The sequence below is a fragment of the Bacillus sp. TH13 genome, assembly GCF_016651175.1.
Taxonomy (GTDB): Bacteria; Bacillota; Bacilli; order Bacillales; family Bacillaceae_G; genus Bacillus_A; species Bacillus_A thuringiensis_S.
In genome coordinates this window covers 2,122,501-2,172,500 of record NZ_JAEKEJ010000025.1, presented here as the reverse complement: position 1 = coordinate 2,172,500, position 50,000 = coordinate 2,122,501, and the positions used below count along the sequence as shown (strand labels likewise).

The window sequence follows — 50,000 nt, the reverse complement described above, 5'->3', positions numbered from 1 at the left end:
AACTCATACTCAAATAAAAAAAGCTTTGGAGAAATCTCCAAAGCTTAATCTTGTTTATGGCGCATAGCAGGGAATAATAATACATCACGAATAGATGGTGCATTTGTTAATAACATAACTAGACGATCAATACCAATTCCTAATCCACCCGTAGGAGGCATACCGTACTCAAGAGCTTCAATATAATCGTCATCCATCATATGTGCTTCGTCATTACCTTGTTCGCGCTCTTTTAATTGCGCTTCAAAACGTTCTTTTTGATCGATCGGATCATTTAACTCAGTAAATGCATTTGCATGTTCACGTGCAACGATAAATAATTCGAAACGATCTGTGAATCGTGGATCTTGGTCATTCTTTTTCGCAAGTGGCGAAATTTCTACCGGATGACCGTAAATAAATGTTGGTTGGATTAATTTATCTTCTACTTTTTGCTCGAAGAACTCATTAATAATATGACCAACTTCCATTGTATCCTTAATTTCTACATTATGTTCTTTCGCAAGCTCACGTGCTTCTTCTACACTCATTGGATTCCAGAAATCCGCTCCAGAGTGTTGCTTAATTGCATCTACCATATGAAGACGTGTCCATTCTGGTTCTAGATTAATTTCATAATCACCATATTGGATTGTTGTTGTACCCAATACTTTTTTCGCAATATGAGCAACCATATTTTCTGTTAGTTTCATAATATCATTATAATCAGCGTACGCTTCATATAATTCAATCATCGTAAACTCAGGGTTATGACGAGTTGATACACCCTCATTACGGAATACACGGCCAATCTCATAAACTTTTTCTAATCCGCCCACAATAAGACGTTTTAAATGAAGTTCAATTGCGATACGCATATATAATTCCATATCTAACGCATTATGATGCGTAGTGAAAGGACGAGCAGATGCTCCACCTGCAATCGCGTGCATCATAGGCGTTTCTACTTCAAGATAACCGTTGTCATCTAAATATCTTCTCATTTCACGAATGATTTTACTACGAGTAACAAATGTTTCACGACTTTCCATACTTGTAATTAAATCTAAGTAACGTTGACGGTATCGTTGTTCAACATCTTTTAATCCATGGTATTTATCCGGTAACGGACGAAGAGATTTCGTTAAAAGCGTAAATCCTGTTGCTTTTACTGAAAGTTCTCCAACGTTTGTTTTGAACACTTTACCTTCAATACCTACTAAGTCACCTAAATCTGCTGTCGTAAATAACTCGTACTCTTCATCTCCAACAGTATCTTTACGAACGTAAATTTGAACTTGTCCGTGTAAATCTTGAATGTGCGCGAATCCAGCTTTTCCTTTACCGCGTTTTGTCATAATACGACCAGCGATAGCAACAGTGATTTCTTTCTCTTCTAATTCTTCTTTAGAGAATTCTCCATATAAACTTACTAAGTCGGTCGTTGAATTTGTGCGTTCAAATCGTTTACCGAACGGATCGATTCCTTGCTCACGTAAATTATGTAGCTTTTCACGACGAACAAGCAATTGGTCGTTTAATTCTTCGTGGTTCATGTTATCCATGATATTGATATCACTCCAGCTCTATTAATTTTTACAATATATACAGTATAGCATTTTCTACTCAACTAGAAAAACTGCCAGCAACTAACTGGCAGTTCTTCTTTCTTTCACGTAATTATAGGAAGTGTGTAGAAGAATGTCAATCTTCTCCGTCCCCCTTATTAACCAACGTAAATTGTTTGTTGTTTCGCTTCTACCTCTTCTACAAATGCACCTAATACATTCGCAAGGTCTTCACGTGTGTTGCAAGTATTGATACCACTACGCACACTCGCATTACCACGAACACCTTTTAAATACCAAGCCGCATGCTTTCTCATCTCTCTTACAGCAACATTTTCGTTCTTTAAATCGATAAGACGATCTAGATGCAACATACATACATCAATTTTCTCACGTACTGTTGGTTCCGGCATTAACTCACCTGTCTCTAAATACTTTACTGTACGATAAATCATCCATGGATCCCCAAGAGCCGCACGGCCAATCATAACACCATCTACACCAATCTCATCAAGCATACGCTTCGCATCTTGCGGTGTTTCGACATCACCATTTCCGATAACTGGGATATTCACAGCTTGCTTTACTTGTTTAATGATATCCCAATCCGCTTTACCTTCATACATTTGCACTCGCGTACGACCGTGAACCGCCACAGCTTGTCCACCAGCACGCTCAATAGCTCTAGCATTTTCTATTGCGAAAATATGTTCTTCATCCCAACCGATACGCATTTTAACTGTAACCGGCTTTTCAACGGCATCTACAACTGCTGCTACCATTTCATATATTTTATTTGGATCTAAAAGCCATCTTGCCCCCGCATCACATTTTACGATTTTCGGTACTGGGCAACCCATATTGATATCAATAATATCTGCTGTCGTATATTTATCTACGTATTTCGCAGCATCTACAAGAGTTTCTTTCTCTCCACCGAAAATTTGTAAACTTAATGGTTTTTCTCTTTCATCGATATATAACATATCTAATGTTCTTTTGTTATTAAGTAATATCGCCTTATCACTTACCATTTCAGCACAAACTAGACCTGCACCAAATTCTTTCACTGTTAAACGGAATGCAGAATTACACACTCCCGCCATCGGTGCTAATACAACCGGATTTTTCATCTCAATATTTGCAATCTTTAACAATCAACCTACTCCTTCCTGCACAGTCACTTTGGCATTAATTCATCTATCGAAACATTTAATGCCTTAGCAACTTCTACTACAAAATCTTGAGAAGGTGATCGATTCCCTCTCTCAACTTCACCTAAAACAGATACAGATACCCCTAATTCTTTAGCAAAACCTTCTTGCGTGTAGCCTTTTAGCTTTCGAAAAGCACGAATGCGTCTTCCCCATTTTTCTGCTTCCATACCGTTACTCCCTCTCGCCTTTTCATTTCTTCTACTTGTGAACGTGAAATGTTTTGTTTTATGTCTTGATTAATCTCTAACAACGGAACGATAACAAAAGCTCTTTCAAACATCCGCGGATGCGGAACAATAAGATTCTCTGCTTCAATATTCTCTTGATTATAAAGTAAAATGTCAAGGTCGATAGTCCTCGGCCCCCACCTAATTTCCCTTTTTCTTCCTAGGTCATTTTCTACTTTTTGTGTTACTTTCAATAATTCTTGTGGTGATAAATTGGTAGAAATTTTTATAACTAAATTTAAAAAGCAACTTTGGTCAGTATAGCCAACTGGCTCAGTTTCATATACAGATGAAATATCATCAACCTGAATATAAGGATTTTTATTTAAGAACTGAATCGCTTCGGTTAGATACGTATAACGCTCTCCAATATTTGACCCTAATGCAATGTATGCTACATTATTCATGGACGTTCTCTCGTAATTTCTACTGCTACAGCACGATAATGACCTGGTATCGGTGGATCCGGCTTAATTACCTTAATTGTACATCGTGAAATACTCTCATATTGTTTTAATATATCTGCAGCAATATTTTCAGCGATACTCTCCACAAGCTTATACTTTCTATCCTCAACAACTTTTCTACATAATTCGAAAAGCTCTCCATAATTGACCGAATGCTCTAATTCATCACTTTCCCCTGCACGCTTTAAATCCAACTCCACCGTTAAGTCAACTTTAAATCTCTGACCTAATTTATTTTCCTCCGGGAACACACCATGATAACCGTAAAACTCCATATCATGGATATAAATTTTATCCAATTACTTTACCCCCTTACCAATCATTGCATCCATCATTTTAGCCATACGCGCCATTTCTTTCACATCATGGACACGAACAAACTCACAACCCTTTTCAATACCAAGACAAACAGTAGCTCCAGTCCCCTCAAGGCGTTCCTCTACTGGCAAATCTAATACGTGCCCAATAAAGGACTTTCTCGAAGTACCTAAGAGAACCGGATAACCTAGCACATTTAACTGTTCTAAATTACGCATCACCTCTAAGTTTTGCTCAGGTGTTTTAGCAAAACCGATACCTGGATCTAAAATAATATTCTCATCTCGCACACCAGCATTTTTAGCAATTTTGATACTATCATACAAATCAGCAATCATATCCGCCATTAAATTACGATAATTCATATTATCGCGGTTATGCATTAAAATGATAGGTACATCATAACGAGCTGCGACTTCAGCAATTTTTGGCTCCGCCTTTGCTCCCCAAATATCATTAATAATATGAGCACCAGCCTCAATTGCTTGCTTTGCAACTTCAGCTTTATATGTATCGATAGATATAGGCAATTTTACTTCTTTTGAAACCGCTTGAATCATCGGGACAACTCGCTTTATTTCTTCTTCTACTGATACTTTAGCAAAACCCGGGCGAGTAGATTCGCCACCAATATCAATAATATGAGCACCTTCACCTTGCATTTCTTTTGCGTGACGTACCGCAGCATCTACCTCGTTGTAACTCCCACCATCAGAAAACGAATCTGGTGTTACATTTAAAATTCCCATAATTAATGTCTTTTCATTTAAATTCAATGTATATTCGCCGCAGCGTAAATCATAATCCCACTTCAAACTACACATCTCCTCTTCGTAATTCATTTCTGCTCCATAATTTCTCTCTCTGCATTCCATAAAGGTACATTAAACTTTTTGTAACCACTCCCACTTTCCCCGGGAAATCCTGCGCTTCTATACGATAAAGCGGAACAATTTCTTGAATTGAGTTTGTTACAAAGACTTCATCTGCTGAAAGTAATTCATCTTTTGTAAAGAAACCTTCCTTTACTTCTATATTCAATTCTTCAGCACTTTTTATAATAAACGCACGAGTGATACCATTTAAAATCCCTGTTTTTAACGAAGGTGTATATAAAACATCACCTTTCACAAAAAAGAGATTCGAAACAATACCCTCTGCAACATAACCTGCTTCAGTAAGGAAAATACCTTCCTTGCTCACTACATTTCCAATTTCACGCTTCCCTAAAATGTTATTTAGATAATGATGAGACTTCAGACGAAATGCTCCTTCTGGTGTATTTCGCACTTGTTTTAAAATAACCCCTTCTTTTTCTACTACATCTTCTGGAGCTGTTAAAGGTTTTATAAAAACAATAACCGAAGGGTCTTCATACATTTCCGTTTGTAATCCTATTTCATCTACACCTGCTGATACATTAAAACGTACATACGCATGTTCCAATTCATTCTTAGCGAGTAGATTTTTCAAAATAAGCATCACGTCATCTTTTGTCATTGTCCATTTAATTTGCAATATATCTAGCGCATCTATTAAACGGTTATAATGATCATCTAACAAAAAAGGATGACCATTATAAATACGAAATGTCTCAAAAACTCCCAGCCCATATAAATAACCATGGTCATAAGGGGAGATTTTCGCTTCACTCGCTTCTACATACTCGCCATTTACGTAAATTAACATGATGTCACACTTGGACTATATTTACGAATGAAGTTCTGTAGTAACTCTTTCCCATGAGAAGTCATAATAGATTCTGGGTGGAATTGCACACCCTCTATCGGCAGTGTCTTATGACGAATCGCCATAATTTCCCCTTCCTCTGTCCAAGATGTTACCTCTAAACAATCTGGCAATGACTCTTTCTTAACAATCAGGGAATGATAACGCGTTGCAGTAAATGGATTAGGAATATCTAAGAAAATTGTTTTCTCATCATGATGCATAAGCGATGTTTTCCCATGCATTAATCGCTCTGCACGAACAACTTCTCCACCAAATACTTGTGCAATCGATTGATGCCCAAGACAAACTCCAAAAATCGGAATCTCCCCAGCAAAGTATTTGATAACTTCCATACTAATCCCCGCTTCATTAGGACTACATGGACCTGGCGAAATCATTAAGAAATCTGGTTTCATATTCTCAATATCTGCAATACTCACTTCATCATTACGCTTAACAACAAGCTCTTGTCCAAGTTCTCCAAGAAACTGTACTAAATTAAATGTAAAAGAATCATAATTATCAATCATTAATATCATTTCTCTCACCTAACCGTTTCTTCGCTACTTTCTTTTGCACGCCATAAAGCAATTGCCTTTTTTAACGACTCTTTATATTCATTTTTCGGATTTGAATCAATTACAATTCCCGCTCCAGCTTGCACATGTGCTTGCCCATCTTTCGCAAGAAGCGTTCTAATGACAATATTTAATTCCGTATCTCCAGAATAACCAATCCAACCAATTGAACCTGTATAAATCCCTCGGCGAACAGGCTCTAATTCTTCTATAATCTCCATCGTACGTATTTTCGGTGCACCAGTAATTGTTCCACCAGGAAATACAGCTTTCACTAAATCGAAAGCATCCTTATCTTCTTCCACCTCACCACGCACATTGGAAACGATATGCATAACATGTGAGTACTTTTCAATTACCATAAATTCATCGACTTCTACAGTGCCATATTTACAAACGCGTCCTAAATCATTTCGCTCTAAATCTACAAGCATCACATGCTCTGCTCGTTCCTTTTCGTTCTCAATTAATTCCCTTGCTAAGTCTTGATCCTCTTGTTCATTTGCACCGCGGGATCTTGTACCTGCAATTGGTCGTGTACTTACTTCTTGCCCTTGTTTTTTAATTAGCAATTCAGGCGAAGCACTAACAATTTGAAAATCCCCAAGCTCTAAGTAACCCATATATGGAGATGGATTAATTTTACGAAGACTTGTATAAATTTCTAGTGGATGCGTTTGTAAAGTTCTTTCCTGTCTTGTCGACAAGTTTACTTGAAACACATCACCATTTCCAATATACTCTTGAATACGTTCAACAGCCTTCATAAAGCCCGCTTCTGTAAAGGCAACCGCTTCATTTTTCTTTTTAGGACGTTCAAACGGCATAGTCACTTCAGGCACTTCTGCCGTCCAAAGATCCTTCCATTCATTTAAACGTTCTTCCGCTTCTGCATGCTTATCTACATAATGTGTAATAATCCACAATACTTTTTCTTTTTGATCATAGACGAACACATCGTCAAATAATAAAAAGTATATATCGGGTATATTCAGATCATCCTCTGCAAGAGAAGGGAGTTTTTCGATATAACGGATACAATCATAACTAAAGTAGCCCATTGCACCACCTTGAAAAGGCGGGTACTCTGGATTGTAGTCTGTTTTCCATTGCTCCATATATTCTTGCATTAAATCTAATGGATTCCCTTTTTTTATTGTTTCCTTACCACTTTCACTTATATGTAACTTTTCACCCTTTCCTTGGATTACCGCTACCGGGTTTAAACCCACTATGTTATAACGACCGCCACGTCCACTTTCCAGCAAAATATGTTGCGGCTTATCCTGAGAAAGAAATTTATATTGCTTAAAGAAATCTAACTGATATGGAATAGAAAGCGCTAAAGATTTTCTTCGTTGCATATCAACACCCCGTCTTCTTTTATCCCACCCTCTTAGATGAACCACCTCAAACTACATAAGTTATTTATATAGAGATTGATTATACTCGAAGGCTAGTGAAAATAATTTAATTATACTACCTCTTATTTTACATGAAGTTTTCTAGTCATTCACTCTTTTCCTATTTCCAATCCAAAAAGAAAAAGCATCCTTTTTCAAGGATGCTTTTTCAATCGCATTTAATTATGATTCAAATTGATAAAGCGGTGTACTTAAATAACGTTCACCGTTACTTGGAATAATAACGAGTACCTTTTTCCCTTTACCTAACTTTTTCGCAACTTCTGTTGCTGCATAAATAACTGCTCCTGAAGAGATACCAACTAAAATACCTTCTTCTTTAGCCACTCTTCTCGCATATTCAAATGCTTGCTCTGTTTTCACTTGAATAATTTCATCATATACTTCTACATCCAATGTCTCTGGAACAAATCCCGCCCCAATTCCTTGGATTTTATGTGGACCTGGTTTCCCACCAGATAATACTGGTGAATCCGCAGGTTCTACTGCATAAATTTTAATACCTTCATATGCTTCCTTCAGCACTTCACCAGCACCAGTAATTGTTCCACCTGTACCAATACCTGCAATAAACGCATCTAATTGGTCGCCCATTTGTTCAATAATTTCTGGACCTGTTGTTAAACGGTGAATTTCTGGATTCGATTGGTTTTTGAACTGTTGTGGTATAAAGTAGCCATGCTCTTTCGCTAATTCAGTCGCTTTACGAATTGCTCCACCCATCCCTTCAGGACCTGGAGTCAATACTAATTCAGCACCGTAAGCACGTAATAAATTACGACGCTCAATACTCATTGTTTCTGGCATTACTAAAATTGCATTATATCCTTTAGCAGCCGCTACCATCGCTAAACCAATCCCTGTGTTACCACTTGTTGGCTCAATGATTGTATCGCCCTCTTTTAACAATCCCTTTTTTTCAGCATCTTCAATCATAGCTAGTGCAATACGATCTTTAACGCTACTCCCTGGATTCATAAATTCTAGTTTTAAGTATATATCTGCGCTGTCTGATTCTACGATGCGGTTCAACTTAACGATCGGCGTTTTCCCGATTAATTCTGAAACTGATTGTGCCACTCGCATTCCTGTCACTCCTAACACCGAGTATTTTTATTGGTTTTATCTATATTTAGATTTTGTCAGAAAATTCCCTGTTTGTCAATCTATTCGGAGGGTTAATCCCCTTATTACAAATTCTCAATTAAATTTGTAATATCTTCTTTAGAGAACTTGTATCGTTCATTACAGAAATGACAATGAACTTCTGTTTCTTCTTCTTCTTCACGAATTTGCTCTAACTCTGTTTTACCTAAACTAATTAACACACTCTCAATACGTTCACGTGAGCACGTACAATTAAATTGAACATCCATTGTTTCTAATACTTTTACTTTATCTTCTCCAAGGACTGCATATAGTAGCTCTTCTGGAGAAAGACCTTGTTCGATCAATGTTGATACAGGCGGGATTTTTTGCAAACGATCTTCAATGAATGAAATTGTTTCTTCCTGTGCGCCCGGCATAATTTGAAGGATAAATCCACCCGCCGCTAATACGCTGTCATCTCCATTTACAAGGACACCGACACCAACAGAAGAAGGCGTCTGCTCAGAAACTGCGAAATAATACGTGAAATCTTCCCCTAGTTCTCCCGAAACGATTGGGGATTGACCGATAAACGGCTCACGCATACCAATATCTTTAATTACTGTTACAAAACCTTCTGTACCTACCGCTTGATATACACGTAATTTTCCTTGTTCCGTTCCTTCAAAATCAACATGTGGATTCGTTACGTAGCCACGTACATCTCCATTTGCATGAGCATCCACTAAGATAGGGCCAATCGGACCATTACCTTCTACCTTAATCGTTAACTTTTGATCACCTTTTAACATCGCACCCATCATTGTACCTGCAGTTAAAGAACGACCAAGTGCCGCCGAAGCTGTCCTCCATGTATCATGACGTCTTTGTGCCTCACTTACTGTATTTGTTGTACGTACACTATACGCACGTACTTCTCCATCAAACGCTAACGCTTTTACTAAATAATCTTTCATACTTATTTATTCACCTTTCTCCTGCTGTAAATTTGCATTACGCTCATATAACATATACAAGCCTTTTAACGTTAAAAATGGATCTACAATATCAATTACATTCGATTCTTCTGAAATTAATTTCGCCAGTCCACCTGTTGCAATAACTTTCGGTTCTTGTTTAGCTTCCTCTTTCATACGCTTAACAATACCTTCCACTTGTCCTACATAACCATAAAGAATACCTGATTGCATCGCACTTACTGTATTCTTCCCAACAACACTGCTCGGTTTTGTAATTTCAATACGAGGAAGTTTTGCCGCCCTACTATATAAAGCCTCTGCTGAAATCATAATTCCTGGCGTAATAACTCCACCCATATAATGCTTTTCTTCATTAATATAACAATATGTAGTAGCCGTACCAAAATCAACAATAATAAGTGGACTTCCATACAATTGGATTCCTGCTACTGCATTTACAATTCGATCTGCGCCTACTTCACGTGGATTTTCATATTTAATATTTAGCCCCGTTTTTATTCCAGGTCCTACTACAAGCGGTTTAATTTTAAAATATTTTTCACACATACGTTCTAAAGCGAACATAATTGGTGGTACGACTGAAGACACAATAATACCTTTCACATCTTCAAACGAGAGACCCTCATGATCAAGTAACTGTTTTACAAGCATTCCATATTCATCTTCTGTCTTATGACGATCTGTTTCCATGCGCCAATGCTGACGAAGTTCCCCCTCTTCAAACACGCCTAGTACAGCATTTGTGTTCCCTACATCCAATACAAAAATCATATTCTCACCACTTATCTTATTTAATCTATATTTGTGTAGTATGTATAAAACTTATAAAAACATCATATCACACATACTTATATAATCAGCTTTCCTATCCTCATCATTTTACAAAAAGATTGCTCTCTATTTCAATTTTTAATACTAGTTTTACTTAAATTACTTTATCCACTAAACCCTCAATAGTAATTAGCAAAAAACTTAACAAACAAAAAAGGAGTGACGATAGTCACTCCTTCATTTCTTACTTATCTTCTTTATCTTCTTTATCTTCATCGTCTTTCTTCATATTGATGTTTACTTTCACATCATCTGAAGATGTTGGACGCTCAGGTAATCTGCCATAATCATATAAATGATTAATTTGCTCTGCATCTAATGTTTCTACTTCAAGTAACGTTTTTGCGATAATATCAAGCTTATCTCGTTTTTCAGTAAGAATTTGTTTCGCACGAGCATAACAGTCTTTAATAATCGTTTGCATTTCCACATCAATTTCATGCGCAATTGCATCACTGTAGTTTTGTTCTGAATGGAAGTCTCTTCCTAAGAATACCTGACCACCTTGTGAGCTACCAAATTGCATCGGTCCAAGCTTATCACTCATACCGAATTCCGTAACCATACGTCTTGCAATACCAGTCGCACGTTGGAAGTCATTGTGAGCACCTGTACTTGCTTCACCAAATACAATCTCCTCAGCTACTCGACCACCAAGTAAACCAGTGATTTTATCAAGTAACTCTGGCTTTGTCATGAAGTAACGATCTTCCTTCGGAAGCATTACCGCATATCCACCAGCTTGACCACGAGGGACAATTGTTACTTTATGAACGACATCAGCTTCATCAAGAACAACACCAATTACAGTATGGCCTGCTTCATGGAAAGCAACGATATTACGTTCTTTTTCAGAGATAACACGACTTTTCTTAGCTGGACCTGCAATAACACGATCCGTTGCTTCATCGATATCACTCATATCAATTTTCTTCTTATCTCGACGTGCAGCTACTAAAGCAGCTTCGTTTAATAAGTTTTCAAGATCCGCACCAGAGAATCCTGGTGTACGAGTCGCAATTGCTCTTAAATTAATATGCTCATCAAGCGGTTTATTACGCGCATGTACTTTCAGTACAGCTTCACGGCCATTTACATCTGGACGATCTACTGTAATTTGACGGTCAAAACGACCTGGACGTAATAACGCTGGGTCAAGAATGTCTGGACGGTTTGTCGCAGCAATGATAATAATACCTTCGTTTGCACCGAATCCATCCATTTCAACAAGTAACTGGTTCAATGTTTGCTCACGCTCATCATGACCACCACCAAGACCTGCACCACGTTGACGACCTACTGCATCAATTTCATCAATGAAAATGATACAAGGAGCATTTTTCTTTGCATTTTCAAATAAATCACGTACACGTGATGCACCGACACCGACAAACATCTCTACAAAGTCAGAACCACTGATAGAGAAGAATGGAACACCAGCCTCACCTGCAACAGCACGTGCTAATAAAGTTTTACCTGTACCTGGAGGTCCAACTAATAGGACACCCTTCGGAATACGGGCACCAACTTCAGAAAACTTACGAGGGTCTTTTAAGAATTCCACTACCTCAACAAGTTCTTGTTTCTCTTCATCCGCCCCAGCAACATCTCTGAAACGAACTTTTTTCTTTTCATCATTATATAACTTCGCCTTACTTTTCCCGAAGTTCATAACACGGCTACCGCCGCCTTGAGCTTGATTTAATAAGAAGAAGAATAAAATGAAGATGATGACAAACGGAATGATTGAAGTAAAGAATGTTACCCAAGCACTTGTTTCTTCTGCTGGTTGATACTTAACTTCGGCACCTTTCGCTTTATCATTGATTTTCTTTTGTAATTCCTCAGTATTTGGTGCATAAGTAACAAATTGTTCTCCTTGGCTAGAGTTATTGAATTGTCCTTTTACCTCAAATACACCATTTTTCGGTTGAAGTTGCACATTACGCACTTCACCGCTTTCTAGTTTAGTAATGAATTTGTCGTAGCTAACTGATGTCGTTTTTTGTGTCGAACCATTAAAATAGCTCACGATTCCAATTACTACTAAGAATATCAGTAAATAAAAGATGGTATTACGGAAGATACGATTCATTCCTAACCTCCTCTCACGGCATAAACACTATAGTAAATCGTAACATAGAAAAACTTTCCTATACAATTGTAAAGCCTGTATTTAATTAATTTGAGTAAACGCTTGGTTTTAATACGCCTACATAAGGAAGATTACGGTACTGCTCTTTATAATCTAATCCATATCCTACTACAAATTCATGTGGAACAGTAAATCCAACATAATCCGCTTTCAGATCAACCTTACGGCCTGTTGGCTTATCTAATAATGTAACAATTTTTACAGACTTCGCTTTACGATATTTGAATAAGTCTACTAAGTAGCTTAGTGTAAGACCACTATCAATAATATCTTCGACGATTAAAATATCGCGACCTTCTACAGAAGTATCAAGGTCTTTTAAAATTTTCACTTCGCCTGTTGAAACTGTAGAGTGACCATAACTAGATACAGCCATAAAATCCATTTCAAGATATGTATCTGTTCTCTTTAATAAATCTGCCATAAATGGCATTGCGCCTTTTAATACACCAATTGCAAGAGGTACTGTGTTTTTATAATCCTCTGCAATAACTGCACCTAGTTCGCGCACCTTTTCTTGTATTTGTTCTTCAGAAATTAATACTTTTTCGATATCTTGATTCATCATTTCATTATCCTCCCGGAAGACTCCTTGCTTTTGTAGTGAATAATCATATATTTACCCTTCTTTGCCATCTCTTTCGAAATTGCAAATGCAGATCGCTTCAACAAGGGTACCCAAATAATGTTCCCACTTGCATCACAAACGACCGGCCATTCTTCCCTTTTTTCTTTTGGTACTTTCGCTTCGATAAAAATAGCTTTTATCTTTTTCGTGCCATCCATACCTTGTATTGACATGCGATCTCCATTTTCCCTAGAACGAATACGAAGTGGATATGATATATCATTATACTTAGCAACAAATACTGTTTCATTCATGTTACTTGGTATATCTTCGCTCACCTCTGTTACAAATTCATCCCCGTTCAATAGTGTAATGATCCCGGGTACTGATAAATCTTGCAAAAAAGGAGAGACGATTTCTTGTTTAAATCTAAAGCTACACTCCTCGTATGTGCGAACAATTTTCAAATCACCTGGAAAATCAAGTGAACCTGAAGGTTGTGTCCGCTTAAAAAACTCAATCACCTTGTCAATATGTATAGAAGAAAGAGAAGATGGAATCTTATATTCATAAAGATAGTTTAATATTAGTTGAATCCCTCTTCTTTGTAAAGGCATAGACATGGATTCAAAGGCAGGAATTGATAAGCTAATTTGTTTATCACTTTTTTTTGTAATTACTTTATTCATTTTCTCAAAAGCTAATTCCTGCAAATAAGCCTCATCCTCTTGCATCTGCACGCTAAATTTTTGGAATTTCTCATGCATTTGTGGATTTTCTTCTTTTAAGTGAGGAAGGACATATTTACGTAATCGATTCCTTGTATATACTTCCTTTTTATTACTCGGATCTATACGTGGAATTAAATTTAGCTTATTACAGTAATCAACAATTTCTTCCTTCGTTACCCCAAGTAACGGCCTAATTAAATATCCATTATGAAAAGGACGCTTCACTGCAATTCCTGCATATCCTTTCGGAGTACTCCCTCTTACAAGACGCATTAAAATCGTCTCTACTTGATCATCTCCATGATGTCCAAGAGCAACATATCTTGCATCATATTTCTTCATTATTCTTTCCAAAAATGCATATCTGCATTCCCTAGCAGCAACCTGTGCATTCATCCCGTATTGCTGTTGATATTGTGATACATTAATCCTTATCGTTTCACAAATAATTCCCAGTTCTTCACAAAGGTCCTGCACAAACTGTAAATCCTCATGAGATTCATCACCTCTAAACATATGATCCACATGAGCTACTACAATTTCCAACTGTTTTTCCGCTCTTTTTTCTAATAAATAATATAAAAGGGCTAACGAGTCAGGACCACCAGAAACTCCCACAACAATTGTTGAATCATTCTTTAATACATCATGCTGCTTTACAAAGTCATCTACTTTTTCAACAAATGTATCTTTCAACTTCGCAATCACCTTTCATTAAACAAGAACAGCAACATTAGTCGCCTTGTCTATAATGGTACAACTTTTACAAACATTGTGCAAAAAAAAGATATACAAAAATTACATTTTTATCTTACATCCTCCGTCTGTATTCACAAAATCAATAGCATTACCTTTTCCCACAAAAAAACCTAGGTATTCGCCTAGGTTTTTAAAATCAAATTTTAGATAAACATTCCACTTACATTTTACTGCGCCTGCATGCCTACAATCGGAATCGTAGCCCACTTCGGCATATTTTTCTTCACTTTTGCCACTACAATAGTCATATCATCATTTATATAACCATCACAAGAGCGAATCACTTCTTCCATAATGATATCAGCAATTTCTTGCGGGTCTTCGGTTTGCAATTCTTTAATTTTTCGTTTCATCCACAATTCATGATTCTCTACATGCTGCGCTCCCTCAAAAATCCCATCGCTCATCATAATAAGGATATCGCCCGTTTTTAATTGTTCACCCACCACATCAACTTCAACATCTTCGATGATTCCCATCGGCAAATTACTTGCTTCAATTTTCAAAATATTATTCGCGCGTTTAACAAAACTCGGCGTTGATCCGATCTTTAAAAACCTTGCACTCGCATCTCGCAAATCTACCATAGCTAAGTCTAATGTCGTAAACATCTCTTCCGTCGTTCTCAAAGAAAGAATTGAATTAATAGACTTAATCGCTATTTCTTCGTCAATACCGGATTGGAGTATTTTTTGTAATAATTTCACCGTTTCCTTACTTTCCATATGAGCTCTTTGCCCATTCCCCATACCATCACTAATCGCAAGTGCATATTTGCCAACACTTAAATCCATCATCGCATAAGAGTCACCCGAAACAAATCCACCGCCCTTTGCGGCTGTGGCCAATCCCGTATCAAGAGAATACGTCTTCGCCGAACCGAATGATATTAAACTGTGGCCATTCGGATAAGAAGACTTTTCTTCATGTTTAACGACAATATTTTCTTTAAGGATATCCGAAAGCATCGGTGCAACTAACTTTTCACATTCACCATGTTCATTAGATGCAACGGGAATCAACATTTCAATATCAATACTTCCTCTATCTAAACAATAAATATCAACATGCTCTACTTCGACACCAAAATCACGGAACGCTTGCATAATCTGTTCTTCCTGCACCTGATGATTTTCACGCTCTCGTTGTATCTCCTTAGCAAAATCCTCCATAACCTTTGATACACCTAATAGTTGCTCCGCAACTATTCTACGATTTTCCTTCATTTGTTTTCGTAATTTTTGTCCCTCATAGAAATGATCTAATTCACCCGCTACTAAATCCGTCACTTTTTTCCCTCTCACACAATGCTTGTCCCACTCACGAACTAATTTACGATTATGTTGCAGGGTTCCTTCTTCCGTTTCACTCATTATTTGTTTCATATAATCGTACGTTTTATCGAAATTCACTACCCAGCATTGATCCTTTTTAAAGCATGTTTGACATGTTTTCGCAGTAATTGTACTCAAAAACAAATCTGCTTCTGTCTCTTTATCTTCTTCCTCTACATACCCATATACAGAAAAGCTATTAGATAAAGCAGCAAATACATTTGCAAATTGGTTGATTTTGTTCGCTGTAACATCGCGCATCCTTCTTAAATATTGTTGTTGATCTTGCGAATGCTCTTGTGTACCTGGCATAAATTTAGCAATACGATCTAAAACAAGCTTTGGCGTTAATAAGAAGATAGCAATCGCTACGCCTGACTCAATTAAAGTCGTTACAATATTTGTCTGTTTGTCTACATATAATGTAATTAAGCTTGTCCCAATTAATAAACCTAAACTAACACCTAAACGCTTCCCTTCTTTTAACAACCCACCAAGCAATCCAGAAAAAGCAAGAAGGCTAAGCTGGGACAAGCTAGATACATTTGCTAAACTTAATATCAAACCTGTTACGACCCCCACTGTAGATCCTGTAGCAGCACCCGCAATAAATGCAAATACTAGTACTAAATACCGTGTAAAAATATGTTGAATAGAAGCATCATATACAAACCAATCTGTTGTACCCGTTAAAACAGATGCTAGTAATATAATCAAACAAACAATTTCTTCCGTCTCTAACGCCTGTTGTTTTCCTTTCCTTTCTACTAAAAGCGGAACACTTTGTAAAAATATCATAGTTAATACAAAACTAAGCCCAGCCTCAATGGTACTAACGAGTAAATCGTACATGGTGACAGTTTGTTGTGCAAAATATACAACAACTAAGTGTGCGGTTAATGCGGAGATAAATACTTGAAATGGAACAAGTCCAACGGTTTTACGTGTGAATCTACTAAAGAAGATATTATAAATGAAGAAAGTAAAGATAGATGCAAAAGTAAAAAATAAATTATCTATCGAGACTGAAAGAGCTCCTCCCATTAGAGCTAAAAATGCTAGCGGCATCTTATCCCGCTTCATAACATAAACAGCAGCAAAAAATGGTAGTGCAAACGGTAAGATATTTGTTAATATATATGCTCTTCCCAAAAGAAAACCAATAACAACAATAATAAATCCCCATCTAAAGAAAACTTGTTCAAATTTCATTCGCAACTTACTCGTCCACTTTATTCCTCCAAGCTGACTCTCATTCATTGCCAATGCACTTGTATTCATAGTATTCCTTCCTGCTTTAGGCATACTTTTAACACCACCTGCATAGTTTAATTACTGTCATTATAAAAGATGATTGTTGGGATTTTTGTCAAAACAACAGTTTTCACTTTTATAATCGTTCGACTTTTTATTCGAAATAACTCTACAGATATACACGGTATGTAAGTTATTTCAATTTTTTAATTAAATATTCAGAAAATATAGGGTGATTTTGTAGAAGTGTTGTATATCTTAATCCATTTAACAAAAAAAGATCATGCAAATTTGCATGATCTTTTTAGATGACCCGTACGGGATTCGAACCCGTGTTACCGCCGTGAAAGGGCGGTGTCTTAACCACTTGACCAACGGGCCGTTAAATTAAATATAGCGGCGGAGGGGATCGAACCCCCGACCTCACGGGTATGAACCGTACGCTCTAGCCAGCTGAGCTACACCGCCATGTCGTCGTATTTAACGGACAATTAGTATCTTACATCAGATATTATTTAAAGTCAACATATCTTGAAAACTTTTTTAAAATATATTTTCACATATAAAAAAGTACCCTGAGCCATCACTCTGGGTACCTCTCTATATGTTAAAAACTAAACGGTCTTATTATCCGCGACGTGCGCCACGGCCACCACGTTTAGACTCTGTGTTACGCTTTAAAGAAGTTAAACGATCTTCGCTATCCTTTAAGAAGCGTGCCATCTTTTGCTCAAATGTTTCTTTTGGAGCTCGGTCGTTACCGCCACCGCGATTATCTCTGTTGAAAGAGCGATTATTACGTTGTGGACGTCCAGAACGTTGTTGATCACCACCGCGTTGGTATTCACCGCGTGGACGATCTCCTTCTGTTTTTTCACGTTCTTTCGCTTTTTTGATAGATAAACCAATCTTTCCATCTTTTTCAACATTAATAACTTTTACTTCTACTTGGTCGCCCACTTTTAAGTGATCGTTAATATCTTTTACATAGTTATCAGCAACTTCACTAATATGAACAAGACCAGTTAAGCCTTCTGGCAGCTCCACAAAAGCCCCAAAATTTGTAATACCTGTTACTTTACCCTGTAACTTGCTGCCTACCTCGATTGACATAAAAAAAATGCTCCTCCTTAGTGGTTAAAAAGTCAAATTTTACTTTATTATATATAATCCTAAAATATAGTGTCAATAAGACATACTCTACTTCGAAACAGGAAAAATTATCTCCCCTTTACCAGAGAAGAAATAATCCCTTCTAGCAATCTTTAATACGTACTCTTCATCATTTAACTTTTGAACTTCGTCTTTTAGACTTTTTTCTTTATTCGTTAATGAATCCAGTTCTTTTTTCATGTCCTTAACTTTTGCTTCTTTTGCTTTAATGGAACTGTTTTGTTGATAAAACGTTACACTAATACTCGCAATAATTGTAAAAGTAAAGACAAGAAAAACCGCTAAACGGCGATAAAGTCGCTTCCTGTTCTCATCCGTTTGTATTATATGCTCTTTAACAGGATTTGGACTCTGTTTTTCGATTGTTCTTTGTCTCAGTTCCCTCATTTCCGAGGTCCCCCTAACTTCTTTTTTATACGCTCCCATATTTGGAAGATATGTCCCTTCAATTTTGCTATATATTGCAGGAACCCTATATGTTTCACTATAAAAAGTTTAACACGATTAGGGAGAAGTTTCCATATGAGCGAAGCAATAAATCGAACAGGCCAGAAAAAAACTTTCCATATGAAAAGTAATATCCAAATCACCATTTTCCATAACACATGTCCAATTGAAAGCAGTATACGAAATAAGAATAATATAAATGCAATAAATAGCTGCGCTATAATAATAACAGGTTTTATCATGAGTAGCTGTATAATTCGAACAAAAAAATATGTTGTTTGCATAAAAATATAGATGAGAAAATTTAACAGCTTCATGTATAGTGCTTTCAGTAAGCTTTGATATGCCGCAAAACCACATAATAATGCCAAAAACACATATATACGTAACTCAGCTTCATTTACGAGAAGCAATACATAAAAGACAAATAATGCTTGGACAATCCAAAATAGTATATCATGTATAAATACAAGCCAACGTTTACGTTCTTGACGCTTTAAAAAACGTTGATATGTATCTAAAGATGCTCCAATCCAAGCACCCATTCCAATCATTGAAAGCATTGTATACAACTGAATTGTTAAGCTCATTTAAACAACTTACTAAAGAAACCTTTAGTTTTTTCTCCTTGATTTTCATCAATATACAGCATCTCATGAACTTTCCCTTTAATCGACACAATACCTTTTTCTACATCTAAATTTTTCATTTGTAAATTTTGACCACGAATCGTTAAAAAACCCATTACGGTTTCGAGTAAAAACTCTTCGCTATCAAAACTCTCTACCTGCTTCACACCAGTAATATCAATTACACGCCTTCCACGCATAATAATATCATGCTCCACAGAAACATTTTGTTGATTAGAAGACGTAGGTGAGTAACCATTATTCACGTAAATCCCCCCATAGGTTTTTACTAGCTAATAGTAATGTATGAGGGGATAAATGATTTTAGAACAAGCCTTCTTCCGCTTTTACTTTTTCTTCGCGAACTAAGCTATACATATTTGCTGCATCTTCTTTTTTAGTTGTTTCTTTCAATTCATTTATTTTTACAGTCACTATTTTTTGACCAAAACGAATTGTTAATTCATCAGCTACTTTCACATCCGAACTTGCTTTTGCCACTTGACCATTAATAGATATTCTTCCTTGATCAGCTACTTCTTTCGCTAATGTTCTTCTTTTAATTAAACGTGACACTTTTAAAAACTTATCTAGACGCATCTCAAATCCCCCTATTAACGCTCTGTTTGTTTCGCTTCTTCCCATAAAACATCTAACTGTTCTAATGATAAATCTTCCATCTCTTTATTCATTTCAGCTACTTTTGCCTCCATGTATAAAAAACGACCAGTAAATTTCTCATTAGTTGAACGTAACGCCTCTTCTGGATCTATTTTATAATGACGAGCTATATTAACAAATGCAAATAGTAAATCACCAAACTCACCTAGCATCTTTTCCTCATCCATGTTTGTAACTTCTTGTTGGAACTCTTGCCATTCTTCCAAAGCTTTCTCTATCATAGGCTGCACATCAACCCAATCAAATCCAACCTTACCGGCTTTCTTCTGAATTTCATAGGCGCGTAGTAACTGCGGCAAACTTTTTGGAACGCCATTTAAAACAGATTCTTTCACGAATCCTTTTTCTTGTTTTTTAATTTCTTCCCAATTGGCAATCACTTCATCAGCATTGTTTACATCCGTATTTCCAAATACATGTGGATGGCGACGAACCATTTTCTCAGATAGAGTTCGAATGATATCATCTATAGAAAACCAACCTTCATCTTCTCCAATTTGAGCATGAAGCATAACTTGTAATAATATATCACCTAATTCTTCTACTAAGTGATCATCATCCTCTTCATCAATTGCTTCCAATACTTCATAAGCTTCCTCAATTAAATATTTCTTTAATGATTGATGTGTTTGCTTTTTATCCCACGGACAACCATTTGGGCCTCGAAGTTCTGCAATAATTTCTCTAAGTACATCGAACTGTTGATACAAGGATGCACGCTCCTGAACTGGCGGCACATACACACTCGTTAAATTATTCAATTCCGTTTCATGATCTAACATATACAACGGTACCTTCTTTACTTGTTCAAATGAAGTTCCTGCAGCTGTTACGATATACACTTCATAATCATCCGGCAACATCTCCATTAATGTTAATTTCACATCAGATGCAACGAATGCATCATATACTTGGCAAAAGATTAGATGTTGACGTAATTCTAATTGTCCTCTTTTAAATGATGTAGCGTCAAGTAATTGAAATCCTTCAATTGGATCAATCTTTAGGCTTGCAAACATAGGATCAAGGAAACTTTGTCCACCCTCAATTCGCACTTCAACATTTGAATCTTCACCTTTTTCCAACAGTAGCTGAACTGTTCTTTCTGCTACAAGCGGATGCCCTGGAACAGCATAGATAATTTCTGTACCTTCAGCTTGTTCTAGCAATTTATTCGCAATTGTTTCATATACAATTTCAAACGTATCATGCGCTTCATATACATCATCAAAAGCCGTATATTGTACGCCTTCTTTCTCCAATTCTTCTATAACTGGATGTTCCTTCGTCCTAACAAACAGATGATCTGCTTCTTTTATCTTTCGATATACACCCATCGTTAGCTGATCTAATTCACCAGCACCTAAACCTAAAATAGTAATGATTCCACTCACAATCTGTCACCTCTATCCACTCTTCTTCAATGAACCTTCTTTTTTCTCTTGTTTCATAACGGTTCCTAATTCTTTTTTTGTAAATACACGTAATTTCAAAATTAAAAACATATATGTCAATCCGCCGACAACTACACCTAGCAACGCTTCAAGCGTCGCGATTCCTCTATGTTCCGTATCAATTACTAATCCAGACACCTGCAACACACGTGTGAACATCATTAATACAAATCCCATACAGATACCACTAATCACTACACCTAACATATTTCGCTTATTGATAAGCGATCCTGATACAGCTCTCATAAGCAACAAACTATTTAGCCCAGAAATTATAATTAACGCACACAAAGTCGCAAAGGCTGCCCCTTTCACACCAAAATAAGGCATAAATATATAATTTAACGCTAACTTTAAGCAACCTCCAAATACAACAAATAATGCTGGCTTAAATGTTTGTCCCAACCCTTGTAAAATAGAAGCCGTCGTAATTGACAACGAACTAAATAAAATAGATAAAGATAAAATAGATAAAACATCTGATCCATCACTATTTTCAAACAACATAATATTCGTAGGTTGAATAATACAAGTTAGTCCAATAGCTGCTGCAAGTCCAATAACAAGTGTTATTTTCATTGCTAACTTTACCTTTTCTTGAATAAAGGAAAGCTCTCCTCTTTCCTTCGCCGCTGTAATAATTGGAATAAGTGACAACGAGAAAGAAGTCGTCACAACAGTACCTAATTGCATTAGCGGAATACTTCTATCATAAACACCCTTTAATACCTTTGCACTTTCAACCTGTTCTCCCGCACCAATAAGTAAGGTGTACAAGGATATTGAATCTGCCATCTGTATAAAAATAAGCACTAAATTACTAACACAAATCGCTAACCCCTGCCAAAAAAGGATTTTAATTATCCTCCTTTTGCCCTTAATTCTCGCTACACTTTTGAAAAATATAGAACGAAAATCTCGACGCATATACAACATAAGTACAATAATCCCAATAAGTCCACCCGCAATTGAGCCTAACATAGCCCCTGCACCAACTGTATATAAATCAAATCCGTGAGCAATTAGGAATAGCGATAAAAATACAATAATAGAAACTCGAATTGTTTGTTCTATTACTTGCGAAACAGCTGTTGGCATCATATTATTGAAGCCTTGAAAATACCCTCTTGCTACAGACAAAAACGGCATCAATAAGAATGAAAATGAAATAACACGTAGTAACTTATCTAAGTATATATCGCCCATAGCTATCGCAATTGTTTTGGCCCCAAAAAACAATGTAAAGAAGCCTATAAAACCAATTCCCAATAAAAAACAAAAAGATACACAAATAATTTCTTCTGCTTCTTTTTGTTTTCCCCGCTCTAGTCGTTCTGCAACCATTTTCGAAATGATAATAGGAAACCCATAAGTAGCTAAAATTAAACAAAATCCATAAAACGGGTAAATTTGTTGGTAAATATAAAAACCAATATCACCCGCTATATTTTGATATGGAATACGGTAAAAAGCGCTTAATACTTTTGTAACAAAACTTGCAATCGTTAATATAATAGCCCCACGCCAAAAGGCTTGATACTTCTTTGCTTCCATACAAGAAAACTCCTTTTTCTATTCTCACCTCTCGTATTATATCATAAAGAAATGAACAAGCTGCCTTACCACCACGGGTAATAATAGGTTCCTGCACCGTTAAAAATACTCAACGAAAAAAGGTAGCAAAGCGCTACCTTCATTCAATATACATATATCTCCAAATAATTGATTTCTCAAAAAGAAAGATCATAATTAGGAAAAATTGCTACTTCTAAAATTATACACCCTTACTGTTCCATTTGTTTCGCTAAGAAACTGGCAGCAGTATTAACCGCTTTATGCTCGATTTCGCTTATAATAGCTTCTTTCGAAAAAATAATGACAGCTCCAATTGGGTCTCCGTTTGCAACAATCGGTCCAACTGTATAAGAATGAACCTTTTCTGTTACACCATCGATAATGGAAATATCACTTTCGTCCGTCATAATAACAGACTTTCGTTCTTCCATCGTTTTTTCGATTAAATCGCCAACACTTTTATTTAAGTATTCTTTTTTCGATACGCCTGATACTGCGATGATAGAATCTCGATCACAGACAAGCACATTATGTCCTAAGCTGTCATATAAAGCCTCAGCATATTCTTTTGCAAAATCACCTAGTTCACTAATTGGAGAATACTTCTTTAAAATTACCTCTCCATCGCGATCAACAAATATTTCTAGTGGGTCTCCTTCTCGAATACGTAAAGTTCTACGAATTTCCTTCGGGATTACTACCCTGCCTAAATCATCAATTCGACGTACGATTCCAGTTGCTTTCATTCTAATGCTGCCTCACTTTCTACTGATGATCAAAGTGGTGAATTTACCTGTTCATGTAAAAATCACCAACTGTTAGACATAGTATTTTACACATTAGTTCTTCTATGCACGTCGAATTGTATTTTTTTATCTTATTTTAGGCATTTATTACTTCTTTTTTTACATCTGGTAAGCCTTTTAATAAATTTTCAGCAATTGTTAACCACTTCGATGTCTCTAAACCATTTGTTTTCATAACAATTTTCAATTGTGATCCTTCCATTCCTAAACCGATCATACGTCCAAAACTATTTCCAAGCATGAATAATTTTCCACCATCAATATTTTGACTTGCTTGTTCAGAAAACAGGAATGTTACTTCAAATTTATTCTGTTTAATTAACTCAATTTGTTCTTTCATTGCCAACACTTTAATATTTGCAATTTGTAATAAATAACCGACTTCTTGTGGATAATCACCGAATCTATCGATCATTTCTTCCTGCAATTCTTCAATATCCTCAATTGCAGAAACACCTCTAAATTGTTTATACATCATAATTTTTTGCTTACTATCTGAAATATAAGCATCTGGTAAGTATGCATCTACCTCTAAGTCAATTTCAACATTAACTGTATTTTCAGCCCCATCTGTTCCTCTACGCTGTTCAATTGCATCTTTTAACATTTGAGAATATAGATCAAATCCGACAGAATCAATAAATCCATGCTGCTCTGCCCCTAACAAATTACCCGCTCCACGAATAGATAAATCTCTCATTGCAATTTTGAAACCAGATCCAAGTTCCGTGAACTCTTTAATTGCTTGCAGACGCTTCTCTGCAACCTCTGACAGCACTTTGTCACGTTTATAGGCAAAGTATGCATATGCAACACGATTAGAACGTCCAACACGCCCACGAAGCTGATACAACTGTGATAATCCCATACGATCTGCATCAAATACAATTAACGTATTTACATTCGGAATATCTACACCCGTCTCAATAATTGTTGTACTTACAAGAACATCATGCTGTCCTTCTAAAAATGATAGCATAACAGACTCTAATTCACTTTCGTTCATTTTCCCATGTGCGTACGTTACGCGGGCATCTGGAACTAACATCGAAATTTCATCTGCTTTTCTTTCAATATCCTCTACACGGTTATATAGGAAGTAAATTTGACCGCCTCTTGCAAGCTCTCGCTCTATCGCCTCTCGCATTAATGCTGGATTATACTCTACTACATACGTTTGGACTGGGAAACGATTTTCTGGCGGTGTCTCAATAACAGATAAGTCGCGCACACCAAGCATAGACATATGAAGCGTCCGCGGAATCGGAGTTGCCGTTAATGTTAATACGTCAACATTCGCCTTCAATTGTTTAATTTTCTCTTTATGCGTCACACCAAATCTTTGTTCTTCATCAATAATAAGAAGCCCTAAATCTTTATAAGCAACATCTTTAGATAAAATACGATGTGTTCCGATTACAATATCTATTGTGCCATCCTTTAAACCCTTAATCGTTTCATTTTGTTGTTTTCTCGTACGGAATCTACTTAATAATCCTATATTGATTGGATAATCTTGAAAACGCTCTCGAATTGTTTCATAGTGTTGCTGCGCAAGAATCGTTGTCGGTACTAAAATTGCAACTTGTTTTTCATCCATAATTGCTTTAAATGCCGCACGAATAGCCACTTCAGTCTTTCCATACCCTACATCACCACAAAGGAGCCTATCCATCGGGCGTCCGCGTTCCATATCTTTTTTAATCTCGTCAATAGAACGTAACTGATCCTCTGTCTCTTGATATGGGAAAGATGATTCGAACTCTTGTTGTTCTGCTGTATCTGGCGTATATGCATAGCCTTTTGAAGCTTCGCGTTCAGCATATAGTTTAATTAGGTCATCCGCAATGTCTTGTACAGATTTTTCAACTTTCGTTTTAACCTTTTTCCAATCATTACCACCTAATTTATAAACTTTTGGATCCTTACCTTCAGACCCTACATATTTTTGGACTTGATCAATTTGTTCAATTGGAACGTATAACTTATCATTACCTTGATATTTAATATTTAAATAATCTTTATGAACACCATTAATCTCTAATGTCTCAATACCTAAAAATTTACCTATACCATGATTTACATGAACTACATAATCTCCAACTTTTAATTCCGAATAACTTTTAATACGTTCAGCATTCGATAACTTTTGTTTACGTTGTGATTTTTTAACTTTCTTATGAAAAAGCTCCTTTTCAGTAATGACAACAAGCTTTTGCATCGGCATTTCAAATCCTGCATGTAAATCACCTACAGCAATTTGTAACCTTCCAGGCAATAAGATATCTGTACCTTCTACAATATCTGCCTCAATATCATAATCACTTAAAATATGTTGTAATTTTTTCACACGTTCATCATCTGTTCCAAGTACAACAGTCGTAAAATGCCCTTCATTCCATCTATCAATTTCTGTTTTTAACAAATTCATCTGTCCATGGAAATCTTGCATTGTTTTACATGTTACATTCACAATATTTTGCGGATGTGTGTGTGCAATATGACGCAAGAATAACGTTAAATATACAAAACTTCTTTTTTTATGATGAAGAAATCCCTCGAATGCGTGAGAGAAAGATAAATCTTGAATAATTGTTCCTTCACCAAGAAGTGATATATACCATTCCGCCTCTTCTGTTTCTAGATGTGATGCTGTTTCTTGAATACGGGAAATCTCATCTAAAATTACAACACCGTCTTCTGGTAAATAATCTATCAGACTAGCAGGTTCTTTATAGAAAATAGATAAGTATTTAAACATCTGTTCTATACTTTGCCCGTTTTTCAACATCTCAATTTCATGACTTACCGTCTCAAGTACTGTAGTCTTTAGTTTATCATCAGAAAGTTTTTGCATCGTCTTAGTCAAACCTTCTTCAAGATGCTGAATTCCTGATTTTAATTCTTCCTGTGAAAATAAAAACTCTGTTGCCGGACCAAACTTAACGCTTTCTTTTTTTCCTTGAGAACGCTGTTCATCCACATCAAATAATCGAATAGAATCGACTTCTGTATCGAAGAATTCAATACGAAATGGTAGTTCTTCAGTTAAAGGATAAATATCTAATATTCCCCCGCGCAAACTGAACTCCCCTGGAGCTTCTACCATCGACTTACGTTCATAGCCAATATGATGTAAAGTATGCAAGAGCGCATCTAAATCAATCTCTTGCCCTAGATTGATTTCAACTTGCTTTTGCTTCCACAATTCTTTTATTGGTAAAAATCTACGCAATCCTGCCACTGGAGCTACAATGATTCCATTCTCTCCCGCAGCCAAACGATTTAATACTTCTATACGTTGCGCCTTCAATTCTGGACTTGCAACCCCAATTTCCGATGCTATCAGTTCATTCACTGGATATAGCCACACATCTTTTTCACCAAGTAACGCCACTAAATCTTCATGTACTTTTTGCGCTTGATATAAGTTATGTGTCACGATTAATTGTGATTTTTTTGTTTTTTTATATAAAGCCGCCATTAATAATGAACGAGAAGACGTTGCCATCCCTGATATAAGTTGTTCCTTTAACCCATCTTCTAATCCATTAATAACCGATTGTATCTCTTCATTTTTATAAAATTGCTCTAATAAACCTATCATTTTTAAAACTCCTCTCAACATAAAGAGCAAGTCATTCTATTTTATGCAAATATTTCGGAAAAGGAAAACAGAAAAATGCTTTGGACATGCCAAAGCGACAACATTTTATTGCAGAAATTTTTCATATTCATAATACTCAGGATAAGATGCGAGCGTTTCTTGACACGATTCACAAATCGTTTTTATATATATATTTCCATTCTCATGAAAATGAATCATCTCTACTACTTCTTGCTCTGTTAGTTGAAATAAAACGTCGCTATATACTTTTTCTGCGTTAATGGAGCCTACATTACCTCCGCAGTGTCTGCAATAATAATACCCTTCCATACTAGCCTCCTAAAAATTAAATTACTACTAGTATGGGTAAAACAAAAGAGAACTATTCCTAATCTCATTTTTAACTATTGAAAGTATTCATGATTTGGAGAAAAGGCTTATTTAGCCACTCTTCACATGCATCCGCTGCTTTTTCAATAGAATGATTAACATCCGGAATCTCTTCAGATGTAAAGCGTCCTAATACATAATCGACTACCTTCATTCCATTTTTCGGGCGATCAATTCCCATACGGATACGTTGAAATTCTTGTGTTCCTAGGTGTGAAATCGTTGACTTTACACCATTATGTCCACCAGCACTACCTTTCATGCGAAGACGTAATTTACCTACAGGAATGTCTAAATCGTCGTACATAACAACGAAGTCCTCAACATCAATTTTATAATAATCCATGAGTGGACGAATACTTTCCCCAGATAAATTCATATATGTTAGCGGCTTTAATAAGATTACCTTTTCTCCATTAACAAACCCTGCACCAAATACACCTTTAAATTTTTGTTCATTCAAAGAAATGTTCCAACGCTTCGCAAGCTCATCAATGGCCATAAATCCAATATTATGCCTTGTTAATTCATATTCTCTACCTGGGTTCCCAAGTCCTACTATCAATTTCATTCTTGTACCACTACTTTCTTTTTTCGATACGAAAAGACGTAACCAATTTTGGTTACGTCTCATTCTATCCAATTAATTGAATAATACACTCACAGATTCTTCTTCGTATACACGAATGATTGCTTCTCCGATTAATGGAGCAACTGAAAGTTCATGTACTTTGTCGATTTTCTTCTCTTCCGGTAATACGATAGAGTTCGTTACAACTAACTCTTTAATATTTGAATTTTGAATACGCTCAATTGCTGGACCAGATAATACTGGGTGTGTACAGCAAGCATATACTTCAGAAGCGCCGTTCTCAACAAGAGCGTTTGCTGCTAATGTAATTGTACCAGCTGTATCAATGATGTCATCAATTAAAATCGCTGTTTTGCCTTCAATATTACCGATAATGTTCATTACCTCCGAAACGTTCGGGCGAGGACGACGCTTATCAATAATAGCGATTGGCGCTTTTAGACGATCTGCCATTTTTCTTGCACGAGTTACACCACCATGATCAGGAGACACGATTACGATATCTTTAAGACCTTTTGTTTCAAAGTAATCAGAAAGAATCGGTACACCCATTAAGTGGTCGATTGGGATATCAAAGAACCCTTGAATTTGTGGAGCATGTAAATCTAGAGTGATTACACGAGTTGCACCTGCTGTTTCAAGCAAGTTTGCTACAAGTTTCGATGTAATTGGTTCACGAGAACGCGCTTTACGGTCTTGACGCGCATAACCATAGTAAGGAATAACAATATTAATTGTTTTCGCAGATGCACGTTTTAATGCATCGATCATAATAAGTAATTCCATGATATGTTCGTTTACTGGGAAGCTTGTAGATTGAATAATGAATACATCGCAACCACGGATACTTTCTTCAATGTTAATTTGAACTTCTCCATCACTAAAACGATCAACAGAACATTTTCCTAGTCCTACTCCAATATGCTTTGCAATCTGCTCAGCAAGTTCCTTATTAGAGTTTAAAGAGAATACTTTCAAATTAGAATTTAGATATTGAGTCGACATCTAGATTAACCCTCCACATTATGATTTTTTCTTATTCAGCAATTGATCAACATAGTCTTCTTTGTTAACTTGACGTGCACGTGCTACCGATAATGCTTTTGATGGAACATTCTCTGTAATTGTAGAGCCTGCTGCCACATAAGCACCATCTTCAACTGTTACTGGAGCAACAAGGTTTGAATTACATCCAATAAATACCCCATTACCAATCACAGTTTTGAATTTATTCTTACCGTCATAGTTCACCGTAATTGAACCACAACCAAGATTCACGTCTTCTCCAACTTGTGCATCCCCGATATAACTCAAGTGTGAAGCTTTACTTCTATTACCAAAGACAGTCTTTTTGATTTCCACGAAGTTTCCAACGCGTACTTCATCTCCAATAACTGAATCTGGGCGAATATGTGCAAATGGACCAACCGATACTTCTGTACCAAGTTTACTATCATGTACAGTAGATTGACGAATTGTCGTACGATCTCCAATTTCACTATCACGAATTACTGTATGCGGTCCAATTTCACAATCAGAACCAATTACAGTGTTCCCCTCAATAATTGTTCCTGGATGAAGAACTGTATCACTACCGATAATTGCATCAGCAGAAATATAAGTGTTACTTGGATCAATAATTGTAACACCATTTACCATGTTCTTTCGGTTAATACGGTTTTTCATAATAATTTCCGCTTGCGATAGAGCGACTCTGTCGTTAACACCTAACGTTTCATCGAACTGCTCTGTTTGATAAGCTGATACGATATGACCTTCATTTTTTAAAATCTCAATAACATCTGGAAGGTAATATTCACCTTGTACGTTATCATTTGAAACTTTAGAAAGTGAAGCAAATAAAGCCTTATTATCAAAACAATACGTACCTGTATTGATTTCTTTAATAGCTAATTCTTTCTCATTTGCATCTTTATGCTCAACAATCTTTTCAACATGACCATTTTCATTACGAACAATACGGCCATATCCAGCAGGCTCTTCTATGTATGCTGTTAGCACCGTCGCCATTGCTCCTGCTTCTTTATGTTGCTGAAGTAATGCTTCCATCGTTTCAGCAGTTATTAGAGGCGTATCACCACAAATAACTAAAGTTGTTCCTTCTTCATTTGCAAGTACACTTGCAGCTTGATCTACAGCATGTGCTGTACCAAGTTGTTCTGCTTGTAATGCAAACTCACTTACGTTCCCTAGCTGTTCTTGTACCATTTCAGCACCATGTCCAACAACCGTTACAAGTTTCTGCAATCCTAATTGAGATACTTGATCGACTACGTGTTGTACCATAGGTTTTCCACATACAGGATGCAGCACTTTGTATAGCTTAGACTTCATACGTGTGCCTTTACCTGCAGCTAGAATCACTGCAAATCTGTTTGACATATAGACCCTCCATCGCAACCTATTTATCCATTAAAGATATTATCCTAAATCATCATATATTTCAAGAAACACATTTTAACTATTAAATTTTACCATAATTCTTATAAGATGTTTTACTCTTTAGTATCTTTTTTAAGAAATAAGCTATACTATTTAAAATGATTTTGAAAAAATTAGTAGTTTCTTCTTTTTATGTTAATGAATTATGAAATTTTCAAATATAAAGCCCAAAAAACAAACTCCTGTAAATGCTTACAGGAGTTTGCTACAAAATTATAAGGCTTTTCGTCAAAGCCCTTTTCATTCGAATTTTACGAAGCACCTGCTTCTTCAAACTCAACCTCTTCTAACTCGCCTAAACGATGATACTCTGTTAAAACCGCATCTTGAATTTTAGAGCGTGTACCAGAATTAATCGGATGTGCAATGTCACGGAACTCTCCATCTGGAGTACGTTTACTTGGCATTGCTACAAATAATCCATTATTACCATCAATTACACGAATATCATGAACAACAAATTCATGGTCCAAAGTAATAGAGGCAATTGCTCTCATGCGGCCTTCTGTGTTTACGCGGCGTAATCTTACGTCAGTCACTTCCATCTTGTGTTCACCACCCTTTTCTAAATAAGCGATATATTTGTATAAATTCCACAAATTTTCTATTTTCCCTTTAATTTTTTAAAAATTTTTAAGATAAAAATTTTTAATGTAGTTGAATATAGAGATTAGTGGAGGTTATCGCTTACAAAAGGTTACTTAACTAGGGCGATTACTTCAATTTCAACGGAAACATCTTTCGGTAATTTTGCTACTTGCACACAAGATCGAGCTGGTTTATGAGTAGAGAAATAAGAGCTATACACTTCATTCACAGCATTAAAATCATCCATGTCCTTTAAAAATACTGTTGTTTTTACGACTGTATCAAATGAAGCACCAGCTTCCTCTAATACCGCTTGTAAATTTTGAAATACTTGTTCTGTTTGTACTGTTACATCTCCTGTTACAAGCTCCCCATTTGCCGTCAATGGAATTTGTCCTGAGCTATAGAACATATTATTTACAATAATCCCTTGCGAGTAAGGTCCAATTGCTTGTGGTGCCTTGCTTGTTTGAACAACTTTCATACTTTTCACCCTTTTATTATTTATTTTACTCTTTAAAAATAGTGTACGAAAGGCAGTTTGTCCATCTATTTTATAATCTATAAATAAAATAAAAAAGATAGAGCTATCTAATCTGCTCTACCTTTTATTCAGCCTCTACAAGCCCTTCATCAAATGGTGCAAGAGAATAATTCCCTTTTTCCACTTGAATCGTTTTTTCTTTCACATCAACTTCCGATAGACGAATTAATGATACAAAATTATTAATTAGTCGTTCTTCAATATCTGTGGATTCTACTAATACACCAATACCAACAACATTAGCCTTGAACTCTTCTAACATACTCATCATACCTTGAATCGTTCCGCCAGCTTTCATGAAGTCATCAATAATTAAAACATTCGATCCTTCTGGAAGGCTGCGTTTTGCTAACGTCATTGTTTGAATTCGTTTAGAAGAACCCGACACATAGTTAATACTAACAGTCGGACCTTCTGTTACCTTATTATCTTTCCTTGCAATTACAACTGGTACATCTAAGTAATTTGCCACTGCATAAGCAAGTGGAATCCCTTTCGTTGCCACCGTCATAACTGCATCAATTGATTGCCTAGCAAAAACAGAAGCAAACAAACGACCTGCGCCATTAATATGGCGAGGATTACTCAATAAATCTGTCATGTATAAGTAACCGCCAGGCAAAATACGATCTGGATTTTCAAATAAGCCACAAAGCTCATCAATAATTAGATCTGCCTCTTCTTCACTTATATACGGTATATATTTCACTCCTCCTGCTGCTCCTGGTATCGTTTGCAATGTGCCGACCCCTTGTTGTTCAAACGTTTGCTTAATAATAACTAAATCTTCACTAATAGAAGACTTAGCCGATTGATACCTTTTAGCAAAAAAAGTGAGAGATACTAGCTGACGAGGGTTTTGTAGCAAGTAATAAGTCATATCGACTAATCTTGTACTTCTTCTAATTTTCATACTCTCACCTCAAATCACGAATATTCTAAACAAATCATAACGTATTATACGTCTTTATTCAAGCGTTTCTCGCTCTCCTAATAAACGTACCGCATAGACTTGTTCACAAAATCCTTTTAATCCGTTATAAATGCGATGCATTCGTGAATCATGGTGTACAAGTCCAAATACAGTTGGACCACTTCCACTCATCAATACAGCATCCGCTCCGAATCGCTTCATCTGTGATTTAATACGTGCAACTTCAGGATGCATTCCAAATGTTACATCTTCTAAAACGTTACCAACAGTATCACAAATCCCTTTATAATCCCCAGAATTTATGACATCAACCATTTTATCTACATTTGGATGTGTAACTCGATTTAACTTTAAATTTCCATACACATCAGCAGTAGATACACCTATATGTGGTTTCGCTAAAATAACCCAACAAGAAGGCGGAGTCTTTATATGCTCAATTTTCTCTCCTCTTCCAGTGGCAATTGCTGTGCCGCCGTATACACAGAACGATACATCTGATCCAATTTCTGCGCCAAGCTCTGCTAACTCATCAATTGTAAGCCCTAAATTCCATAATTTATTAAGACCACGTAATGTCGCTGCTGCATCACTACTTCCACCTGCTAATCCAGCTGCTACTGGAATCGTTTTTTCAATAGTAATAGATACACCTTTTTTTACATTGAACTTCTCTTTTAATAATTTCGCTGCCTGATAGGCTAAATTTCGTTGGTCGTCTGGGACATACCGATTATGGGATAAAATTTCAATACGGTCTTCTGCTAATTCCGTTAGTTCTAGACGATCTGCTAAATCAATGGTTGTCATAATCATTTTCACTTCATGATATCCGTCTTGTCTTTTTCCCAGTACATCTAACGACAGATTAATCTTTGCTGGTGCTTTCACTAGTAGCTTCAATCTATTCACCCACTCTATGTACTCAATCTTTTATCGTTTATTTTACCATAAATTTATAGTAAGACGATGACACTTCCCTAATTATAACGAAAAGCATTCAGAATGAAACTACTTATGTAAAATGATGGCACCTTTTCGAGTACAAAAAGCCGAGGAATGTCTCCTCGGCTACCGTAGCATAGAAAGTATCTTACAACTACTGGTTTCGTTTCATTAATTGCTGTTCTGCAATTTCTATAGCACGTTTCACCATGTTACCAGCATCTTTCGCACGAATTCCGCCCCATCCTTCTTTCTGAACAACATCATAAAAGCCAAGCTCTTTTGCTAGCTCTTCTTTAAATTGGTTTGACATGACACCTCTTCGTCTACTCAATGCAGAGTCCCTCCTTATTTTGCTACGGTACAGTTAGTATGCAAAATAATATAGCCTTTCATTTATGGGAATATATGTAATGTATACGGATTATAAAATGACCTCATTATGAGGGTCTCCATAAAATGTTAACTCTACTGTCTCTGTTAAAACATCTGCATAACTATAAGATACACGTTGCAACGCATCTTCTTGTTGATCCAATTGTACAACAAAAACGGAACGGTATGTTTCTGCTAGTACACCTGATTGCTCCACAGTTTTTCTTCTTCCACTATTTGCTTTTAACATAAGTCGCTGTCCAAGATGGTGATCTAATTCGCTTTTAATTTCATCTAAACGTTTTGACATATACTTCGCTACACCTCGCTGTAATTTAGATTGAACACTTAAAGCACGATATATCTATCCTAATTATTAACCGCGATTCACAGCTAATATCATCCTGCGTTTGAATAGATAGAAGAAATACTATATTGTAAAAGTATCATTATGTAGTCTGTACGTTCTTATCTCTTTTTATCCAAATTCATTTAAATCCTTCCATACAAAAAAGCAAGATACATATGTACCCTGCTTACTCTTCGTAATGTTGAAAAGGTAATCCCGTTCGTAAAATCCCTCTCGTTTCAATTCCACCTAGTCCCTTTTCACCAGTAATTGTATTACGTACGACATCCCATACATTGACTCTCTCCATAAATGAAGTAAAACTAATTTTACCAACTACATATACAGGATCTAGTGCATGAATATTAATTCTAGATGGTGAACTAGCGAAATTGGCCCCTGCACGAATTAGTGCCTCAAAGTGCGATTGACATGCCCCAGCAAAAATAACAAGTTGATCCAATGATGGATATTTTTTTCGCACTTCTCGAACAGCCTGTACAAAATGCCTTGAATGCCTATATGCCGCTAAATCCCCCTTCACTCCTTTCGATTTTGTATATGCATCATGCCCTGTAATAACGAGAATGTCTGGGCGAAAGTGATCTATTAAGTCTACTACTTTTTCATGCATCTCCGTTTCTTTACAATGAATACCTTGTACAGGAACGCCAATTTTGTTATATAAGTCTAAGCACTTGCGCAAATATAAAGGGTCTCCATCTATATGCAATACACGTCCTGGCATTTGAAAATAATTCACCTCACTTGTGTATCCACCAGTTGAAGTATGTTCATGCCTTTGTTTCATTAATACATAATCTTGTTGAAACAAACGATACGTGCGCTCCATTGTTTCTTTCTCACGCTTCACCCTTTTTTTATGTTCTCGTTGATCTATACTAATTAAATCTTCAAGTGGCGCATCCGCCACCAGTCTAATTTCCTCTCCAAACAATATAGCTATTTCGCCTTTTATTTCTATAATACGAAAAAGAATATCCCTCTTATGAGAATATCGTTCCACTAATTCTCCAACATGTAAAGCCATTCTCCTACCTCCAAACTCATTAGGCCATCTTACCTGTTTTTAAAATATGAATTTAGAGGGAGAAAGGTGACAAAAGGGACAGTTCAAGTTGAACTGTCCCTTTCATATTCTTATGATAATTTATGAAGAACTAATGCATTACTTAATGTTGCAAACTCTTCAATAGATAGCGTTTCGCCTCTTCGCTTTGGATCAATTCCCACTTCTGTTAAAATTCGATCCAATAACTCCTTATCTTTCGGGAAACCATTTAAATTATTTGATAAATTATTCATTAAAGTTTTACGGCGCTGTGCGAAACTCGCTCGTACTACTTCAAAGAAGAACGTTTCATCTGTCACCTCTACAACCGGTTTAGGACGCTTTAGAAGGCGAATAATTGCAGAATCAACATTTGGCTGTGGTACAAACACTGTACGCGGTACAGTCATAACTGTTTCAACTTCTGTATAATACTGAATGGCAATCGATAAAGAACCATACTCTTTCGTTCCAGGTTTAGCAGCTAAGCGATCTCCAACTTCTTTTTGCATCATAACAACAAATCCGCGAACTGGTAATTTTTCTTCAAGCAATTTAAATAAAATTGGCGTTGTAATATAGTATGGCAAGTTAGCTACTACCATTACATCTTGCCCTTCTTCAAATTGCTCATTAAATACTTCATGTACATCCGCTTTTAGTACGTCTTTATTAATAACTGTAACGTTACCATATGGCGCTAACGTCTCATCTAAAATTGGTAATAGTCTTTGATCAATTTCAAAAGCCACTACTTTTTTAGCACGCTTCGCTAATTGCTCTGTTAATGCACCGATACCTGGTCCAATTTCAATTGCACCACTTTCTGAACCAATTTCTGCATGATCGACAATACGATTTAATACATTTGTATCAATTAAAAAGTTTTGTCCTAAACTTTTTTTGAATGAAAATCCATACTTTTCAACAATGTCTTTTGTACGATTTGGCGTTGCGATATCCTTCATTTTTTTTCCTCCTGTATTACTTGCTTATAAGCTTCTCCAAATGATTCCTTTGAAACTTGAAACATCTGTAATCGTTTATGTAACTGTTTTGCATTTGTATAACCAATCTTTAATAGCTTACCCATTCTTTCTCTGCGGCTCTTTGCCATTTCTCCGCCCACTAAGCCTGCATCGACTAAATCACTCCAACTAATTTCACTTGTGTAAGCTTCCATTTCTTCATGTATATTCTCTAGAGCACGGCGAATCGACTCATTAGAAGCGTGTTCAATCCCAACACCCTTTTTCCTTTTAGCGAGCGCTTCTTCCTTCGGTAAAAAGGCATGCTTACAGCCAGGAACCTTATCAGAAATAATTTTTCGAATACGTTCTCCAGGATAATCCGGATCTGTGAAAATAATAACGCCCCTTTTTTGCTGCGCTAATTTAACTTGCTCAATAACATGATCACCGATTGCTGAACCGTTCGTTTCAATTGTATCCGCATCAACAGCACGCTTAATCGCAACTGTATCATCTTTACCTTCTACAACGATAATCTCTTTTATTTTCATGCTTGCCTCCACACTCGTTTCGTCTCTACTTAGTAAAACAAAAAAATGACGACTTTTCCATTATTATTTTCCCCATTCTTATATTTTAAAAAATAGAATAGAAAAATCTTTGTTCTCTGTCTTTATTGTAACACTTCATCATTCACATTTATTTTCTTCATCACTTCTACTAGTGTTTTTCAAAATAAAAAAGAACAGGTTTCCCCATTCTTTTTTATTCAACACCAAATAAAAATTTTGCATTTTTGGTTGTCATTTCTGCTACTTCCTCATAAGAAATTCCTTTTAAATTCGCAATTTCTTCTGCTACGAGTTTTACATAACTCGGTTCATTTCGTTTCCCTCGAAATGGATGCGGCGTTAGATACGGACAATCCGTCTCTATTAACAATTTCTCTAATGGAATCTCCGTAGCAACCTCTTTCGGCTTCTTAGCATTTTTAAATGTAACTGGGCCGCCTAACGAAATTAAAAAGTTCATATCAACACATCGCTCTGCTACTTCTACGCTGCCGCTAAAGCAATGCATAATGCCTCCTACTTCAGCTGCATTCTCTTCTTCTAGAATATCAACAATATCTTGAGTTGCATCGCGGTTATGTATAATAATCGGCAATTTCACTTTTTTAGCTAATGTAATTTGTTTACGGAATACTTCTTTCTGTATTTCTTTTGGAGACTTATCCCAGTGATAATCTAAACCCATTTCTCCAAGTGCAACGACTTTAGGATGAGAAGCAAGTTCTTCTAACCAAGCTAAATGTTCTTCTGTCATGTCAATTGCATCAACTGGATGCCATCCAACCGCAGCGTAAATAAAATCATAGGCTTCAGCTAATTCCATCGCCTTTTTTATCGTTACTTCATCAAAACCAACAACAACTGTATAAGTAACTCCCGCTTCTTTCATTCGGGCAATAACTTCTTGCAAATCTTCTTCGAATTGCTCTGCATTCAAATGTGAATGTGTATCAAACAACATAATACATAACTCCTTTTATATTGAAATCAAGTTTATTCTACAAAAATAAGTTCTTTAATAACTTAACGATAACAATACTACAATCTTAATGCAAAAATAGAGAGTGTAAAAAGAAAAAAGACGCTTCACACATGTTACACGTGAAACATCTCTTTTCTTGTCTTAATTACTTGATTTTTGTACCATTTGGTAGGTTTTGATCAATTGATGCTAATGACAATACGCCATTCTCTTCACCCGCTAAAATCATACCTTGCGATAATTCACCGCGTAATTTTACAGGTTTTAAGTTTGTTACACAAATAACCTTTTTACCTTTTAGGTCCTCTGGCGAATAGAATTTCGCAATTCCAGAAACAACTTGACGCTTTTCTGTGCCTAAGTCTAGTTGAATTTTTAACAACTTGTCTGCTTTTTTCACAGGTTCAGCAGATAGTACTTCAGCTACGCGTAATTCTACTTTAAAGAAATCATCAATTGTAATTTCTTCTGCCTTCGGTTCTTCTTCTTTTTTCTCTTCTACTTTAGGAGCAGAGCTTTTCATTTGTTCCTTAATGTACTCTACTTCCACTTCCATTTCTAAGCGAGGGAAAATTGGGTTTCCTTTTTCTACTTTTGTTCCAGCTGGAATACAGCCAATTGTAGATAGACTTTCCCAAGATTTATGAGCCTCATCAGTAAGGCCAAGCTGAGCGAACATCTTGCTTGGTGCTACTGTTAAGAATGGCATAAGCATAATACCTGTTTGACGAAGTACTTCTGCTAAATGAGCCATTACAGAAGCTAACTTTTCACGATCATTCTCATCTTTCGCTAATACCCATGGTTGTGTTTCATCAATATATTTGTTCGTACGACTAACCAATTGCCAAATAGATCCTAACGCTACAGAGAACTCCATATTCTCCATTGCCTCTTCTACTTTTTTCAATGTATCTTTTGCAAACGTTACTAACGTTTCATCAAATTCCGTTACATCCGCTTTAAATGCAGGGATTTCTCCATTAAAGTACTTATCAATCATAGCTACTGTACGATTTAATAAGTTACCTAAGTCATTTGCTAGATCGAAATTAATACGCTCCACAAATCCTTCTGGTGTGAATACACCGTCAGATCCGAATGGAACTTCACGAAGTAAGTAATAACGTAATGCATCTAATCCGTAACGATCGATCAATGTAACTGGATCTACTACGTTTCCTTTTGACTTACTCATCTTTCCATCCTTCATTAAAATCCAGCCATGAGCAAAGACTTTTTTCGGAAGAGGTAAATCTAATGCCATTAAAATGATTGGCCAATAAATTGTATGGAAACGAACGATTTCTTTTCCAACTAAATGCACATCTGCCGGCCAGAATTTCTTATACATCTCTTCATTTTCTGTTCCATAACCTAATGCTGTAATGTAGTTAGATAATGCGTCAACCCATACGTAAATAACGTGTTTCGGATTACCTGGAACACGAACTCCCCAGTCAAATGAAGTACGAGAAACTGCTAAATCTTCTAAGCCTGGTTTAATGAAGTTATTAATCATTTCATTCTTACGAGACTCTGGCTGAATGAAATGTGGATTATCTTCATAGAATTTTAATAGTCTGTCGACATATTTACCCATTCTAAAGAAATATGATTCTTCACGAACAAGTTCTACATCATGACCACTATCTGGACTTTTTCCTCCAACTACTTTGTCACCTTCCATAATTGGATCTACTAATTGATGCTCCGTATAGAATGTCTCATCTTGTACAGAATACCAACCTTCATATTCATCAAGATAAATATCACCTTGATCTACTAGTTGCTTAAAGATTTTTTCAACAACATCTTTATGACGATCTTCAGTTGTACGAATAAAATCATCATAAGAGATATCCATCTTCTCCCAAAGTTCTTTAATTCCTGCAACAATATTATCCACATATGCTTGTGGTGTAATATTTAATTCTTCTGCTTTTTTTTGGATTTTCTGTCCATGCTCATCAGTTCCTGTTAAATAATGAACATTGTATCCTTGCATACGCTTATATCGTGCCATTGCATCTCCTGCTACTGTCGTATAAGCATGTCCAATGTGTAATTTTCCACTTGGATAATAAATTGGGGTAGTAATATAAAAGGACTTATTTTCCTCTGTCATTGTTTTGGACCTCCCGAATAACCTCATATGTATTTATAAACAGTATATCAAAAACTCATATATAAAGTGAAACTTTAATCAGCGGGGTTTTTGTTCATCCCCACTGATTATTAGCCCACATCAATCGGGCTTTTACGAGCAGCCCGAATCTCACTTATCTTCTTTACCCCAACCTAATTTTGAATTTGGGTTCTTAATGCTCGATATCTTTATCATCTATTGCTCATATTCCAAAAAAATATACAATCTCCACTTAAAATTTGTTAATTTTTCAGAAAACAATGTAAATAATTGTGGAATTTCCTCTCAATCTATTATATATAAGAAATAAGAAATCTATAAATCTTTTTAAAAAATATAGAATTTAAGAATTGACGGAAATGTAAATGATTGGTATCATATGTCCATAGGGTATTTTGTCGAAAAATGACGAATCTAAAAATAGACTCGAAACTTATAAACTATTTATTTAGGAGGAAAAAAATTATGAAATCTACTGGTATTGTTCGTAAAGTTGATGAATTAGGTCGTGTAGTAATTCCAATCGAATTACGCCGTACTTTAGGTATTGCAGAAAAGGATGCTCTTGAAATCTATGTTGATGACGAGAAAATCATCTTAAAAAAATATAAACCAAACATGACTTGCCAAGTAACTGGTGAAGTATCTGACGGTAACCTTTCTTTAGCTGAAGGTAAAATCATCTTAAGCAAAGAAGGCGCTGAGCAAATCTTAAACGAACTTCAAGATTATATCGAAACAGCAAAATAAGCTTCTCAATTATGAGAAGCTTATTTTTTATCGACATGATAGATTTGATATACATCTCTTTTCGACAAATCTCGATCTTTAGCGACTGTTTTAATCGCTTCTTTTGAATTCATACCTTTTTCATTTATATAGTGTTCAATATGATCATATACTGAAAGAGATTCCCACCATTGTTCTTCTGGAGCAGGTTCTTCTGTCGAACCAGCTACTAAAATACAAAACTCACCACGTACCTCATTTTGCTTCGTCCACTCAATTGCTTCTTCGACTGTTCCTCGAATAAATTCCTCAAATTTTTTCGTTAACTCCCGACATAATACAATCTCTCTATTTCCCAACACTTCCTGCATCGAAATTAAAGTATCATCTAAACGATGAGGCGCTTCATAAAACATCATTGTAGTTTGTACATAACGAAGCTTTTCTAACTCCATCTTTCGTTCCTTTTTATTTCTCTGCAAGAAACCATAGAAATAAAACTGCTTTGTTTCAAGACCAGATGCAATTAATGCTGTAAGGGCTGCATTTGCTCCAGGAAGCGGAATTACATGATATTGCTCAGCTACTGCCTCAACAACAATATCGTAACCTGGATCAGAAATACACGGCATACCAGCGTCACTAACAAGTGCTACATTCTTTCCATCCTCTAATTTCTCTAATATTTTCTTCCCACTTACTTCTTTATTGTGCTCATGATAACTCGTGACAGGTGTTTCAATTTCAAAATAATTACAAAGTTTTTTCGTTTGTCTCGTATCTTCAGCAGCAATTAAATCAACTTCTTTTAAAATTCGTATTGCACGAAATGTCATATCTTCTAGATTTCCAATAGGAGTTGGTACTAAATATAAAACTCCCTTTTCATTTTGTTGAAAGCTTTTTTGTTGCCACATAGCGTTCTCCTTTTTGCATATATGCCTCTTTTTGTTTTCTCGTTAATTGCTTAAAATAATACTCCGCTTGCATAGCTGTACGCTTATCATCGTGGGTCTCTACATATTTTAAAACGACAGGAAGCCTCGTACGTGTATACCTAGCTCCTTTGCCGCTATTATGAGTCTCAATTCGTTTTTCTATATGGTTTGTATATCCAGCATAATAACTTCCATCAGAGCACTCTACCACATAAAAAAAATGCTTATTCTTCTCCATATAAAATTGAACGTATCTCCTTTGTATATTCGTTATTGTCCTCATATACAACGAGGGGTGGTAAAATTTTCAAATCTGCATTTCCATCCTTAATTCCTTCAATTAACAATGTATTTGCTTCTTTTCCAATCTTAGGATAAACAAATCGCACACGCTTTGGTTCAATTTTATATTTACGCATTAATGTGACAATGTCGAGTAATCGTCCTGGACGATGTACAAACGCTACTTTCCCGCCTTGTTTTACTAACTGACTACTTGCAGATACAACATCTTCTAATGTACACATAATTTCATGACGAGCTATCGCTAAATGTTCATTCATATTTTTCTCTGAAGTTTGAGGCGTTTGAAAATATGGTGGATTACATGTAACAACATCATATTGATGACGCCCGAGTTTCTCTGGCATATCTTTCAAATCTCCATGTATGAGGTGAATTCTTTCTTCCAACCCATTGTATTGCACACTTCTTACTCCCATATCATATAAGCGTTCTTGAATTTCTACACCAGTAATCTTTCCTTTTGTTCTTGTACTTAATAGAAGGGGGACAACCGCGTTACCTGTACACAAATCAAGTAAATTTCCCTTTTGAATCGGTACCCATGCAAAATCTGCAAGTAAAACAGCATCTAAAGAAAAATTAAATACTGATGGGCTTTGTATAATCTTCATGTCTTGCGCTAATAAGTAATCTAAACGTTCATCTTCATATAAATTCATATACTGCTCCTTTTCTTACCCTTAACCTACCCTATTTCATGTATAAAAAATTACCTTTCCAATTATAATTGGAAAGGTAATTTCACTTTTTATTTAAGAATGACAGACAGAACAAACAATCTCCCTCTTTACGTACACTTCCATAATGAAGATTGCAAATATGAAAACCTTCTTGATACAGTCTCGCTAAATTGTCATAGCCTTCACCAATATCTGTTTTCGGCTTCACTTCTTTACGTTTTTGAGTTTTTTGTTTTTCTTTATTCTGCACTTCTTCAAAACGGTGTCGCAAATTGTTATTTTCCATTTTTATATGCTGGTTTTCTTCCAACAACTCTGCAAGATGCTGTTTTAACTCTCCCAACTGTTTGTATAAATGTCCAATTTGCTCTTCCATACTAGAAACCGATTCAAAAATATCTTTTTTCTCCACAAGCACCCACCTCATTAATCTGTGGTTTGACTCGAAACGACCCCTTTATTCACTAACTCATCTAACGTATATTCTACTATCCGTTCCTTGTCTACTAGTTCCACTTGAATTAATCTTTCCAAAATATTTAATCCGATAACACGGCCAGTACCATGCGGGGTTTGTATACGTTGATCTAAATCAGGAAGTTGTTCCTTTGCTGCCTCATATTCATCATTCTCATATTTTAAGCAACACATTAAGCGACCACATAAACCAGAGATTTTTGCAGGATTTAATGATAAATTTTGATCCTTTGCCATTTTAATGGATACAGGTTCAAAATCTCCTAAAAAAGTAGAACAACAAAGCATACGACCACATGGACCAATACCACCTAGCATCTTCGCTTCATCACGAACACCAATTTGTCTTAGTTCAATTCTTGTTCTAAAAATTGCCGCTAAGTCCTTCACTAGTTCGCGGAAATCGATCCGACCATCCGCAGTAAAATAGAAAATAATCTTATTACGATCGAATGTATACTCTACATCTACAAGTTTCATATCAAGATTATGCTCTACTACCTTTTGCTGACAGACTTGATATGCTTCTTTTGCAGCATGTTTGTTCTCTTCAACAATGGTACGATCATTTTCATTTGCAATACGAATAACCTTTTTTAGCGGTAATACAACGTCGTTTTCATCAACTTGCTTTTTGGTAATAACTACTTTTCCATATTCAATACCTCTTACCGTTTCTACAATGACAAACTCATTTTCAGAGATATCGAACTGATTTGGATCAAAGTAATATACCTTTCCGGCCTTCTTAAAGCGAACACCTACTACATCATACAAAACGGTCATCCCTCCTGCAACCGCAACACTAACTGTTCGAACACAAGCTGCGCATTTACATTAGCGTTGATTCTATTTTTTGCCTCTAATATATTAAAGAGAGCTGATACAATGCGCTTCTGAGCATAGGAAAATGATTCAAACATCTCTTTCTGCTCATGAAAAACAAGACGATCTTCTTCTCCAAGTTGAACATATAGTAAATCCTTATAAATAAGGAGTAACATATCTAAACCTTGCTGTAATTGTTCTTTCTCTCCAAAGTGTTTTCCCCATTTTTCTTGTACAAAAAAAATAGAGGTTTTATCTTTTTCGAGCGCTTCACATAATTTTATCACTAAAGCTCGTGCTTGTGCAAACCATTCATCACTACATAAAGCTAAAGCTTCATCAAAACTATTTGTGAGTTGAGCAGCAAGTGTCGATAAAGATGCTGTAATACCTTCTTCCTGTAATCTTCTAATTAAAGATTCCGTAGGTAACGGTCTAAACGTAACAACTTGGCAGCGAGATAAAATCGTATTTAAAATTTGATGACTTTGTTCAGTAAGTAAAATAGCGGTTGTATCACTACTTGGTTCTTCTAAAAATTTCAAAAGTGTATTTGCCGCATTTGCTGTCATACGATCTGCGTGCTCAATAATATATAATTTTTTATTTGCCTCTAATCCTGTTTTTGAAAACTCTCCTTGTAAATCATGAATTTGCTGCTTCTTAATAGATAATCCGTCTGGTTTTACAATATGTAAGTTAGGGTGGTTACCTGAATCAATTCGCTTACAATTTGTGCATACATGACAGGGCTCTACTCCATTCCGCTGAGAACAGAGGAAACTCTTTGCCATTTGAATTGCTGTCGCAAACTTTCCCGTACCTTTCCCTCCCTCTAACAAGTAAGCGTGGGATATACGCTCTTTTGCAATGCTATTCATCAACATTTTTACACCGATGGGTTGTATAGCAGAAAGCTGCTCCCACGTCTTCATCATAATGCATACCTCACTTATTTCATTCTTTCCTTCTATTATAACAATTTATCTTCTATAATCTGAACAACTTCTTCTATAAGTTTTTCCATCGGCTGATCAGCATTTACCAATACAATACGATCCGAGAAACGTTCTACAACTTGTAAATACCCCTCGCGTACACGTTTATGGAAAGAGATATCTTCCATATCTAGTCGATTTACTTCACGTCCTGCATCTTTTTCAATCCGAGCCAAACCAACCTCAGGCTCAATGTCTAGATAAATTGTTAAACTAGGCATACAGTCCTCTGTTGCGAAACGATTTATTTCAAATACCTTATCCATACCCAATCCTCTTGCATAGCCTTGATATGCTAAAGAGCTATCTATAAAACGATCACATAACACGAGATAGTTCTCATTAAGTGCTGGCATAACTTTTTCTACTAAATGTTGTCTGCGCGCAGCAGCATAAAGAAGCGCTTCTGTACGTGCTTCCATCATCGTATATTCTTGTTTATGTAAAATCGTCCTAATATCCTCAGAAATTGCAATACCACCTGGTTCCCTTGTCGCCATTACCTTTTGTGCTCTTTGTTCAAAATATGGCAATAAGCTTTTAATTAACGTTGTTTTACCTGAACCTTCTGGGCCCTCAATTGTTACAAATAATCCCTTCATCCTAAAACCTACTTTCTATATCATACACTTTCATATATTTCGTATTACCTTGAAAACGAGCTCCTGCTCTCTCTAAATACATAATTTGCTCTTTATGCTCTGAAGTAATTCTCTCTCCATACATAACCAATGGAATTCCAGGTGGATACGGAATTACCATTTCCGCCGCTATCATTCCAACAGCCTCTTCTATAGATACTACCTTTGTTCCATATCCTTCTAGTTGTTTATACGTATACGGCAAAGGAGAGAATTCATCTTTATAAGTATAACGAATAGATTCCCTCTTGTCTTTCACGTCATAATGTTGCAATGCTACTCGAATCATCTCTATAACCTTCATATACCCCTCATTTACTTGCAGGGGTAAAATAAATAGGACATTGTACGGATCAGCCATCTCTGTATATATACCGACCTTTTCAAATACGGACTGTAATTCGTACCCTGATAACTGACAACGAGTTTGTACGGTAACCTTTAACTCGTCTTGCAACGGATATTCTAAAATGGCGATTTGGGGAATAGAACGTAACCGTTCCTTAAATCTCCGTAAAAACTCAACAATTTCACCATGTCCTTCTTCTTTTATACGCGCCATTGTAAAGCGTGCTATATCCAAGGAAGCCATAATTGGATACGATGGACTACTAGATTGTAGCATACTTAAATAAGTAGTAACCTTCTCTTCGTCTACTAAGTGACTATTTATATGTAAGTAGGAACCCATTGTCATTGCGGGTAATGTTTTATGTGCAGAATGAACTACAATATCTGCACCATATGTTAACGCTGATTTCGGGAATGGTTCTCCCAAACAAAGATGTGCCCCATGTGCCTCATCTACCAAAACAGGTATTTTATGTGCATGTGCAAAAGCGATGCTTGCCTCTAAATCCATCCCCATACCATAATAATTAGGATGCGTTAAAATGAGTGCTTTCGCATTTGGATATTTTCCAATTGCTTTCTTAATAATTTCATTACGAACTCCCACTGGTACGTTATAAACTTCATCAATCCATGGATCTAAAAAAATGGGATTTGCTCCCGCTAGTTTTAAACCATTAATAATTGATTTATGACAATTTCTTTGTACAAGAACAATATCATGTTCCCTGCAACAAGACAAAATCATTGCTAAGTTCCCGACTGTTGAACCATTAATTAAAAAATAACTTCTCTTTGTATCATACACTTCAGTCAATAATTGTTGTGCCTCATCTATACATTCAAACGGACTATGCAAATCATCTAGTCCTGCTAACTCAGTTACATCAATAGATAGAATATCTTTAAACTCTCTTATTGCCTTCTGTGGGAAGTTTAAACCATTCTTATGACCTGGAACATGAAAGGATAACGGCCCTCTTTCTTTAAACTCTATTAACGCCTCATATAAAGGCATATGATTTTGATTCATCTACATCTCTTCCTTATTATTCATTCTCTATCTATTATACAGAACAAAAAAAATAATAGGCATATGCCTATTTAAAAATATGATACTTCTAATTTTCGAAGTTGCTTTAAATAATATATATATTTCGGATCACCTGTCTCTGTATTCACCATATCCTTTTCACATTCATAACATATTAAATTATTATAAACATATATACCTTCTTTTCTTTTTGTCTCACAAACAATACAAACTTCACTTTGTAATTTCATAACCTTCCCTCCCTATTTAAGTGAACTTATTTTATACTTCTAATCCTTAACAATTTCCAGAAAAATATACACCCATCTCTTATATAATATGATTAACCCTTGGGCAACGTGTTTGTATTACCATTACTTCTTTCCCATTCTTTTTAACAATACAAAAAAACACGAGTCAAATGACTCGTGTTTTAGTTGCTTGGCGACGTCCTACTCTCACAGGGACAAGGTCCCAACTACCATCGGCGCTAGAGAGCTTAACTTCCGTGTTCGGTATGGGAACGGGTGTGACCTCTCTGCCATCATCACCAAACTATGAAGGTATATTCCTTCAAAACTAGATAACATTTGCTACATATTATATGGTTAAGTCCTCGATCTATTAGTATTCGTCAGCTCCACATGTCACCATGCTTCCACCTCGAACCTATCAACCTGATCATCTTTCAGGGATCTTACTAGCTTACGCTATGGGAAATCTCATCTTGAGGGGGGCTTCATGCTTAGATGCTTTCAGCACTTATCCCTTCCGCACATAGCTACCCAGCTATGCCCTTGGCAGAACAACTGGTACACCAGCGGTGCGTCCATCCCGGTCCTCTCGTACTAAGGACAGCTCCTCTCAAATTTCCTACGCCCACGACGGATAGGGACCGAACTGTCTCACGACGTTCTGAACCCAGCTCGCGTACCGCTTTAATGGGCGAACAGCCCAACCCTTGGGACCGACTACAGCCCCAGGATGCGATGAGCCGACATCGAGGTGCCAAACCTCCCCGTCGATGTGGACTCTTGGGGGAGATAAGCCTGTTATCCCCGGGGTAGCTTTTATCCGTTGAGCGATGGCCCTTCCATGCGGAACCACCGGATCACTAAGCCCGACTTTCGTCCCTGCTCGACTTGTAGGTCTCGCAGTCAAGCTCCCTTATGCCTTTGCACTCTACGAATGATTTCCAACCATTCTGAGGGAACCTTTGGGCGCCTCCGTTACACTTTAGGAGGCGACCGCCCCAGTCAAACTGCCCACCTGACACTGTCTCCCGGGTCGATAAGACCCGTAGGTTAGAATTTCAATACAGTCAGGGCGGTATCCCACCAGCGCCTCCACCGAAGCTAGCGCTCCGGTTTCAATGGCTCCCGCCTATCCTGTACAAACTGTACCAAAATTCAATATCAGGCTACAGTAAAGCTCCACGGGGTCTTTCCGTCCTGTCGCGGGTAACCTGCATCTTCACAGGTACTATAATTTCACCGAGTCTCTGGTTGAGACAGTGCCCAAATCGTTACACCTTTCGTGCGGGTCGGAACTTACCCGACAAGGAATTTCGCTACCTTAGGACCGTTATAGTTACGGCCGCCGTTTACTGGGGCTTCAGTTCAGAGCTTCGCTTACGCTAACCCCTCTCCTTAACCTTCCAGCACCGGGCAGGTGTCACCCCCTATACTTCGCCTTACGGCTTCGCAGAGAGCTGTGTTTTTGCTAAACAGTCGCTTGGGCCTATTCACTGCGGCTTTCCGTTAAGAAAGCACCCCTTCTCCCGAAGTTACGGGGTCATTTTGCCGAGTTCCTTAACCAGAGTTCTCTCGCACACCTTAGGATTCTCTCCTCGCCTACCTGTGTCGGTTTGCGGTACAGGCACCTTTTATCTCGCTAGAAGCTTTTCTTGGCAGCGGGGAATCAAAGACTTCGCTCCATAAGGAGCTTCCCCATCACAGCTCAGCCTTTACGATAAGCGGATTTGCCTACTTATCAGCCTAACTGCTTGGACGTGCACAACCAATCGCACGCTTCTTCTATCCTTCTGCGTCCCTCCATTGCTCAAACGATAAAGAGGTGGTACAGGAATATCAACCTGTTGTCCATCGCCTACGCCTGTCGGCCTCGGCTTAGGTCCTGACTAACCCTGAGCGGACGAGCCTTCCTCAGGAAACCTTAGGCATTCGGTGGACGGGATTCTCACCCGTCTTTCGCTACTCATACCGGCATTCTCACTTCTAAGCGCTCCACCAGTCCTTCCGGTCTGACTTCACTGCACTTAGAACGCTCCCCTACCACTGATACCATTGGTATCAATTCGCAGCTTCGGTGGTGTATTTAGCCCCGGTACATTTTCGGCGCAGAGTCACTCGACTAGTGAGCTATTACGCACTCTTTAAATGGTGGCTGCTTCTAAGCCAACATCCTAGTTGTCTAAGCAACTCCACATCCTTTTCCACTTAATACACACTTTGGGACCTTAGCTGGCGA

The 50,000-nt window shown here is 36.7% G+C and carries 50 protein-coding genes, 2 tRNA genes and 2 rRNA genes (1 of these 54 running past the window's edge); 1 reads left to right on the top strand and 53 read right to left on the bottom strand.

The window, feature by feature from the left end; genetic code table 11:
- Positions 1–44: 44 nt before the first annotated feature.
- The 42 genes from lysS to metG form a co-directional block, all read right to left on the bottom strand.
- The gene (gene lysS, locus JFU02_RS19575) at positions 45–1,544 is read right to left on the bottom strand and encodes a lysine--tRNA ligase (protein WP_000369679.1); all 1,500 of its coding nucleotides are present in this window, start codon (positions 1,542–1,544) and stop codon (positions 45–47) included.
- Between the two features lie 161 nt (positions 1,545–1,705).
- A complete protein-coding gene (gene dusB, locus JFU02_RS19570) occupies positions 1,706–2,704 on the bottom strand; it encodes a tRNA dihydrouridine synthase DusB (RefSeq protein ID WP_000912243.1) in 999 nt (332 codons plus the stop codon).
- A gap of 23 nt (positions 2,705–2,727) precedes the next feature.
- Positions 2,728–2,931 (bottom strand): helix-turn-helix domain-containing protein, encoded by a 204-nt coding sequence (locus tag JFU02_RS19565; protein WP_000387030.1) that lies wholly within the window; start codon positions 2,929–2,931, stop codon positions 2,728–2,730.
- Positions 2,883–3,398 carry a 2-amino-4-hydroxy-6-hydroxymethyldihydropteridine diphosphokinase gene (gene folK, locus JFU02_RS19560; RefSeq protein ID WP_001066691.1) on the bottom strand — a complete coding sequence of 172 codons (516 nt, stop codon included), beginning with the start codon at positions 3,396–3,398 and terminating at the stop codon, positions 2,883–2,885. Before folK ends, JFU02_RS19565 begins: the two co-directional genes overlap by 49 nt.
- Positions 3,395–3,757, bottom strand: a complete 363-nt coding sequence (folB, locus tag JFU02_RS19555) for a dihydroneopterin aldolase (protein ID WP_000358066.1) — start codon at positions 3,755–3,757, stop codon at positions 3,395–3,397. Before folB ends, folK begins: the two co-directional genes overlap by 4 nt.
- The gene (folP, locus tag JFU02_RS19550) at positions 3,758–4,618 is read right to left on the bottom strand and encodes a dihydropteroate synthase (protein WP_042972332.1); all 861 of its coding nucleotides are present in this window, start codon (positions 4,616–4,618) and stop codon (positions 3,758–3,760) included.
- The gene (gene pabC, locus JFU02_RS19545) at positions 4,593–5,465 is read right to left on the bottom strand and encodes an aminodeoxychorismate lyase (protein WP_000909862.1); all 873 of its coding nucleotides are present in this window, start codon (positions 5,463–5,465) and stop codon (positions 4,593–4,595) included. Before pabC ends, folP begins: the two co-directional genes overlap by 26 nt.
- On the bottom strand, positions 5,459–6,046 hold the full coding sequence (gene pabA, locus JFU02_RS19540) for an aminodeoxychorismate/anthranilate synthase component II (RefSeq protein WP_000602283.1): 588 nt from the start codon (positions 6,044–6,046) through the stop codon (positions 5,459–5,461). The genes pabC and pabA overlap by 7 nt, the downstream gene beginning before the upstream one ends.
- A gap of 5 nt (positions 6,047–6,051) precedes the next feature.
- Positions 6,052–7,449, bottom strand: coding sequence for an anthranilate synthase component I (trpE, locus tag JFU02_RS19535; protein ID WP_061666996.1), 1,398 nt, complete (start codon positions 7,447–7,449; stop codon positions 6,052–6,054).
- Between the two features lie 222 nt (positions 7,450–7,671).
- The gene (cysK, locus tag JFU02_RS19530; RefSeq protein ID WP_001261711.1) at positions 7,672–8,595 is read right to left on the bottom strand and encodes a cysteine synthase A; all 924 of its coding nucleotides are present in this window, start codon (positions 8,593–8,595) and stop codon (positions 7,672–7,674) included.
- A gap of 104 nt (positions 8,596–8,699) precedes the next feature.
- Positions 8,700–9,575 (bottom strand): redox-regulated molecular chaperone HslO, encoded by an 876-nt coding sequence (gene hslO, locus JFU02_RS19525; RefSeq protein ID WP_000656367.1) that lies wholly within the window; start codon positions 9,573–9,575, stop codon positions 8,700–8,702.
- Between the two features lie 6 nt (positions 9,576–9,581).
- Positions 9,582–10,370 (bottom strand): type III pantothenate kinase, encoded by a 789-nt coding sequence (locus tag JFU02_RS19520; RefSeq protein ID WP_000578366.1) that lies wholly within the window; start codon positions 10,368–10,370, stop codon positions 9,582–9,584.
- 244 nt (positions 10,371–10,614) lie between these two features.
- Positions 10,615–12,525, bottom strand: coding sequence for an ATP-dependent zinc metalloprotease FtsH (gene ftsH / locus JFU02_RS19515; RefSeq protein ID WP_016079510.1), 1,911 nt, complete (start codon positions 12,523–12,525; stop codon positions 10,615–10,617).
- Positions 12,526–12,610: 85 nt separating this feature from the next.
- Entirely contained in the window at positions 12,611–13,153 is a 543-nt protein-coding gene (hpt, locus tag JFU02_RS19510) for a hypoxanthine phosphoribosyltransferase (protein WP_000981846.1), read from the bottom strand.
- Positions 13,150–14,580 carry a tRNA lysidine(34) synthetase TilS gene (gene tilS / locus JFU02_RS19505; RefSeq protein ID WP_000655456.1) on the bottom strand — a complete coding sequence of 477 codons (1,431 nt, stop codon included), beginning with the start codon at positions 14,578–14,580 and terminating at the stop codon, positions 13,150–13,152. The genes hpt and tilS overlap by 4 nt, the downstream gene beginning before the upstream one ends.
- Positions 14,581–14,810: 230 nt before the next feature.
- Positions 14,811–17,282: a stage II sporulation protein E gene (gene spoIIE / locus JFU02_RS19500; RefSeq protein WP_001123551.1), complete on the bottom strand. Its 2,472-nt coding sequence runs from the start codon at positions 17,280–17,282 to the stop codon at positions 14,811–14,813.
- 258 nt (positions 17,283–17,540) lie between these two features.
- Positions 17,541–17,612, bottom strand: a tRNA-Glu gene (locus JFU02_RS19495).
- A 13-nt stretch (positions 17,613–17,625) separates the two neighbouring features.
- A tRNA-Met gene (locus JFU02_RS19490) sits at positions 17,626–17,699 on the bottom strand.
- A gap of 159 nt (positions 17,700–17,858) precedes the next feature.
- A complete protein-coding gene (locus JFU02_RS19485) occupies positions 17,859–18,344 on the bottom strand; it encodes a S1 domain-containing RNA-binding protein (protein ID WP_000021451.1) in 486 nt (161 codons plus the stop codon).
- An 87-nt stretch (positions 18,345–18,431) separates the two neighbouring features.
- Positions 18,432–18,791, bottom strand: a complete 360-nt coding sequence (gene divIC / locus JFU02_RS19480) for a cell division protein DivIC (RefSeq protein WP_001208739.1) — start codon at positions 18,789–18,791, stop codon at positions 18,432–18,434.
- Positions 18,788–19,441 carry a spore cortex biosynthesis protein YabQ gene (gene yabQ, locus JFU02_RS19475; protein ID WP_000059770.1) on the bottom strand — a complete coding sequence of 218 codons (654 nt, stop codon included), beginning with the start codon at positions 19,439–19,441 and terminating at the stop codon, positions 18,788–18,790. The genes divIC and yabQ overlap by 4 nt, the downstream gene beginning before the upstream one ends.
- Entirely contained in the window at positions 19,438–19,746 is a 309-nt protein-coding gene (gene yabP / locus JFU02_RS19470) for a sporulation protein YabP (RefSeq protein ID WP_001059105.1), read from the bottom strand. The genes yabQ and yabP overlap by 4 nt, the downstream gene beginning before the upstream one ends.
- 58 nt (positions 19,747–19,804) lie before the next feature.
- Positions 19,805–20,080, bottom strand: coding sequence for an RNA-binding S4 domain-containing protein (locus JFU02_RS19465; RefSeq protein ID WP_001234876.1), 276 nt, complete (start codon positions 20,078–20,080; stop codon positions 19,805–19,807).
- A 14-nt stretch (positions 20,081–20,094) separates the two neighbouring features.
- Positions 20,095–21,555 (bottom strand): bifunctional methyltransferase/pyrophosphohydrolase YabN, encoded by a 1,461-nt coding sequence (gene yabN, locus JFU02_RS19460; RefSeq protein WP_061666994.1) that lies wholly within the window; start codon positions 21,553–21,555, stop codon positions 20,095–20,097.
- 12 nt (positions 21,556–21,567) lie between these two features.
- Positions 21,568–23,169, bottom strand: coding sequence for a putative polysaccharide biosynthesis protein (locus JFU02_RS19455; protein WP_201071501.1), 1,602 nt, complete (start codon positions 23,167–23,169; stop codon positions 21,568–21,570).
- Between the two features lie 230 nt (positions 23,170–23,399).
- Positions 23,400–23,936, bottom strand: coding sequence for a stage V sporulation protein T (gene spoVT, locus JFU02_RS19450; protein WP_000648306.1), 537 nt, complete (start codon positions 23,934–23,936; stop codon positions 23,400–23,402).
- A gap of 136 nt (positions 23,937–24,072) precedes the next feature.
- On the bottom strand, positions 24,073–27,603 hold the full coding sequence (gene mfd, locus JFU02_RS19445) for a transcription-repair coupling factor (protein WP_061666992.1): 3,531 nt from the start codon (positions 27,601–27,603) through the stop codon (positions 24,073–24,075).
- 105 nt (positions 27,604–27,708) lie between these two features.
- Positions 27,709–27,933: an anti-sigma-F factor Fin family protein gene (locus tag JFU02_RS19440; protein ID WP_000399438.1), complete on the bottom strand. Its 225-nt coding sequence runs from the start codon at positions 27,931–27,933 to the stop codon at positions 27,709–27,711.
- A 70-nt stretch (positions 27,934–28,003) separates the two neighbouring features.
- Positions 28,004–28,564, bottom strand: a complete 561-nt coding sequence (gene pth / locus JFU02_RS19435) for an aminoacyl-tRNA hydrolase (RefSeq protein ID WP_000767702.1) — start codon at positions 28,562–28,564, stop codon at positions 28,004–28,006.
- Positions 28,565–28,636: 72 nt separating this feature from the next.
- On the bottom strand, positions 28,637–29,590 hold the full coding sequence (locus tag JFU02_RS19430) for a ribose-phosphate diphosphokinase (protein WP_000107420.1): 954 nt from the start codon (positions 29,588–29,590) through the stop codon (positions 28,637–28,639).
- 18 nt (positions 29,591–29,608) lie between these two features.
- Positions 29,609–30,988, bottom strand: coding sequence for a bifunctional UDP-N-acetylglucosamine diphosphorylase/glucosamine-1-phosphate N-acetyltransferase GlmU (glmU, locus tag JFU02_RS19425; protein ID WP_000071039.1), 1,380 nt, complete (start codon positions 30,986–30,988; stop codon positions 29,609–29,611).
- A gap of 311 nt (positions 30,989–31,299) precedes the next feature.
- Positions 31,300–31,593, bottom strand: a complete 294-nt coding sequence (gene spoVG, locus JFU02_RS19420) for a septation regulator SpoVG (protein WP_000454041.1) — start codon at positions 31,591–31,593, stop codon at positions 31,300–31,302.
- Between the two features lie 152 nt (positions 31,594–31,745).
- On the bottom strand, positions 31,746–32,120 hold the full coding sequence (locus JFU02_RS19415) for a RidA family protein (protein ID WP_000869815.1): 375 nt from the start codon (positions 32,118–32,120) through the stop codon (positions 31,746–31,748).
- A 124-nt stretch (positions 32,121–32,244) separates the two neighbouring features.
- A complete protein-coding gene (purR, locus tag JFU02_RS19410) occupies positions 32,245–33,093 on the bottom strand; it encodes a pur operon repressor (RefSeq protein WP_061666991.1) in 849 nt (282 codons plus the stop codon).
- Positions 33,094–33,147: 54 nt separating this feature from the next.
- Positions 33,148–34,017: a 4-(cytidine 5'-diphospho)-2-C-methyl-D-erythritol kinase gene (gene ispE / locus JFU02_RS19405; RefSeq protein ID WP_000772104.1), complete on the bottom strand. Its 870-nt coding sequence runs from the start codon at positions 34,015–34,017 to the stop codon at positions 33,148–33,150.
- Between the two features lie 196 nt (positions 34,018–34,213).
- Positions 34,214–34,393: an acid-soluble spore protein SspF gene (gene sspF, locus JFU02_RS19400; protein WP_002094215.1), complete on the bottom strand. Its 180-nt coding sequence runs from the start codon at positions 34,391–34,393 to the stop codon at positions 34,214–34,216.
- 90 nt (positions 34,394–34,483) lie between these two features.
- Positions 34,484–34,744 (bottom strand): biofilm formation stimulator Veg, encoded by a 261-nt coding sequence (veg, locus tag JFU02_RS19395; protein WP_000044347.1) that lies wholly within the window; start codon positions 34,742–34,744, stop codon positions 34,484–34,486.
- A gap of 226 nt (positions 34,745–34,970) precedes the next feature.
- A complete protein-coding gene (gene yabG, locus JFU02_RS19390; RefSeq protein WP_001173734.1) occupies positions 34,971–35,834 on the bottom strand; it encodes a sporulation peptidase YabG in 864 nt (287 codons plus the stop codon).
- Positions 35,835–35,944: 110 nt separating this feature from the next.
- Positions 35,945–36,823: a 16S rRNA (adenine(1518)-N(6)/adenine(1519)-N(6))-dimethyltransferase RsmA gene (gene rsmA / locus JFU02_RS19385; protein WP_000651548.1), complete on the bottom strand. Its 879-nt coding sequence runs from the start codon at positions 36,821–36,823 to the stop codon at positions 35,945–35,947.
- Positions 36,820–37,377, bottom strand: coding sequence for a ribonuclease M5 (gene rnmV / locus JFU02_RS19380; RefSeq protein WP_000692837.1), 558 nt, complete (start codon positions 37,375–37,377; stop codon positions 36,820–36,822). The genes rsmA and rnmV overlap by 4 nt, the downstream gene beginning before the upstream one ends.
- A gap of 214 nt (positions 37,378–37,591) precedes the next feature.
- Positions 37,592–38,359, bottom strand: coding sequence for a TatD family hydrolase (locus tag JFU02_RS19375; protein ID WP_000895845.1), 768 nt, complete (start codon positions 38,357–38,359; stop codon positions 37,592–37,594).
- Between the two features lie 166 nt (positions 38,360–38,525).
- Positions 38,526–40,508, bottom strand: a complete 1,983-nt coding sequence (gene metG, locus JFU02_RS19370; protein WP_240528956.1) for a methionine--tRNA ligase — start codon at positions 40,506–40,508, stop codon at positions 38,526–38,528.
- 486 nt (positions 40,509–40,994) lie between these two features.
- Here metG and JFU02_RS19365 point away from each other — a divergent pair, with 486 nt between their 5' ends.
- Positions 40,995–41,279 (top strand): AbrB/MazE/SpoVT family DNA-binding domain-containing protein, encoded by a 285-nt coding sequence (locus tag JFU02_RS19365; RefSeq protein ID WP_000843036.1) that lies wholly within the window; start codon positions 40,995–40,997, stop codon positions 41,277–41,279.
- Between the two features lie 20 nt (positions 41,280–41,299).
- On the opposite strand, the gene rsmI is transcribed toward JFU02_RS19365, so the two are convergent.
- The 11 genes from rsmI to JFU02_RS19310 form a co-directional block, all read right to left on the bottom strand.
- Positions 41,300–42,175, bottom strand: a complete 876-nt coding sequence (gene rsmI / locus JFU02_RS19360) for a 16S rRNA (cytidine(1402)-2'-O)-methyltransferase (RefSeq protein ID WP_000267816.1) — start codon at positions 42,173–42,175, stop codon at positions 41,300–41,302.
- The gene (locus tag JFU02_RS19355) at positions 42,144–42,434 is read right to left on the bottom strand and encodes a GIY-YIG nuclease family protein (protein ID WP_097960646.1); all 291 of its coding nucleotides are present in this window, start codon (positions 42,432–42,434) and stop codon (positions 42,144–42,146) included. Before JFU02_RS19355 ends, rsmI begins: the two co-directional genes overlap by 32 nt.
- Positions 42,421–43,161: a tRNA1(Val) (adenine(37)-N6)-methyltransferase gene (locus JFU02_RS19350; protein WP_001055354.1), complete on the bottom strand. Its 741-nt coding sequence runs from the start codon at positions 43,159–43,161 to the stop codon at positions 42,421–42,423. Before JFU02_RS19350 ends, JFU02_RS19355 begins: the two co-directional genes overlap by 14 nt.
- A gap of 82 nt (positions 43,162–43,243) precedes the next feature.
- Positions 43,244–43,594 (bottom strand): DNA replication initiation control protein YabA, encoded by a 351-nt coding sequence (gene yabA, locus JFU02_RS19345; protein WP_000412063.1) that lies wholly within the window; start codon positions 43,592–43,594, stop codon positions 43,244–43,246.
- Between the two features lie 14 nt (positions 43,595–43,608).
- The gene (locus tag JFU02_RS19340; RefSeq protein WP_000272429.1) at positions 43,609–44,436 is read right to left on the bottom strand and encodes a PSP1 domain-containing protein; all 828 of its coding nucleotides are present in this window, start codon (positions 44,434–44,436) and stop codon (positions 43,609–43,611) included.
- Between the two features lie 5 nt (positions 44,437–44,441).
- Positions 44,442–45,425 (bottom strand): DNA polymerase III subunit delta', encoded by a 984-nt coding sequence (gene holB / locus JFU02_RS19335; RefSeq protein WP_000978586.1) that lies wholly within the window; start codon positions 45,423–45,425, stop codon positions 44,442–44,444.
- A gap of 35 nt (positions 45,426–45,460) precedes the next feature.
- Positions 45,461–46,087: a dTMP kinase gene (tmk, locus tag JFU02_RS19330; RefSeq protein WP_000677227.1), complete on the bottom strand. Its 627-nt coding sequence runs from the start codon at positions 46,085–46,087 to the stop codon at positions 45,461–45,463.
- A gap of 1 nt (position 46,088) precedes the next feature.
- Complete coding sequence (locus JFU02_RS19325) at positions 46,089–47,510, bottom strand: aminotransferase class I/II-fold pyridoxal phosphate-dependent enzyme (protein WP_001073006.1); 1,422 nt, start codon at positions 47,508–47,510, stop codon at positions 46,089–46,091.
- Between the two features lie 71 nt (positions 47,511–47,581).
- Entirely contained in the window at positions 47,582–47,761 is a 180-nt protein-coding gene (locus JFU02_RS19320) for a sigma factor G inhibitor Gin (RefSeq protein ID WP_000776280.1), read from the bottom strand.
- A gap of 188 nt (positions 47,762–47,949) precedes the next feature.
- Positions 47,950–48,065, bottom strand: a 5S ribosomal RNA gene (gene rrf, locus JFU02_RS19315).
- Between the two features lie 49 nt (positions 48,066–48,114).
- Positions 48,115–50,000, bottom strand: a 23S ribosomal RNA gene (locus JFU02_RS19310) (it continues 1,036 nt past the right edge of the window).

Coding starts and splice junctions, on each gene's coding strand:
- lysS (WP_000369679.1), bottom strand. CDS start 1,544: ATGGATAACATGAACCACGAAGAATTAAACGACCAATTGCTTGTTCGT.
- JFU02_RS19565 (WP_000387030.1), bottom strand. CDS start 2,931: ATGGAAGCAGAAAAATGGGGAAGACGCATTCGTGCTTTTCGAAAGCTA.
- folK (WP_001066691.1), bottom strand. CDS start 3,398: ATGAATAATGTAGCATACATTGCATTAGGGTCAAATATTGGAGAGCGT.
- folP (WP_042972332.1), bottom strand. CDS start 4,618: ATGAATTACGAAGAGGAGATGTGTAGTTTGAAGTGGGATTATGATTTA.
- pabC (WP_000909862.1), bottom strand. CDS start 5,465: ATGTTAATTTACGTAAATGGCGAGTATGTAGAAGCGAGTGAAGCGAAA.
- pabA (WP_000602283.1), bottom strand. CDS start 6,046: ATGATATTAATGATTGATAATTATGATTCTTTTACATTTAATTTAGTA.
- trpE (WP_061666996.1), bottom strand. CDS start 7,449: ATGCAACGAAGAAAATCTTTAGCGCTTTCTATTCCATATCAGTTAGAT.
- cysK (WP_001261711.1), bottom strand. CDS start 8,595: ATGCGAGTGGCACAATCAGTTTCAGAATTAATCGGGAAAACGCCGATC.
- hslO (WP_000656367.1), bottom strand. CDS start 9,575: ATGAAAGATTATTTAGTAAAAGCGTTAGCGTTTGATGGAGAAGTACGT.
- JFU02_RS19520 (WP_000578366.1), bottom strand. CDS start 10,370: ATGATTTTTGTATTGGATGTAGGGAACACAAATGCTGTACTAGGCGTG.
- ftsH (WP_016079510.1), bottom strand. CDS start 12,525: ATGAATCGTATCTTCCGTAATACCATCTTTTATTTACTGATATTCTTA.
- hpt (WP_000981846.1), bottom strand. CDS start 13,153: ATGATGAATCAAGATATCGAAAAAGTATTAATTTCTGAAGAACAAATA.
- spoIIE (WP_001123551.1), bottom strand. CDS start 17,282: ATGCCTAAAGCAGGAAGGAATACTATGAATACAAGTGCATTGGCAATG.
- JFU02_RS19485 (WP_000021451.1), bottom strand. CDS start 18,344: ATGTCAATCGAGGTAGGCAGCAAGTTACAGGGTAAAGTAACAGGTATT.
- divIC (WP_001208739.1), bottom strand. CDS start 18,791: ATGAGGGAACTGAGACAAAGAACAATCGAAAAACAGAGTCCAAATCCT.
- yabQ (WP_000059770.1), bottom strand. CDS start 19,441: ATGAGCTTAACAATTCAGTTGTATACAATGCTTTCAATGATTGGAATG.
- JFU02_RS19465 (WP_001234876.1), bottom strand. CDS start 20,080: ATGCGTCTAGATAAGTTTTTAAAAGTGTCACGTTTAATTAAAAGAAGA.
- JFU02_RS19455 (WP_201071501.1), bottom strand. CDS start 23,169: ATGGAAGCAAAGAAGTATCAAGCCTTTTGGCGTGGGGCTATTATATTA.
- spoVT (WP_000648306.1), bottom strand. CDS start 23,936: ATGAAAGCAACTGGAATCGTACGTCGAATTGATGATTTAGGCAGGGTA.
- mfd (WP_061666992.1), bottom strand. CDS start 27,603: ATGATAGGTTTATTAGAGCAATTTTATAAAAATGAAGAGATACAATCG.
- JFU02_RS19440 (WP_000399438.1), bottom strand. CDS start 27,933: ATGGAAGGGTATTATTATTGCAGACACTGCGGAGGTAATGTAGGCTCC.
- pth (WP_000767702.1), bottom strand. CDS start 28,564: ATGAAATTGATAGTAGGACTTGGGAACCCAGGTAGAGAATATGAATTA.
- JFU02_RS19430 (WP_000107420.1), bottom strand. CDS start 29,590: ATGTCGACTCAATATCTAAATTCTAATTTGAAAGTATTCTCTTTAAAC.
- glmU (WP_000071039.1), bottom strand. CDS start 30,988: ATGTCAAACAGATTTGCAGTGATTCTAGCTGCAGGTAAAGGCACACGT.
- spoVG (WP_000454041.1), bottom strand. CDS start 31,593: ATGGAAGTGACTGACGTAAGATTACGCCGCGTAAACACAGAAGGCCGC.
- JFU02_RS19415 (WP_000869815.1), bottom strand. CDS start 32,120: ATGAAAGTTGTTCAAACAAGCAAGGCACCACAAGCAATTGGACCTTAC.
- purR (WP_061666991.1), bottom strand. CDS start 33,093: ATGAAAATTAGAAGAAGTACAAGATTAGTCGATATGACTTATTACTTG.
- veg (WP_000044347.1), bottom strand. CDS start 34,744: ATGTCAAAACGTTTAGATGAAATTAAAAGCGAATTAGATCACCATCTT.
- yabG (WP_001173734.1), bottom strand. CDS start 35,834: ATGGCTTTACATGTTGGAGAATTAGTGGAACGATATTCTCATAAGAGG.
- rsmA (WP_000651548.1), bottom strand. CDS start 36,823: ATGAAGGATATCGCAACGCCAAATCGTACAAAAGACATTGTTGAAAAG.
- rnmV (WP_000692837.1), bottom strand. CDS start 37,377: ATGAAAATAAAAGAGATTATCGTTGTAGAAGGTAAAGATGATACAGTT.
- JFU02_RS19375 (WP_000895845.1), bottom strand. CDS start 38,359: ATGTTGTTTGATACACATTCACATTTGAATGCAGAGCAATTCGAAGAA.
- metG (WP_240528956.1), bottom strand. CDS start 40,508: ATGACAGAGGAAAATAAGTCCTTTTATATTACTACCCCAATTTATTAT.
- JFU02_RS19365 (WP_000843036.1), top strand. CDS start 40,995: ATGAAATCTACTGGTATTGTTCGTAAAGTTGATGAATTAGGTCGTGTA.
- rsmI (WP_000267816.1), bottom strand. CDS start 42,175: ATGTGGCAACAAAAAAGCTTTCAACAAAATGAAAAGGGAGTTTTATAT.
- JFU02_RS19355 (WP_097960646.1), bottom strand. CDS start 42,434: ATGGAGAAGAATAAGCATTTTTTTTATGTGGTAGAGTGCTCTGATGGA.
- JFU02_RS19350 (WP_001055354.1), bottom strand. CDS start 43,161: ATGAATTTATATGAAGATGAACGTTTAGATTACTTATTAGCGCAAGAC.
- holB (WP_000978586.1), bottom strand. CDS start 45,425: ATGATGAAGACGTGGGAGCAGCTTTCTGCTATACAACCCATCGGTGTA.
- tmk (WP_000677227.1), bottom strand. CDS start 46,087: ATGAAGGGATTATTTGTAACAATTGAGGGCCCAGAAGGTTCAGGTAAA.
- JFU02_RS19325 (WP_001073006.1), bottom strand. CDS start 47,510: ATGAATCAAAATCATATGCCTTTATATGAGGCGTTAATAGAGTTTAAA.
- JFU02_RS19320 (WP_000776280.1), bottom strand. CDS start 47,761: ATGAAATTACAAAGTGAAGTTTGTATTGTTTGTGAGACAAAAAGAAAA.